34 protein-coding genes (1 of these 34 only partly in view) are annotated in these 42623 nt (G+C 65.5%); 14 read left to right on the top strand and 20 right to left on the bottom strand.

What is annotated here, in order from left to right:
• The 14 genes from AWC07_RS24375 to AWC07_RS24440 form a co-directional block, all read left to right on the top strand.
• Positions 1 to 125, top strand: the final stretch of a protein-coding gene (locus AWC07_RS24375; RefSeq protein ID WP_036416820.1) for an ESX-1 secretion-associated protein. 187 nt of this gene lie to the left of the window's left edge; 125 of the gene's 312 nt are visible here — the last part of the coding sequence; its start codon lies beyond the left edge, outside the window; the stop codon is at positions 123 to 125.
• A 1-nt stretch (position 126) separates the two neighbouring features.
• Entirely contained in the window at positions 127 to 978 is an 852-nt protein-coding gene (locus tag AWC07_RS24380; protein ID WP_036416823.1) for an ESX secretion-associated protein EspG, read from the top strand.
• A gap of 38 nt (positions 979 to 1016) precedes the next feature.
• On the top strand, positions 1017 to 1559 hold the full coding sequence (locus tag AWC07_RS24385) for a secretion protein EspH (protein WP_036416825.1): 543 nt from the start codon (positions 1017 to 1019) through the stop codon (positions 1557 to 1559).
• Positions 1560 to 1562: 3 nt separating this feature from the next.
• Positions 1563 to 3284 carry a type VII secretion AAA-ATPase EccA gene (eccA, locus tag AWC07_RS24390; RefSeq protein ID WP_036416827.1) on the top strand — a complete coding sequence of 574 codons (1722 nt, stop codon included), beginning with the start codon at positions 1563 to 1565 and terminating at the stop codon, positions 3282 to 3284.
• A gap of 3 nt (positions 3285 to 3287) precedes the next feature.
• Entirely contained in the window at positions 3288 to 4730 is a 1443-nt protein-coding gene (gene eccB, locus AWC07_RS24395; RefSeq protein WP_036416829.1) for a type VII secretion protein EccB, read from the top strand.
• Positions 4730 to 6967: a type VII secretion protein EccCa gene (gene eccCa, locus AWC07_RS24400; protein WP_036416831.1), complete on the top strand. Its 2238-nt coding sequence runs from the start codon at positions 4730 to 4732 to the stop codon at positions 6965 to 6967. The genes eccB (AWC07_RS24395) and eccCa overlap by 1 nt, the downstream gene beginning before the upstream one ends.
• Positions 6964 to 8736 carry a type VII secretion protein EccCb gene (eccCb, locus tag AWC07_RS24405; RefSeq protein ID WP_036416833.1) on the top strand — a complete coding sequence of 591 codons (1773 nt, stop codon included), beginning with the start codon at positions 6964 to 6966 and terminating at the stop codon, positions 8734 to 8736. The genes eccCa and eccCb overlap by 4 nt, the downstream gene beginning before the upstream one ends.
• Before the next feature lie 140 nt (positions 8737 to 8876).
• The gene (locus tag AWC07_RS24410; protein WP_036416836.1) at positions 8877 to 9173 is read left to right on the top strand and encodes a PE domain-containing protein; all 297 of its coding nucleotides are present in this window, start codon (positions 8877 to 8879) and stop codon (positions 9171 to 9173) included.
• 48 nt (positions 9174 to 9221) lie between these two features.
• Positions 9222 to 10322: a PPE family protein gene (locus AWC07_RS24415; RefSeq protein WP_036416844.1), complete on the top strand. Its 1101-nt coding sequence runs from the start codon at positions 9222 to 9224 to the stop codon at positions 10320 to 10322.
• Between the two features lie 92 nt (positions 10323 to 10414).
• Positions 10415 to 10717 (top strand): WXG100 family type VII secretion target, encoded by a 303-nt coding sequence (locus tag AWC07_RS24420; RefSeq protein WP_036416839.1) that lies wholly within the window; start codon positions 10415 to 10417, stop codon positions 10715 to 10717.
• A gap of 36 nt (positions 10718 to 10753) precedes the next feature.
• Positions 10754 to 11041, top strand: a complete 288-nt coding sequence (esxA, locus tag AWC07_RS24425) for a type VII secretion system ESX-1 WXG100 family target ESAT-6 (protein ID WP_023368930.1) — start codon at positions 10754 to 10756, stop codon at positions 11039 to 11041.
• Between the two features lie 116 nt (positions 11042 to 11157).
• Positions 11158 to 13374, top strand: coding sequence for a MinD/ParA family ATP-binding protein (locus AWC07_RS29925; protein ID WP_085105267.1), 2217 nt, complete (start codon positions 11158 to 11160; stop codon positions 13372 to 13374).
• Positions 13371 to 14906: a type VII secretion integral membrane protein EccD gene (gene eccD, locus AWC07_RS24435; protein WP_036418886.1), complete on the top strand. Its 1536-nt coding sequence runs from the start codon at positions 13371 to 13373 to the stop codon at positions 14904 to 14906. Before AWC07_RS29925 ends, eccD (AWC07_RS24435) begins: the two co-directional genes overlap by 4 nt.
• Before the next feature lie 113 nt (positions 14907 to 15019).
• Complete coding sequence (locus AWC07_RS24440; protein WP_036418883.1) at positions 15020 to 15808, top strand: hypothetical protein; 789 nt, start codon at positions 15020 to 15022, stop codon at positions 15806 to 15808.
• Between the two features lie 138 nt (positions 15809 to 15946).
• On the opposite strand, the gene AWC07_RS24445 is transcribed toward AWC07_RS24440, so the two are convergent.
• The 20 genes from AWC07_RS24445 to AWC07_RS24540 form a co-directional block, all read right to left on the bottom strand.
• A complete protein-coding gene (locus tag AWC07_RS24445; RefSeq protein ID WP_084293750.1) occupies positions 15947 to 18250 on the bottom strand; it encodes a secretion protein EspK in 2304 nt (767 codons plus the stop codon).
• Positions 18251 to 18664: 414 nt separating this feature from the next.
• Positions 18665 to 19003 carry a YbaB/EbfC family nucleoid-associated protein gene (locus AWC07_RS24450; RefSeq protein WP_036395221.1) on the bottom strand — a complete coding sequence of 113 codons (339 nt, stop codon included), beginning with the start codon at positions 19001 to 19003 and terminating at the stop codon, positions 18665 to 18667.
• A gap of 5 nt (positions 19004 to 19008) precedes the next feature.
• Complete coding sequence (espB, locus tag AWC07_RS24455) at positions 19009 to 20400, bottom strand: EspB family ESX-1 secretion system-associated protein (protein ID WP_036418880.1); 1392 nt, start codon at positions 20398 to 20400, stop codon at positions 19009 to 19011.
• A 99-nt stretch (positions 20401 to 20499) separates the two neighbouring features.
• The gene (gene eccE, locus AWC07_RS24460) at positions 20500 to 21897 is read right to left on the bottom strand and encodes a type VII secretion protein EccE (protein ID WP_036418877.1); all 1398 of its coding nucleotides are present in this window, start codon (positions 21895 to 21897) and stop codon (positions 20500 to 20502) included.
• The gene (mycP, locus tag AWC07_RS24465) at positions 21894 to 23234 is read right to left on the bottom strand and encodes a type VII secretion-associated serine protease mycosin (RefSeq protein ID WP_036418874.1); all 1341 of its coding nucleotides are present in this window, start codon (positions 23232 to 23234) and stop codon (positions 21894 to 21896) included. Before mycP (AWC07_RS24465) ends, eccE (AWC07_RS24460) begins: the two co-directional genes overlap by 4 nt.
• Positions 23235 to 23360: 126 nt before the next feature.
• Entirely contained in the window at positions 23361 to 25211 is a 1851-nt protein-coding gene (gene eccA, locus AWC07_RS24470; RefSeq protein WP_036418872.1) for a type VII secretion AAA-ATPase EccA, read from the bottom strand.
• Positions 25212 to 25286: 75 nt separating this feature from the next.
• The gene (eccE, locus tag AWC07_RS24475; protein ID WP_036418869.1) at positions 25287 to 26912 is read right to left on the bottom strand and encodes a type VII secretion protein EccE; all 1626 of its coding nucleotides are present in this window, start codon (positions 26910 to 26912) and stop codon (positions 25287 to 25289) included.
• A complete protein-coding gene (gene mycP, locus AWC07_RS24480; RefSeq protein ID WP_036418866.1) occupies positions 26909 to 28561 on the bottom strand; it encodes a type VII secretion-associated serine protease mycosin in 1653 nt (550 codons plus the stop codon). The genes eccE (AWC07_RS24475) and mycP (AWC07_RS24480) overlap by 4 nt, the downstream gene beginning before the upstream one ends.
• Entirely contained in the window at positions 28546 to 30075 is a 1530-nt protein-coding gene (gene eccD / locus AWC07_RS24485; protein WP_084293749.1) for a type VII secretion integral membrane protein EccD, read from the bottom strand. The genes mycP (AWC07_RS24480) and eccD (AWC07_RS24485) overlap by 16 nt, the downstream gene beginning before the upstream one ends.
• The gene (locus AWC07_RS24490) at positions 30072 to 31097 is read right to left on the bottom strand and encodes a MinD/ParA family ATP-binding protein (protein WP_036418864.1); all 1026 of its coding nucleotides are present in this window, start codon (positions 31095 to 31097) and stop codon (positions 30072 to 30074) included. The genes eccD (AWC07_RS24485) and AWC07_RS24490 overlap by 4 nt, the downstream gene beginning before the upstream one ends.
• Before the next feature lie 91 nt (positions 31098 to 31188).
• Positions 31189 to 32019: an ESX secretion-associated protein EspG gene (locus tag AWC07_RS24495; RefSeq protein ID WP_036418862.1), complete on the bottom strand. Its 831-nt coding sequence runs from the start codon at positions 32017 to 32019 to the stop codon at positions 31189 to 31191.
• A gap of 123 nt (positions 32020 to 32142) precedes the next feature.
• Positions 32143 to 32430, bottom strand: a complete 288-nt coding sequence (locus AWC07_RS24500; protein ID WP_036418860.1) for a WXG100 family type VII secretion target — start codon at positions 32428 to 32430, stop codon at positions 32143 to 32145.
• Between the two features lie 45 nt (positions 32431 to 32475).
• On the bottom strand, positions 32476 to 32802 hold the full coding sequence (locus tag AWC07_RS24505; protein ID WP_036418857.1) for a WXG100 family type VII secretion target: 327 nt from the start codon (positions 32800 to 32802) through the stop codon (positions 32476 to 32478).
• A gap of 90 nt (positions 32803 to 32892) precedes the next feature.
• Complete coding sequence (locus AWC07_RS24510) at positions 32893 to 34116, bottom strand: PPE family protein (RefSeq protein WP_085105268.1); 1224 nt, start codon at positions 34114 to 34116, stop codon at positions 32893 to 32895.
• 6 nt (positions 34117 to 34122) lie between these two features.
• The gene (locus AWC07_RS24515) at positions 34123 to 34425 is read right to left on the bottom strand and encodes a PE domain-containing protein (protein WP_036420093.1); all 303 of its coding nucleotides are present in this window, start codon (positions 34423 to 34425) and stop codon (positions 34123 to 34125) included.
• Between the two features lie 159 nt (positions 34426 to 34584).
• Positions 34585 to 35019: a type II toxin-antitoxin system VapC family toxin gene (locus AWC07_RS24520; protein ID WP_036408699.1), complete on the bottom strand. Its 435-nt coding sequence runs from the start codon at positions 35017 to 35019 to the stop codon at positions 34585 to 34587.
• 5 nt (positions 35020 to 35024) lie between these two features.
• On the bottom strand, positions 35025 to 35288 hold the full coding sequence (locus AWC07_RS24525) for a type II toxin-antitoxin system VapB family antitoxin (protein ID WP_036408696.1): 264 nt from the start codon (positions 35286 to 35288) through the stop codon (positions 35025 to 35027).
• A gap of 133 nt (positions 35289 to 35421) precedes the next feature.
• Positions 35422 to 39639 carry a type VII secretion protein EccC gene (locus AWC07_RS24530; protein ID WP_036408693.1) on the bottom strand — a complete coding sequence of 1406 codons (4218 nt, stop codon included), beginning with the start codon at positions 39637 to 39639 and terminating at the stop codon, positions 35422 to 35424.
• Between the two features lie 4 nt (positions 39640 to 39643).
• Positions 39644 to 41131, bottom strand: coding sequence for a type VII secretion protein EccB (gene eccB, locus AWC07_RS24535; RefSeq protein ID WP_036408690.1), 1488 nt, complete (start codon positions 41129 to 41131; stop codon positions 39644 to 39646).
• 3 nt (positions 41132 to 41134) lie between these two features.
• Positions 41135 to 42007, bottom strand: a complete 873-nt coding sequence (locus AWC07_RS24540) for a transglycosylase SLT domain-containing protein (RefSeq protein ID WP_036408687.1) — start codon at positions 42005 to 42007, stop codon at positions 41135 to 41137.
• Between the last annotated feature and the right edge of the window lie 616 nt (positions 42008 to 42623).

Genomic DNA, 42623 nt, shown 5'->3' on the forward strand with positions numbered 1-42623 from the left:
ACCAGACCGGCACTGGGCTGCAAGGGGTCACCAGCGGGCTGGCCAACAATCTGCTCTCGGCGGCCGGGGCCTACCTGAATTCCGACCAAGGTCTGGCCGGCGTCATCGACAAGATCTTCGGTTGATATGACCGGTCCGCTCGCTGCCGGCCGCGCGGGCCTCGTCGACGACGTCGTCGGCGTCGAGGTGACCATCGACGGCATGCTGGTACTCGCGGACCGGTTGCATCTGGTCGATTTCCCAGTGGCACTGGGCATCCGGCCGAACATCCCGCAAGACGACCTGCGGGAAGTCGTCTGGGACCAGGTGCGGCGTGACCTCACTGCGCAAGGCGTGCTGGACCACAACGGCTATCCCCATCCGACAGTCGCCTCGATGGTGGACACCCTGAGCCGGTCCGACCGGACCCTCGAGGCTCGCTGGTGGCGTCGCGACATCGGCGGCGTCATGGTGCGGTTCGTGGTGTGCCGCAAGGATGATCGCCATGTTATCGCGGTGCGCAATGGCGACATGCTGGTGCTACAGCTGGTGGCTCCTCAGGTCCGTCTGGCAGGCATGGTGACAGCCGTGCTGGGTACCGCGGAACCCGCGAGCGTGGAACCGCTGACGGGCCTCGCGAGCGAGCTGGCCGAGTGCACCACCGCGGCTCAGCTGACCCGGTACGGCCTCGCCCCGACCGCGGCCCGCACCTACACCGAGATCGTGAGCAATCCGGACAGCTGGGTGGAAATCGTCGCCAGCCAACGCCATCCCGGCGGCACGACGACGCACACCAAAGCTGCCGCCGGTGTTCTGGACTCAGCGCACGGCAGGCTGGTGTCCCTTCCCCGCGTCGTCGGCGGTGAACTGTACGGCAGCTTCCTCCCGGGCACGCAGCAGAACCTACAGCTCGCACTGGACGCCCTGGTGGAACTTCTTCCCGCGGGCTCCTGGTTAGATCACGCCTCGGATCACACCCAAGCCTCGGCCCGAGGCTGACTGCTCAATCTCCGTCACGAGTCAGAAAGGGAGCCATAGTGGACCTGCCCGGGAACGACTACGTCAGCGACGATTTCGGCGCGCTGGATTTCACCGCCGGTGCCGCCGAGGAATCTTCACTTGACGCGCTCGATGAGTACGCGCCGCCCGAACCGGCGGACACCGGAGCCGACCTGGACGCCCTGCACGGGTTGACCGAGAAGGAAGAAGAGTCCGAGCTCGAGTTGTTCACGGTGACCAACCCGCAGGGCAGCGTGTCGGTCACGGCGATGATGGGCGGCATCATCCAGAAGATCACGGTGACCGACAAGGCCTCGCGCATGACCGAATCAGGGCTTGCCGAAGAGATCTTCGTCATCGCCGACCTGGCCCGGCAAAAGGCCCGGGCAGCCCAGCACACCTTCATGATGGAGAGCATGAATGAGTTGACGGGCGACGGAGAGGAGGCGAATGCCCTGCTTCGCGAGTTCGTCGAAATGACTCTGAATTTGCCGACGCCCGAAGAAGCCGCCGCGGCCGAAGCCGAGGTGTTCGCCACTCGCTACGAGGTCGACTACACCTCTCGGTACAACGAACGGTGATACATGACTGATCGCCTGGCCGGTCTGTTCGAAAGTGCCGTCGGCATGCTGCCGTTGTCAGAGGCGCGGTCGCTGGACCTGTTCACCGAAATCACCAATGACGACGAGTCGGCCTGCGATGCGTGGGTCGGCCGGATCAGATGCGGTGACCTCGACCGGGTGACGCTGTTCCGCGCCTGGTATTCGCGCCGGAACTTCGGCCGATTGGCGGGTTCGGCGCAGATCTCGATGAGCACCCTGGGCGCCAGAGTCCCCATCGGCGGCCTGTACGGAGACATCACCTACCCCGTTGCATCGCCACTGGCCATCACCATGGGGTTCGCCGCATCCGAAGCGGCCCAAGGCAATTACGCTGACGCCATGGAGGCCATCGAGGCCAGCGCGGTCCCCGGGTCCGAGCATCTGGTGTCGTGGCTCAAAGCGGTGATCTACGGCGCCGCCGAGCGCTGGACCGATGTGATCGACGAAGTCAAGAGCGGCGCGAAATGGCCGGACAAGTTCTTGGCGGGGGCTGCCGGTGTGGCGCACGGTGTGGCGGCGGCAAACCTGGGCTTGTTCACCGAAGCCGAACGCCGCCTCACCGAAGCCAACGACTCGCCGGCCGGTGAAGCGTGCGCACGCGCCATCGCGTGGTATCTGGCCATGGCGCGCCGCTCCCAGGGCAACGAAGACGCCGCGGTGGCCCTGCTGGAATGGTTGCAGACCACCCATCCGGGTCCGAAAGTGTCCGCGGCGCTCAAGGATTCATCGTATCGTTTGAAGACGACCACGGCCGAGCAGATCGCTTCCCGCTCCGACCCGTGGGATCCGGGCAGCGTGGTGACCGACACCTCCGGTCGCGAGCGGCTGCTGGCCGAAGCCCAGGCCGAGCTGGACCGCCAAATCGGACTCACCCGCGTCAAAACACAGATCGAGCGATACCGCGCGGCGACCATGATGGCCCGGGTTCGCGCTGCCAAGGGCATGAAGGTCGCCCAGCCCAGCAAGCACATGATCTTCACCGGGCCGCCCGGTACCGGCAAGACCACGATCGCGCGGGTGGTGGCCAACATTCTGGCCGGGTTAGGTGTCATCGCCGAACCCAAGCTGGTCGAGACATCGCGCAAGGACTTCGTCGCCGAGTACGAGGGGCAGTCGGCGGTCAAGACCGCCAAGACGATCGACCAAGCCCTGGGCGGCGTGCTGTTCATCGACGAGGCCTACGCGCTGGTGCAGGAACGGGATGGGCGCACCGACCCGTTCGGGCAGGAAGCGATGGACACGCTGCTGGCCCGCATGGAAAACGACCGTGACCGGCTGGTGGTGATCATCGCCGGCTACAGTTCGGACATCGATCGGCTGCTGGAGACAAACGAGGGCCTGAGGTCCCGCTTCGCCACCCGCATCGAGTTCGACACCTACAGCCCCGAAGAGCTCCTGGAGATCGCGAAAGTCATTGCCACCGCCAATGACTCGATGCTGAGCACCGAGGCCGCCGATGAGTTCCTGCGGGCCGCCAAGATGCTGCACGAGCGGACGTTGCGCGGCCGCCCGGCCCTCGATATCGCCGGAAACGGCCGCTACGCACGGCAATTGGTCGAAGCCGCCGAGCAATACCGGGACATGCGCCTGGCACAGGGCATCGACATCGAATCTCTGGACGTGGACCGGCTGCAAGAGATCAACGGCGCCGACATGGCCGAGGCGATCGCCTCTGTGCATGCGCACCTCAACATGAGAGAGTGAACCATGGGGCTTCGCCTCACCACCAAGGTTCAGGTCAGCGGCTGGCGCTTCCTGCTTCGCCGGCTCGAGCACGCGATCGTGCGGCGCGACACCCGCATGTTCGACGATCCGCTGCAGTTCTACAGCCGTTCGGTCGGGCTGGGCATCGTCATCGCGGTCTTGATCCTGCTCGGGGCCGGGCTGTTGGCCTTCTTCAAACCGCAGGGAAAGCTCGGCGCCAGCAGCCTTCTCACCGACCGGACGACCAACCAGCTGTACGTGATCGTGTCAGGACAGTTGCATCCCGTCTACAACCTGACCTCGGCCCGGCTGGTGCTGGGAAACCCGGCCAACCCCGCCACCGTGAAGTCCTCCGAACTGAGCAAGATGCCATTGGGTCAGACGATCGGCATCCCCGGCGCCCCTTACGCCACACCGGTTTCCGGGGACACCACCTCGACCTGGACCTTATGCGACACCGTCGTCCGGCCCGGCGCCGCGTCCGCCGCAGTTCAGACGTCGGTCCTGGTGATGCCCTTGCTGATCGATTCGTCGATCAACCCGATCCAGGCCAACGAGGCAACGCTGGCCACCTACCAGGGCCAGACCTGGATTGTCACCGCCAAGGGCCGACATTCGATCGATCTCAGCGACCGGGCCCTCACCTCAGCCATGGGGATCCCCGTCACCGCCCAGCCGGTCCCGATGTCGGAGGGCATGTTCAACGCGCTGCCCGCGATGGGCGCCTGGCAACTGCCGCCCATACCGGGTGCGGGAACACCGAATACCCTTGGGCTGCCTGATGATCTGGTGATCGGCTCGGTATTTCAGATCCACACCGACAAGGGGCCGCAATACTACGTGGTGCTGCCCGACGGCATCGCTGCGGTGAACGCGACGACGGCGGCGGCACTGCGCGCGACCCAGTCGCACGGACTGGTGGCACCGCCCGCGGTCGTGCCGAGCCTGGTCGTGCGCATTCCCGAACGCGTTTACGACTCGCCGCTGCCCGCCGAGCAGCTCAAGATCATGTCCAGGCCGGACGAGCCCACCCTGTGCTGGATGTGGGAACGCAGAGCCGGAGATCAGGCGCCGAAGACAACGGTTCTGTCCGGACGGCATCTACCGATCCCACCGTCGGCCATGAACACCGGTATCAAGCAGATCCAAGGCACCGCAACGGTATATATCGACGGTGGCAAGTTCGTCCAGTTGCAGTCCCCTGATCCGCGCTACGGCGAATCGATGTACTACATCGATCCGGAAGGGGTGCGTTACGGGGTCCCGAATGCCGATTCCGCCAAAGCACTGGGTCTGGGTTCCCCGAAAACCGCGCCCTGGGAGGTCGTTCGGCTACTGGTTGACGGGCCGGTGTTGTCCAAAGACGCCGCCCTGTTAGAGCACGAAACGCTTCCCGCCGATCCCAATCCACGAAAAGTCCCCGCCGGAACACCCGGAGTCCCCTGATGACGACGAAGAAATTCACCCCGACCATTACTCGCGGCCCACGGCTGACACCGGGCGAGATCAGCCTCACCCCGCCCGACGATCTCGGTATCGACATTCCGCCCTCGGGCGTTCAGAAGGTGCTGCCCTACGTGATGGGTGGCGCCATGCTCGGCATGATCGCGATCATGTTCGCCGGCGGACGGCAGTTGTCGCCGTACATGCTGATGATGCCGCTGATGATGATCGTGATGATGGTCGGCTCCCTGGCCGGGGGTACCGGCGGTGGCGGCAAGAAGGTGCCGGAAATCAACGCCGACCGCAAGGAATACCTGCGTTATCTCGCCGGGCTCCGCGGACGGGTAACGTCCTCGGCCACCTCACAGGTGGCGTTCTTCGGTTACCACGCCCCGCATCCCGACGATCTGCTGTCACTCATCGGTACCCAGCGGCAGTGGTCCCGGCCCGCCAACAGCGACTTCTACGCGGCCACCCGGATCGGGATCGGCGACCAGCCGGCGGTGGACCGATTGTTGAAACCGGCCGTCGGCGGCGAGCTGGCTGCGGCCTCCGCGGCACCGCAGCCGTACCTCGAGCCGGTCAGCCACATGTGGGTGGTCAAGTTCCTGCGCACCCACGGGCTGATCCACGACTGCCCGAAACTGCTGCAGTTGCGCACCTTTCCCACCATCGCGATCGGCGGCGCGCGGCCGGGTGCCGACCGGTTGCTGACGGCCATGATCTGCCATCTCGCGGTGTTCCATCCGCCGGACTTGTTGCAGATCCGGGTCCTCACCGATGATCCCGAGGACCCCGATTGGTCCTGGCTCAAATGGTTGCCGCACGTTCAGCATCAGACCGATTCCGACGCCGGCGGGCCGGTCCGGATGATCTTCACCCGCCCGGATGGTCTCGCCGACCTGGCCGCGCGCGGGCCGCACGCTCCCGACACGCTTCCCACCGGCCCCTACGTCGTCGTGGTGGACCTCACCGGCGGCAAGGCCGGATTCCCGCCCGACGGCCGGGCCGGTGTCACGGTGCTCACCCTGGGCAACCACCGCGGCTCGGCTTACCGCATCCGGGTCGCCGAGGACGGGACTGCTGACGACCGGCTGCCGGGCCAGCAGTTTCGCCTGGTGACCTCGGTCGCCGACAGCATGTCGCCGCACGAAGCGTCTCGTCTCGCCCGCAAGCTGGCCGGCTGGTCCATCACGGGCACCATCCTGGACAAGACGTCGCGCGTCCAGAAGAAGGTCGCCACCGAATGGCATCAGCTGGTGGGCGCCAAGACCGTCGAGGAGATCACCCCTGGGCGCTGGCGGATGTACACCGACACCGACCGTGATCGGCTCAAGATTCCCTTCGGTCACGAACTCAAGACCGGCAACGTCATGTACCTCGATATCAAAGAGGGTGCGGAGTTCGGCGGCGGGCCGCACGGCATGCTGATCGGCACCACCGGTTCCGGGAAATCCGAGTTTCTGCGCACCCTGATCCTGTCGTTGGTGGCCATGACCCACCCGGATCAGGTCAACCTGCTGCTCACCGACTTCAAGGGCGGCTCGACCTTCCTGGGAATGGAAAAGCTGCCGCACACCGCCGCCGTCATCACCAACATGGCCGAAGAAGCCGAGCTCGTCAGCCGGATGGGCGAGGTGTTGACCGGCGAACTGGACCGCCGGCAGTCGATTCTGCGGCAGGCCGGGATAAAGGTCGGTGCGTCCGGCGCCCTCTCCGGGGTCGCCGAGTACGAGAAGTACCGGGAACGCGGGGCCGATCTTCCGCCACTGCCAACGCTTTTCGTCGTCGTGGACGAGTTCGCCGAGTTGCTGCAAAGTCATCCCGACTTCATCGGTCTGTTCGACCGGATCTGCCGGGTGGGTCGGTCACTGCGGGTGCATCTGCTGCTGGCCACCCAGTCACTGCAGACCGGCGGTGTTCGCATCGACAAGCTGGAACCCAACCTGACCTACCGAATCGCATTGCGCACCACCAGCTCTCATGAGTCCAAGGCGGTGATAGGCACTCCGGAAGCGGTCTACATCACCAACAAAGAGAGCGGTGTCGGGTTCCTGCGGGTGGGCATGGAAGACCCCGTCAAGTTCAGCACGTTCTATATCAGTGGGCCATATGTTCCGCCGGCGGGGGTCGACGCCAATGGCGACGGCAGTAAGGCTGGTCCGCAGATTCCCAAGCAGGCCTTGCGAATCCGGCCGTTCACCGCGGCCCCGATGCTTGAGGAGGCCTTGACGTCATGACCAATACTGAGACAAGGACGTTGCGCGAGGTCATCCTGGACCAACTCAGCACCGCCGAGTCGCGGGCGTACAAGATGTGGCTGCCGCCGCTGACCGATCCGACGCCGCTCAACGAGCTCATCGCGCGCGACCGGCGGCGACCGCTGCGCTTCGCCCTGGGCATCATGGATGAACCGCGCCGCCACCTCCAGGACGTCTGGGGCGTCGACGTTTCCGGAGCGGGCGGGAACATCGGTATCGGAGGCGCACCGCAGACCGGGAAATCCACCCTGCTGCAGACGCTGGTGATGTCGGCCGCTGCCACCCACTCCCCGCGCAATGTCCAGTTCTATTGCATCGACCTAGGCGGCGGCGGTCTGATCTATCTGGAAAACCTGCCGCACGTCGGCGGGGTGGCCAGCCGCTCCGAGCCCGACAAGGTCGCCCGGGTGGTCGCGGAGATGCAATCCGTGCTGCGGCAACGAGAAACCACCTTCAAGGAAAACCGGGTGGGCTCTATCGCCATGTACCGGCAGCTGCGTGACGATCCGAACCAGCCCGTCGCGGCCGACCCTTATGGTGACGTATTTCTGATCATCGACGGGTGGCCGGCCTTCGTCAGTGAGTTTCCGGACCTGGAAATGCAGGTCCAGGATCTGGCCGCGCAGGGACTGTCGTTCGGTGTGCACGTCATCATCTCGACGCCCCGGTGGACGGAGCTGAAGTCACGCGTCCGCGACTACCTGGGCACCAAGATCGAGTTCCGGCTCGGCGACGTCAACGAAACCCAGATCGACCGGATTGCCCGCGAGATCCCGGCGAATCGTCCCGGCCGGGCGGTGTCGATGGAAAAGCACCACTTGATGATCGGGGCGCCCAGGTTGGACGGCGTGCACAGCGCCGAGAACCTGGTGGAGGCGATGACTGCCGGGGTGGCGCAGATCGCGGCCCAGCACACCGACCAGGCACCGCCGGTCCGGGTCCTGCCCGAGCGGATTCACCTGTACGAGCTCGACCCGAACCCGCCCGGACCGGAGGCCGATTACCGCACTCGCTGGGAGATCCCGATCGGATTGCGCGAGACGGACCTGTCGGTGGCGCACGCCCACATGCACTCGAACCCGCACCTGTTGATCTTCGGTGCGGCCAAGTCCGGCAAAACCACCATTGCCCACGCCATCGCCCAAGCGATCTGTGCCCGCAACAGTCCCGATCAGGTGCGGTTCATGCTTGCGGACTACCGCTCGGGCCTGCTTGACGCGGTGCCCGACAGCCACCTGCTTTCCGCCGGCGCGATCAACCGCAACAGCGCAAGCCTGGACGAGGCGGTCAAGGCCCTGGCAGTCAACTTGAAGAAGCGGTTGCCGCCCACCAACCTGACGACGGCGCAGTTGCGCTCGCGTTCCTGGTGGAGCGGATTCGATGTCGTACTCCTGGTTGACGATTGGCACATGATTGTGGGCGCCGCCGGCGGCATGCCCCCAATGGCACCACTGGCACCGTTATTGCCGGCAGCGACAGATATCGGGCTGCACATCATTGTGACCTGCCAGATGAGCCAGGCATACAAGGCGACCATGGACAAGTTCGTGGGCGCCGCATTCGGGTCGGGCGCCCCCACAATGTTCCTTTCCGGCGAGAAGCAGGAATTCCCGTCGAGCGAGTTCAAGGTCAAGCGGCGGCCTCCTGGCCAGGCATTTCTGGTCTCACCGGATGGCAAAGAGGTCATCCAGGCCCCTTACATCGAGCCTCCAGAAGAAGTGTTCGCAGCACCCCCAACCCCCGGTTAAGATTATTTCAATCGCGGTGAGGAGGTCCCGAGACCGCGGTAATCGGAGCCCAGCGCGGTGCTCTTCGCCGGGGTTTACTTCCGGCTATAACTAAACGATTTAACGGCTAGACGGCAAATACCAGGAGAAGAAGTCGGCAAATGGATGAAATGTCACACGCCGCCGCCGCTGCCGACATTGGCGGGCATGTGAGCGATAACGCGCTCGGTGGTGTGGCAGCTGGTGCGACGGCGGTGACGTCGGTGACCGGGCTGGTGCCCGCGGGCGCCGACGAGGTCTCGGCCCAGGCGGCCGCGGCGTTCGCCTCCGCGGGCGTGCAGATGCTGGCTTCCAACAGCTCGGCCCAGGCCGAACTGCAACGGGCCGGAGACGCGGTCCAGGACATCGCCCGGACTTATTCGCAAGTCGACGACGGCGCCGCCGGCGTCATCGCCTAACAGGTCAACCAACCGACAGAGACAGCGCAACCAGAAGGAGTGATCGCCATGTGGTGGCACGCAATGCCGCCGGAGCTGAACACCGCGCGGCTGATGGCCGGCGCGGGCCCGGCTCCGATGCTGGCCGCAGCCACGGGCTGGGCGGCGTTCGCGGCCGCCCTGGATGCTCAGGCCGTCGAATTGACCGCTCGGTTGAACTCGCTGGGTGAAGCGTGGACCGGCGGGGGGAGTGACAAGGCCATTGCGGCTGCCCTGCCGATGGTGACCTGGCTGCAGACCGCCTCAACGCAGGCCAAGACGCGGGGTCTGCAGGCCACGGCGCAGGCGGCCGCATACACGCAGGCGATGGCGACCACGCCGTCGCTGGCCGAGATCGCGGCTAACCACATCACCACCGCAATTTTGGTGGCGACCAATTTCTTCGGCATCAACACCGTGCCCATCGCCTTCAACGAGATGGACTACTTCATCCGCATGTGGATGCAGGCCGCCCTGGCGATGGACGTCTACCAGGCCGAGACCCTGGCTAACACGCTGTTCGACAAGCTCGAGCCAATGACCGCGATCCTCGATCCGAGCATCAGCGGCCAGAGCATGGCGGCGAGCCCGGTCTTCGATATGGCGTCACAGGTCACCGGCGTACCTTCCAGCCAGCTTCAGGCGACGGCTGGACAGCTCGCCGAGGCCAGCGGACCCATGCAACAGCTGACCCAGCCGATGCAACAGATGACTTCGCTTTTCAGCCAGACCGGCGGCATGGGCGGCAGCAATCAGGCCGACGACGATGCTCTGCAGATGGGCCTGGTCGGCACCAGTCCACTGTCCAACCACCCGTTGGCCGGTGGATCCGGCGCCAGTATGGGCGCGGGCTTGTTGCGCGGGGAGGCGCTGCCGGGCGCCGGCGGGACGATGGCCCGCACGCCGTTCATGAGCGAGCTGCTCGACAAGCCTGTCGGCCCGGCCGTGCAACCCGCCGCTGCTGCAGGGTCGTCGGCGACCAGCGGAGCCGCCCCGGTGGGTGCCGGCGCGATGGGACAAGGAGCACAAGCCGGCGGTTCTTCCCGACCGGGGATGGCCGCACCGGCCACGCTCACCCAGGAGCGCAACGACGCAGACGAAGACGACTGGGACGACGAGGACGACTGGTGAGCGTCGCCTCAGACAACAGACTTCCCGGCCACCCGGGCCGGAAGACTTGCCAACATTTTGGCGAGGAAAAGAAAGAGAGAAAGTAGTCCAGCATGGCAGAGATGAAGACCGATGCCGCTACCCTCGCGCAGGAGGCAGGTAACTTCGAGCGGATCTCCGGTGACATGAAGACCCAGATCGACCAGGTCGAGTCAACCGCTGCTTCGCTGCAGGCCCAATGGCGTGGTGCGGCGGGCGCGGCGGCCCAGGCCGCGGTGGTTCGCTTCCAAGAGGCGGCCAACAAACAAAAGGCGGAGCTCGAGGAAATTTCGACGAACATTCGTCAGGCCGGCGTCCAATACTCGAAGGCCGACGAGGAGCAGCAGCAGGCGCTGTCCTCACAAATGGGCTTCTGACCCCCTAATTACCACAAAGAAACGGAGCAATAGGACATGACAGAGCAGCAGTGGAATTTCGCGGGCATCGAGGCCGCGGCCAGCGCAATTCAGGGGAATGTCACCAGCATTCATTCCCTTCTCGACGAGGGCAAGCAGTCTTTGACCAAACTGGCTGCGGCCTGGGGCGGTAGCGGTTCGGAGGCCTACCAGGGCGTCCAGCAGAAGTGGGACGCCACCGCTCAGGAGCTGAACAACGCGCTGCAGAACCTCTCGCGCACGATCAGCGAAGCCGGTCAGGCCATGGCCTCGACCGAGGGCAACGTGACGGGGATGTTCGCATAGGTAACCCCCTATTCGCGTACAATACCGAAGCACGAGATCGGGCGAGTCCAACCCTTTGGGGATCTCGCCCCTTCTCGTGCTTTGTCCTATTTTTGGCGAACTTCTGAGAGGTTCTCATGCCGGCCGACTATGACAAACTCTTTCGGCCCGCTGAAGGTTCGGAGCCTCCAGAAGAAGCGGGCACCGAAACGTACTTCGATGCGAGTTCGCCATATCCACCGCCCGCCAAACCTAATGGCGACGCTCCCGCGACACCGATCGACTGGTCGCAGCCGTTTCCCCCGGCCGCGGCGACCCCGCCTCCCGCCTCGGTAGAGACGCCGCCGCCACCACCCAAGTCGCCGCTGCCCCCCATGCCGATCGGCGGACCCCCGCCGGCACCACCCGAACCACCACCGGCACCACCCGAACCACCGCACGCCGTCGCCGAACCGGCACCGGCCGGGCCCAAGTCGCCGCTGCCCCCCATGCCGATCGGCGGACCCCCGCCGGCACCACCCGAACCACCACCGGCTCCACCCGAACCACCAGAACCACCATCGGTACAACCGCAAGCCTTCGCCGAACCACCGGCGCCGCCCGAACCCCCGCAGACTGTGCCGCCGGGCAAACCGGTGTCCGCTGCTGAACCGCCGCCGGCTGGCAAGCAGCCCTCGGCCGAACCGCCACCGGCACCGCCGTCACCCAAACCTCCAGTCGCACCGATGCCGATCGGCGCGCCGCCGACGCCAGCACCACCACGACCCGAACCCACGCACCGCCCCGGCCCACCGCCACCGGCCACGACTTGGCGATCACCCTCCCCCCAAGCAGCACCGCAACCGTCGCGGTCCGCCGCCGAACCGGTTGCGGCCGCCCCGAAACCACCGCAACCTCCTACCACGCCGACTCGGCCCATAGCGACCGAAACGTCACCGCACAGCGTTCGGGCCGGCGAGCATCAGCAACCGCCCCCCGCGCAACCGCAGTCCGATGCTCCCCGGCATTCGCGACGCGCCCGCCAGGGTCACCGCTATCGGCCCGAACCGGATGACGACGAGACGCCGTCGGCAACTGGTGCCGCCCTTCCGCAACGCCCGTCGGCAGCAGAGACGCAACCGGCGTCCACGGTTGGACCGGCATCCGCGTTCGCGTGGTTACCGCAAAGCCACTCCGACGTCGATCGTCCGTCGGAGGCCGCGCCCGCTGCGGCCGCACCTCCTGTCGAAACCCATCCCGAACCCACTGGCGGCCGTCGCGCCAGGCGGCGCGCCGATCAGGCCGCTGACGCGACACCAACAACCGCGCTGCCTCCATCCCGGCTGGCGCCCACTCGGGCTCAGCCCCCGGGCCCGGTGCGCGCTCAACCGCCGCACTCTCCCACCCGGGGTCAACTCCCGGCTGCTCCGGCCCCGGCCAGGCCCCACATCGAGCCTGCTCCCGTCGATGGTCGTCGCGCCGGGAAGCCCGCGAAACTGGTGTCCAAACGTGGGTGGCGGCGTTGGTTGCACTCGATCACCCGGATCAACTTCGGACTGTCACCCGACGAGAAATACGAACTGGGCCTGTGTAACAGGGTCAGCAGAAGACCTCGCGGCTCGTATCAGATCGCGGTGCTGGGCCTGAAGGGCGGTGCCGGCAAGACCACCACGACGGTCACGCTGGGCACGACACTGGCGCAGGTACGGGGTGACCGGATCCTGGTGCTCGATGCGGATCCGGGCGGCGGCAACCTCGCCGACCGCGCGGGCCGTTCGTCGCCCTCGTCGATCGCGGATCTACTGGCCGACCCGGAGTTGTCGCACTACAACGACGTCCGCGCGCACACCAGCGTAAACGCCGCCAATCTCGAAATCCTGCCCGCTCAGGAATACACCACCGCGCGCCGCGGGCTCAGCGGCGACGACATGCGGGTTGCGGTCGACAAGGTATCCAAGTTCTACAACCTCGTCGTTGCCGACTGCGGAGCGGGGCTCTTCGACCCGGTGACGCGCAGCGTACTGGAAACATCGTCGGCAATAGTGATCGTGACGAATGTATCGATCGACAGCGCTCGCCAAGCCGCAATCGCCATGGAGTGGTTGCGTCACAACGGATATCAGGACCTTCTGAACCGCGCCTGCGTGGTCGTCGACCATGTATGTGTCGGAGAGACCAACGTCGCGGAAAAGCACGTGGTCCGGCAGTTCGAACAGCAGCTCCAGCCCGGCCGGGTGGTGGTCTTACCGTGGGACAAGCACATTGCGGCCGGCGGCGAAATTCACCTCGACCAGCTCGGTCCGGTCTACAAACGACGAATCCTCGAGCTGGCAGCAGCCTTATCCGACGATTTTGAAAGGGCCGGACGTCGATGAGCGCACCTGCCGTTACCGCCCCCGCCGCCGCCGCGGGAACAACTCCGCCCAAACCGGCGACCACCCGGGTAACCATGCTGACCGGCAAACGAATGACGGACCTGGTGCTGCCCGCGGCGGCACCCATGGGAACCTATATCGACGACACTGTCGCGGTGCTGGCCGATCTGCTGGAAGACACCCCGCCCGACGTCTTGGCCGGCTTCGACTTTTCCGCACAGGGCGTGTGGGCCTTCGCCCGGCCCGGATTCCCACCGCTGAGACTGGATCAATCGCTCGACGAAGCAGGAGTGGTCGACGGCTCATTGCTCACCCTGGTGACCCTGAGCCGCACCGAGCGTTATCGGCCGCTCGTCGAAGACGTCATCGACGCGATAGCCGTGCTTGACGAATCGCCAGAGTTCGACCGCTCGGCCCTGGAACGCTTCGTTTGTGTGGCAATACCGGTGATGACCCTGCCGATCACCGCGGTCGCCGTTCGGGCGTGGTGGGCAACCGGACGCAGCCCCTTCTGGCCGCTGGCGATCGGCATCATCGGGGTGGCGGTGCTAGTGGGCTGCTTTGTCGCAACGCGGTTCTACCAGAAAATGGGCCTGTCCGAGAGCCTGCTGCTCGCGGCTTACCAACCGCTCACCGCCGCGGCGGCGATCGCTGTTCCGCTACCGCGTGGAGTGCACTCGCTGGGAGCTCCGCAGCTCGCGGCTGCCGCCACGGCCGTGTTGTTCCTGACGCTGATGACGCGCGGCGGTCCTCGGCGGCGTCATGAATTGGCGTCGTTCGTCGCGATCACATCGATCGCGACCATTGCCGCCGCGGTTGCCTTCGGCTACGGCTACCAGCACTGGGTCCCTGCGGGTGCGATCGCATTCGGGCTGGTCATCGTCACGAACGCGGCCAAACTGACCGTTGCCGTCGCGCGGATTGCGCTACCGCCCATCCCCGTTCCGGGCGAAACCGTGGACAACGAGGAACTGCTCGATCCCGTCACCGCCCAGGACGCCACCAACGAGGAGACCCCGACCTGGCAGGCCATCATCGCGTCAGCGCCGGCGTCTGCCGCACGTCTGACCGAGCGCAGCAAATTGGCCAAGCAGCTGCTCATCGGTTACGTCACGGCCGGGACCCTGGTGCTTGCCGCCGGTTCGATCGCGGTGGTGGTGCACGGACACTTCTTCGTGCACAGCCTGGTGGTGGCGGGCCTGATCACAGTTATCTGTGGGTTCCGGTCGCGGCTGTACGCAGACCGGTGGTGTGCGTGGGCAATGCTGGCGGCGGCCGTCGTCATCCCGACAGGTCTGGCGGTCAGGCTCAGCCTCTGGTATCCGCAGCATGCCTGGCTAATGCTGACCGTTTACCTCGCCACCGCGGTGGTGGCTCTGATCGTGGTGGGAGCGACGGCTCAGATCCGTCGCGTCTCGCCGGTGATGAAGCGGATTCTGGAATTGATCGACGGCGCAATGGTGGCGTCAATCGTTCCGCTCCTGCTGTGGATCACCAGCGTCTACGACATGGTTCGGAATATCCGCTTCTGAGCTGTCGGCGTGCGTTTTTATACACTGCACTGGTGGTCGAAATTGGCGCGATTGGCCTTATGTGAGGTCGGGTAAAATTTGCTCGATGGGTAACCTACAGAAGGGATTTTGCGATGGCTGAACCACTGGCCGTCGATCCCGCCCGCCTGATTGCCGCTGGAAGCAAACTCGCCGAACTTGTTTTCCCGACGCTTCCCGGGCCAATCGCGGCGACCGGATCCGATCCGATATCGGCAGCGATCAACGAGACGATGCCGGGCATCGAATCATTGGTTTCCGACGGGTTGCCCGGCGTCAATGCCGCTCTCAAGCGGACGGCGACCAGCATGTCTACCGCGGCTGACATCTACAGCAAAGCCGATCAGTCGCTGGGCGACGCGTTGACGCAGTACCAATTCGCCTCCGACGGCCAACAGCGCGAAGCCAGCGGGTTGGCTGGGGCCGCGGCGAGCCTGACCGGACAGTCTGCTCAATCGCTGGGCGCTCCCGCCGCGCAACTGCTGGGTGCGCCCGCGGGTGCGGTGTCGCAGCTCGGCCAGGCGGTAAGCGCTCAGGCCGAGGCGCTGTCGCCGCGGGTGGCTGCTACCGTGCCGCAGGTCGTCCAGCTGGCCCCACAAGCCGGTCAGATGGCGCAGCAAGCGTCTCCGATCGCACAGACCATCAGTCAGTCAGCGCAACAGGCGGGCTCGCAAAGCTCGCAGGGCGCCGGCGCAGCGCCCGCCCAACTCGCCTCCGACGCGAAACCGGAGCAGCAGGGGCAACTCGTCGATGACACCAAGAAAGACGAGGACAAAGACGAGGAAGATGGGGCCGCGGCTGGCGCGGCCACGTTGGTCAGCGCTCCCGTCCACGCCGCGCCCGCCGGCGACGCGTCGGCGGGCCCGATCGCAGCACCCGTCTAAGTCTCTCAGCGGCGGGCATCGCTTTCGCCCAGATCTACTTCAGCGCGAAATTGGGTCGCCAGGTCATATCCAGGTGACGGATGAACGCTGTGGCCCCAGATGCGCCCCGGGGCTGATGTGGCCCCGGGGTCAGCAGGTTCAGGATGCCGAGGTCAGGGCGCTGTCGAGCAAACCGGTGACATATCGCCAGTACAGCCAGTCCTCGACCGCTGGGCGCTGAGCCTCCGCGTCGGGCGCGCCGTATGCCTGGTGCAGGGCGATCTCCTGGCAGTGCCCGGCATAGGCGCGGAACGCCCGCAAGTGGGCCACCTCGCGGCCGGTGGCGCTGCTGGTCATCGGCTTCATCAGCTCGAACCACAGCATGTGCCGTTCGTCGTCCGGAGGGTTGGCATCGGCCGGGGCCGGCGGCAACAGGCCCAGCAACTGCAGGTCCTCGGTCTCGGCCAGCTGGGCCGCCGCCGAAGGATCCACCACCTCCAGCCGGGAGCGCCCGGTCATCTTGCCGCTGTCTGGGATGTCGTCCACTTCCAGGATGATCTTGGCCACGCCGGGATCCGAGTTGGCCAATTGCTCCGCGGTTCCGATCACCGCCCGCAGCTTCAGGTCGTGAAACGCGGCCCATCCCTGCACGGCGAGAATCGGATAGGTGGCGAATTGGGCCTTTTCGTCCGCCGGAATGGCGTGGTCGGCACTGGCCATGAACACGTTCGCGGGCAATTGCACGTGGTCGGGTATGTACGCCAGGCCGTAACTGTTGGCCACCACGATTTCGCCGTCGGTGGTCACCGCCGTAACCCAGAAGAATCCGTAATCCCCCTCGTCACGGACGTCGGGCGCATTCAATGCCGCTGCGATGCGACGCGCCAACCGCAGCGGGTCGGCCTTGCCGCGGCGGGCACCAGACGCCGCGGCAATAGCATCGCGCGCCGCCCGCGCCGCCGAAACCGGCACCGACGGCAACACCGTGAGGTCGTCGGCCGACTCAGGCTTTTCCTTCTCGGGCGGCTCGGGCGGCGGCGCCGGTCGGGCTGGAGGCGCTATACGCGCCGACGCTGCGCGTGGAGTCGCTGCTGCCGGTGCCCTGCCGGCCGGGCCCAACGGCGCCCGCCCGGTGGCAGCACGCGAGCCCGCACTTGACGCGGCACCCTGCCCGGTGCTCGGGCTGGCCCCCGCTGACGCCGCGGCAGCGGCGGTCCCGCCGGACATTCCGCGAGCGGCAGCCGGCATCCCGCCGGCGGCCGCGGGTGCCATCGGCTGTGACGACGACCCGTCGTCGCCATGCGACGGGCCCGACGGAGCCGTCGGTTGCGCGGACGGCATCGACGGCGCCTCCGTCGCGGCTGCCGGCTTCACGTGGGCGGGCTCGGTCGACGGGGTTTGCGGCGTCGATGGGGTTCCGGGGTCGCTCGGCATCGACGGCTGGCTCGGTGATGGCGACGGGCCCACCGGAGCCGGTTGCGGGCTCGGCGCCGGCGCCGGCGCCGGTGTCGGTGTCGGTGAAACAGGAGCGGATGGTGCCGGCGCCGGCGCCGGCGCCGGCACGACCGGCGTCACCGGGCTGACCGGCTCCTCCGGCTTCGGCTTGACCGGGTTAACCGGGGTGACCGGCTTAGCCGGCTTGCCCGGGGTAACCGGTGGGATCGGAGTCACCGGCTTGCCCGGGGTAACCGGGGGGACCGGCCTGGGGGTAACCGGAGTGACCGGGACACCGGGGGTAACCGGTTTGCCCGGCGTGACCGGGGGGACCGGCCTGGGGGTGACCGGGGTAACCGGTGCACCAGGGGTCACCGGCTTGTGCGGGTTGACCGGCGTCGGTTCGAAGGGCTTCGGGGCCGGCGGCGCGGGAGCAGGCCGACCCGGAGTTGGTACCACCAACGACGGCACCTCGGGGGTGGGAGGCGTTACCTGGTGGAGCAGATCTGCCAGCGCGTTGTGCGGCGGTTTCCAGTTCTTGGACTCCAAAACGCGCTCAGCGGCTTCTGCCACCAAGCTGGCATTTGCGCTGTGCCTTTCGCGGACCACAGACTCGATTGCCGCTTTTCGGGCATCGGCCTCCAAGTCGGTGTTATTCTCCAGCGCGATTATTTCCCGCTGTGCATCGTCGACGTTGTTGTGAATATCCGACTTTGCTTGTGCGATCAGCCCGGCGATGTGGCGGTGCCAGGTAATGACCCCAACCAGGTAATCCTGCAGCGTGCTCATTTGATTGAGGTTTGCCCCCAGTGCACCGTTGGCGGCATTGGCCGCGCCACCGGTCCACACACCGCCGTCGAACACCTCGACCTGCTGGTGGCGGCAGGCATCCATCACGTCGGTGAACTGGTGCAAGACCCGGTTGTACTGCTGCGCCCGGTCGTAGAAGGTATCCTCATCGGCTTCAGGCCACCCGCTCGGCTCGAGCATCTGCCCGGCGTATTCTCCTATCGGCCTCGGAATGCCCATCGCCTACTCTCCTCCCAACAGCCGCCAGGCCGCAGCGACGAGACCTGTCGGGTAGGTACCCGCAGTGGATCGTTCGACCGGCGCGCACGCGGCACAGCCGCGGCGCCGGCTTTGATGCGGCGACAGCTGATGAGCGGTACCGGACGTCATGGTTAACAAGCCTAACCGAGGTTAAGACCAGCTAGATGCGGCAATTTGGGATCGGGACGGCCGCCGAATCCGGCGCCGCGCGGACGTCGGCAATCCTGGCACGGCATGGTGATGTGATCGCTGCATCGCTCGAACCGCGATGGGACGAGACGCGCGCAGCATGGTGCCAGACGGCATCGGAACACGCCGGAATGACACGGCCGGACGCTGGGCGGCAGCATGCCGGCCGGCATCCACGTGGCTGAGCACCGAGCTAGATCTGAGCTAGATCAGCCCTTTGTTCATCGTGTCCGACAAGGCGGACAGGACCGCGACCAATTGCTCGCCCGCCGCGTCGTTGTAAGCCGTCGCCGCGGACTGTGCATTCATCAGCGCTTCGTTGACCCGCGCCCCGACGACTTCCGCGCCCACTTGCTTCAGCAGGCCCTCCTCGATACGGACCCCGGTGAGCCATTGGTGTCCGTTGATTGTCACCTCGACGGTCTCGGTCTCGTCAGTGCCCCGGAAAGATCCGGTGTTCATCTGATTGAGCGTCCCATCGAGGGCCGTTTGGAACCGAGCCGCCAGCGCTAACGTCTGGGCGACATGCGGGTCCATTTCCATGCTGGTCACTTCGACTCCTTGCTGTCTTGACGACGGCGGTTACCGATGACGGCCTCCGTCCACGCCCGGTCCTCGGTGTATAGCGCCTCGTCGTCTTGCTGGGCGCCCTTGGACTTGGAGCTTCCCTGACCCTGGCCGTGTGCCCCCATCGGCATGCCCATGCCACCCCCGCCCATCCCACTGCCCGCGGCGGCCTTCCCCTGAGCCGCGCCGGCGATGTCGCCCGCGGCAGCCGGCCGCACCGAGTCGGTGCCCGCCAGACCCGCCGGCTCACCCAGCGGTGCTCCACCGATACCTCCGCCGCCTCCGCCGCCGCCCAGCGACATCGGCTTCATCCCCGGCTCCTTCGACAGGTTCGCTGCCGCCTGGTGAGCGGCAGACGTCAGTTCTGCGCTGGATCCGGCCGGCATGCCGCCACCAGCCCCGCCGGCCGGGGCCATCGGCGCCATCGGCATCCCGGTCGTGGGAGTTCCGCCCGAGCCGCCGGTGATCGTCTGCATTACCGTGCCGGGGATCAAACCCTGTGGCTGGGCGGGCGGCGGTGGATCGATCTTGATGGCGGCCGGAGGCTTGGGCGGATTCACCGGTTCCAGATCCGCCTTGGTGGTGTATTCGCTCAGCACCTGCTCGGATTTGGTCTGGTATTCGGCGTAGAGCTTGATCGCCTGGTCTTTGTAGGCCGGGTCTTTCGACAACTCCTCGAGCTTGGTGATGTCCGCCAACGAAGGATGTGACCGTCTGGCCCACACTTGCAACTGGACGATGTATTGAGCCTGCTTGGCCAGCGCAGCGCTCAATTTCGCCATGTGGAGTATCCACTCCTTTTGCTGGTCCATAGAGGCTTCGCAAGCCGTGGCCGCGTCGCCTTCCCAATTCTCGAAAACCCGGAAGCGCTTGATGTCTCCTTGCAGCGCAAGGTTGACATTGTTCCAGGCCTGCGCAAAGTTGACCAGCGTTGCGCCCTGGTCACCTGCTTCGAGTTTGGTTGCCGCCGCCTTCAGGTCAGTGAAATTACCGTCGCCGGCCGCCGCCACTTTCGGGGTTTCCTCCAGTTCGCCCGAGCTGTTGCCGCCGGCGCCGCCGGCGGACTGGGCCGACACAGCTGCGTTCCCGTCGCTGTCGAGCGCGGTCTGAGACTCCTCGTCGACCTCCCCGTAAGCCTTGGCCGCGTTGCGCAGGGACGTCGCCAGCCGTTGCCGCTCCCTGACGCCGGCCTCCAAGTAGAGCTGCATATTCTCGGCGGACACCGCAAGTTGACGACCGGCGTTGATCGCCGCGGTGAGGTCGCATGGACCTTCCGGAACGTCATTGGGTGCAACCGCCATCGGGGCCTCCACCTCGGTGGCCCTCTTCAGAATTTCGTCCTGATCCACCGTCACGGTCTGCGGCTGGCTCATATCGGATCATCCTCCTTAGTACTACAGCCATTATCGTCGCTGAAGCGGAAGGTTCCTGCACCAAAAATTTCGGTCGTCCCCATGCTTGCCGACGCCGCGCTACCTTGGCAGGGCCATCTGGTAGCGACTCTCTTCCGGCGGGGAAACCCGCCGGATCGGCAGCTCGCGATGCCGTGGAGTGCTGATGAGGTTGTGCCGCAGGATCACCTTGTCGACGCCGGAATGCGGACCGAGGTAGGTCGTCGCGTTCGGCCACGCGATCTTGGCGACCGGACCGATGTGCGCGCCGATCAGGCTGGCGAACTGCTCGAAGCGCGGACCAACCGTCACGATTCCGCCGGCGGCGGCCGAGCGCACAGCGAACTGCGTGAAGGTTTGAGCGTCGCCGAGGTTGATGCTCGCGTCCACGTCGTCGAACGGCATATATACCGGGTACCGGTTCACGGTCTGGCCGACCAGCACACCGGCCGATCCGATCGGCAGCTGACAGTGATGGTTGGGGACGAGATTTTGGCCTTGCAAGGCGGGCCGCTGGCCGCCGTACAGGCGGGAGAAGCCGCGCGGCGTCTTCGGCTTGCCCACCGTGGTCAGCAACACGGTGGACTGCGGCGGCATCCCGGGAGCGATGCGGACCCTGGTGACGGTGTGGTCGGCGCGCGCCGACCACCACAAGTCCGGGCCGCCCGGTGCGGTGTAGGCGGCGGTGTAGGCGTCGCGGCCTTTGATCATCGACCACTTCTCGCGCACATAACCGATGTCGCTGGCGTGGTCATAGTCGTCGAAACTGCGCCCGCACACCGCGTCGACACCATTGCTGGCCAGGCTGTCGGCGATGCGGGTGGCCGACGCGACCAGATAGCGGGCCAGTCCGGCGACCCCCACATCACGCCGCTGCGCCGACTTGTGGGTACGTTCGGGGTTGGCCCGCAACATGATCCACGTCCGGCGGCTAGCGGGGGCCGGGTCGGCGCCGATCACCTGTTGGTAGAGGTTCACCACATCCGGCGAGGCGGTGTTGCCGACACGGTAGCCCGCCGACACGACGTCAGCTTCCAAATCAGGGCAGTGCACCGACAGAAGCTCCTCCAACAGTCGGGTGTCCAAGACGTCGTCGGTGTGGGCTTGCCCGTCGACGATGACCGTTGGGGTGAACGGTCGCGGCTTGAGTTCGATGACCGCGATCAGGCATTCACGGCGCCACCGCACCGCGACGTGGTCCCCGGGCTTGACGGTGGCACCCACGACCGGCTCGGACGGAACGTCGGGCGGCTTGCGGCGCCGGCGCAGCCACGCGAACATCGTTGCTACCCAGCCGGTTACCCGACGCCCGAAGAAGGTGACCGTGGCCACGATGGCGGCCACCGCGACTACCGCTATGCCCGCCCACCAGTAGCGCGTGTGCAGGAACAGCATGATGGTGGGCGGGCCCAGCACCGCTACCACCAATGTGTGACCGGTGCTGAACCGTAACCGTATCGGACTGAATGGATTCCTCATCGGCGCCTCAGCGCCCGCGCGCTCAGTCCGCCGAGTGCCAGCGCCAGCGTCAGGCCCAGAACCGACAGCGCCACGATGGTGATCGGGCGACGATCCGGGCCGGGTTCTACCACGGGAGGTGGAATTCGTCTCACGTTGAACGGGGCCGACGCGGGTCCCGGCGGGATGTCCCAGGTCAACGCCGCCACCGCATTGATCACGCCGGCGCCGACGAGGTTGTTGACTCCGCCTCCCGGATGTCGCGCGGTGGCGGTGATCCGGTTGATCACCTGCAACGGGGTCAGCTCCGGGAACCGCTGCCGCACCAGCGCCGCCAGACCCGAGACATACGCCGCGGCAAACGAGGTGCCGGCGATCGGGATCGGCCCCTCGCGGCCCGGCAGGGCATTCACCGGCTCGCCGCGGTCGCCGAGGGCGACGATGTTCTCCGCTGGGGCCGCCACGCCCACCCACGGTCCATGCATGGAGAAGGAGCTGGGCACACCGCTTTCGCCGATGCCCCCGACCGCCAGCACCAGGGGCGCGTACCACGCGGGCGTGACGACCGTCTGCACCTTGTTCCAGCCACGAGAGTCGCCGGGGGCCGACGCGTCCGGCAGCGGGTTCTGCGCGCAGTCGCCACCGGTGTTGCCGGCCGCAACGACCACCACGGCGTTTTTGACGTTGACCGCGTAATTGATCGCCGCGCCCAGGCCGATCTCGTCGATGGGCCGGGTCACCTTGTAACAGGCCGCTTCACTGATGTTGATCACACCGGCACCCAGATTGGCCGCATGCACGACCGCGCGGGCCAGGCTGCGGATGGACCCGGCCGCCGGGGTGGCGTTGGGGTCGTTGGGATTGGGTTGGGTACCAACCGGTTCGAAGGCCTCGGACGTCTGCCGCAACGACAGCAGCCGGGCATCGGGTGCGACGCCGACGAACCCGTCGGTGGGCGCCGGCCGGCCCGCGATGATCGAGGCGGTCAGCGTCCCGTGCGCGTCGCAGTCGGACAGGCCGTCGCCGGCCTGGTCGACGAAGTCGCCGCCCGGTTCCGCCGGTACCCGTGGCGACGCGTCGACACCGGTGTCGATCACCGCCACCGTCACCCCGGCTCCGGTTGCGAACTTGTGCGCCTCCGAGACGCCGAGATAGGCGTTGCTCCACGGTGGATCGTGAAAGCTCGAATCCGGCAAGGTCGTGGGATTCGAGCACAGGACGCGCTGTTCGGTGGGCTGGTCGGGGCCGGTGACGTCGGGCGGTACCGCACCGGGGTCGATCGATGGGGGATTGATTGCCAACGCGGGCGGCGCGTTGAGCAACGCCAGCACCACCGCCGTCAGCAAGATCCGGTGCACCCCGGAATCACTCCGTTCATTTAAGCCGCGTTGCCGACCTGGCATCTGCGTGTCAGGTCTGCGTGCATTTTAGACGTAACGGCTGCGTAAACAACGCTTTTCCCGCCGGCGCCGGGTCACGGTTTGCTACCAGACGATGGCGGCCATGTCGCGGTTGTCCGAACACACGCTGCGCACCGCGGCTTGGATGTCGGCGGCAGTGATGATCTGCAGATCCTGAACCGACACCGGTTGGCCGGCCCGCTTTTGGGCGACCACTCGAGTGTCGCGAAAGCCTTCGGCGCGTTCGATGACGTTGCGGGCAAACCGGCCGTTTTGCATGGCGTCGATACCGTGCTGGCCGGCGGGAGTGGTGTAGTCGCGGATGGTGGTCGCCGCGTCCAGAAATGTCTGGCGCGCGGCGTCGTCGAGCAGGCTGGCGCGCGGTGTGGCGTAGCGCTGCCCGATCTCGACGATCTCGGCCGGCGAATAGGACTCGAACCGCAGCTTGCGGTTGAACCGGCCGGCCAAACCCGGGTTGACGGACAGGAATTCGTCTACTTGGTCCTCATAGCCCGCCCCAATGAAACAGAAGTCGAAACGGTGCGCTTCCAGCGCGACCAGCAGTTGGTTGACGGCCTCCATGCCGATCATGTCCGGGGTGCCGTCCTGGTGGCGTTCCACCAGTGAGTAGAACTCGTCCATGAAAATGATTCGGCCAAGCGACTTTTCGATCAGCTCGTTGGTTTTCGGCCCGGATTCGCCAATGTAGTGCCCGCAAAAATCGGAACGGCGGACCTCCCGAATTTCAGGATGGCGCACGATTCCCATGCCGGCATAGATCTTTCCCAACGCTTCGGCGGTGGTGGTCTTACCGGTGCCCGGCGGCCCGACCAGCAACATGTGGTTGGTTTGCCCCTCAACGGGCAGGCCGTGTTCCAGCCGCATCGTACGCACTTCAAGCTGGTCTTCCAGCGCCGCCACCGCCTGCTTCACCGCGGCCAAACCGACCTGCCTGGCCAGCAGTTCGCGGCCCTCGGCCAGCAGCTCGGCCCGGCGCTCTACCGCATCGTCGTCGTCGAGCTGGTCGCGGCTTTTCGCCGTCGCCGGATCCCACTTGTCGGTGCGGCTGGCGATGGTCTGCTCGTCGGTCACGACCAGGCGAAGCTTCGGGTCCGCCAGCGCTTCCTTGGCCGGCTCGGTCAGCACACCGTTGATGGTCGCTTTGGACAGCCAGATCCGAGCCTTTTCGTCCTCGTGCAGCTGGCGGTACACCATTCCGCGCACGTACGCCAGATCCGCGACCAGCAGCGGAATGTCGGCCGGGCCAATGGATGCGGTCAGCACATGGGAATCGAAGCGCGCCGACGACTTGTTGTGCCCGATCACATCGACACGGTCCAACCAGTCCAGGGCGACGTGGCCCTGCCCCAAGTGGGCTGCGGCGTGCGCGGCCAGCGCACAAATCGAGGCCGTTACCGCAGACATGACGATCGCCTGCGGAGGCAAATCCTCGGCGGCGGTCAACAACACGTCGGGCCAACGCTGCGTGACGAACATCAGGAATGCGCGGGCCAGCTGATGCCATTGATGGTTGCGCCACGAATCCAATAGTTCGCGGTTGGCTAACAGCGCGTCGGCCTCGGCGTACTCCCCGGCGATAGTGAGCGCGGACGACAGCGCCAGTCCCACCTGCGATGCGTCGGTCACCGTGATGCCAACGTAGGGACCCAGCTGGATGTCGGCCGAAAGCGTCCGGCCGATCCGCGTGGTTTCGCGGTGTAGCCATTCGCTGTTGGTATGGAGCTGTCTGAGCGACGTCAGGTCGTGGTCGCCACAGGCGATGCGGCCCAGCCATGCGTCAGCCATCGACGGGTCGGCGTCGGTGGCGGCGACGAACTCGGGTAACGCGTCCGCTGGTCCCAGGCTGCTCCTGATCGCCATCCCGCGGTCGAAATGCCTACGGGCAGTGAGCAAATCACCCATTGTATCCACCATCCTCGACGGCGTGGCGGTGCTCGTCCCGGCTGTGCGAAGCCCGCCTCATCACGTTGTGCCGCAACGTTGATCGAGTCACTGCGCAGCAATCGACATCGTGACCGGCTCGAGGCTGACGTAACGGTTCTCGGCGCGGAACATCTCCATCTCCACCAGCCAATGCCGGCCTGCCGCACTGACTTTGACCATAGCCCGGTCAACTTGCTCGATAGTGACCTCGAATCCGTGGCGATGTCCCTCGGGCAGCGCCGTACCGGCCGGCGCGACGGTGATCACACTGGCCGGCCGCGGCGTGGGCGCAATTGCGACATCGCCAATATCGTTGCCACCGCCTTCGGATGTGCTGTCGCCGTATCTCTTCCGGCGTCCCACGTATTCCACGACGCTGACTGTGGTGCGCGGCGCCGGCCGTGAGGTGCCGACGATGCTGACTTCTGGCATCCGTACGCTGGCCCACCGCTCGTGGTCACGCGTGTGCACACAGACCCGCTCGCCGGCACCGGCCGTACGGATCACGATCCGCTTTGCGATGGCATCGTCAGCGGCCACGAACACCCTCGACAGCTCACCGGCATCGGTAACCGGGATCATCAGCCGATCGCCGTTGGGTAATTTGCCCACCAGCACACCAGACGGTCCGATCTCGCCGACCAGCTGCGCGGGCAACGCGCTGCGACGCACGCCGCGCAGGTACGGCCGCGGGCCGCACATGTTGGCTGCCGCGGCTGCGGCCTGCTCTCCGTTGAGGCGCCGCAGGATCACGCTGGGCGGGGTTGGGGCCGGGGTGGGTGTACGCACCGTGACGGTCGCGGTGCAGGTCGCGTCGGGATATACCGTCACGTTCTGGATGACCTCGTCGGCGCGCAGGGTCCATGCCTGGGTAAGGACCCGCGACGAAATCGCCTCGGCCGGATAGGCATAAGTGGTCATCCAGCCCGATTCTCCACGGATGGCTTTCCACCGCTGCGCGCTGCCGGCTACCGCGTCCGACCCCAACCGGCGATCCAGCTCGACCAGGTCGGTGGCGGTCGCCACCTTGGCGCGCAGACCTTGGCAGCGCAACGAGCCGGCGATACGTTGAGCGACCGAAATTGCCGCAGCCCCAACGCTGGTGCGCCACCGCAATGCCTGGGCGTTGTCGATGATCGGCAGCCGCATGATCAGCCAGGTTTCGCGTCGACCCGCATAGGGTGGGGTGCCGATCTCTGAGTCGTACACCCGCGGATAGTCCCCGACGGTGCCGGTTCGGGAGCCGAGTGTGACGACGCTGATTGAATGGAGCTGCAGTCCCAGCGGATGCTGCAACAGCGGCAGCAGCTCGACGATATCGATGATGTTGTCGGATTCGACGGTCACCGAGCCGGTCACCGTGGTTGCGCAATGCGCTCGGCCAAGCAGTTGCACCGCCACCACCGCGGTATCGTCTTGGACCCGGACGCCACCACCAGACCGGTTGTTGGCCACCGTAATTGGGGCGTCCCAACTGATCGGGCGCCGGCCCCGCAACCCCAGCACAGCCCATGACCACGCCGGCTGGCCCCACCACCGGATGAACACCACCGCAATGCCCACCGCCAGGGCGCATCCTGCGCCGACGTAACCGCCCAGCGCCCAGCCCGCCAATGCGAGCCCGAATACCACCCAGACTCCGACCACCCGCCTGACGCTGACCGGACCGAACCCGGTCAGGGTCGGCCTCATCGCGCCCTCCGTAGCCGGGACGCGATTGCCGCCACCAGCACCCCGGCGGCGACTGCGCCGACGAACCCGATGGCGATGTTGCGCGCCCGGTGATCCGGGGGCGGGGGCGGCGGTGCGGGGGTGATTACCCGACTCTGGGATCCTGGGGCCAGCCGTTCGCCGGCGGGAATGTTGAACGTCAACGCGGCGACGGGATCGACCAGCCCGTATCCCACTCGGTTGTCGACCCCCGCGGGCGGGTTGTGTGCCGACTGCACGATCCGGTTGATCACCTGATGCGCGCTCAGATCGGGAAACTTGGCCCGTACCAGTGCCGCCACGCCGCTGACGTATGCCGCCGAGAAGCTGGTGCCCCAAAACGGCATGTTCTTCTCCCCCGACTTCGAGGGTGGGTATGCGTTGACCGGTCCACCGCCTTGCGGCGATAGACCCATGATGTGGGTTCCCGGCGCCGCCACGCCAACCCACGGGCCCGACATGCTCTTGTCGAGTGGGGCGCCGCTGGCGTCGACGGCACCGACCGACAGCACGTAGTCGGAAAACCACGACGGCGAGGAGACCACCTTGACCTGGTGCCAATCCCGGGGATCTGAAGGGTCCAGTGGGTCATACATCGGGTTGTTGTCGCAGCCGGCTTCCCCGTCGTTGCCGGCCGCGGCGACGATCACCGCATCCTTGACGGTGGCCGCGTACCACAGTGCGGCGCCCAGCGCCCGCTGATCGGCGGGGGCGACCGCCGGTAGGCATGCGGTGACCGAAATGTTGATCACTTTGGCGCCCATGTTGGCCGCATGTACCACCGCGCGCGCCACCGTATTGAGCGTGCCGGCTTTCACTCTTTCGTCGGAGTTGGGACCCGCCGGTGGCGGGTTGACCGGCTCGAAGGCTCGCGAGGACTGGCGGATCGAGATGATGGTTGCGTGCGGGGCAACCCCCACCACCCCGTCCGGGGCGCCCGGCGGCAGCGGCGGCACCGCCGGTTCGTCCTCGGTCTGCGGATCCGGCGGCCCATTGGACGGCGCCATTTCCTCAGGCGGCGGCGGTGGCGGCGGAACCGTTTGGGTGATCGTCACCGGTGTCGGCGGCGGTGGCGGGAGCGTGGGAGGCGGGGCTTCCACCGGCGGCGCCGGTGCGGCGATGACCGGCGGCGGCCCCGCCGGCGGGGAAAACGCCGGAGTGGCCGGCATGGGCCGCGGCATGGGTGAAATACCTTGCGGCGCAGCGGCAATGATCGAGCTCACCACCGTGCCATGCGCGTCACAGTCGGACAAGCCATCCTCGCCCATGATGTAGTCACCACCGGGAACCACCGGCAATCGCGGGTTGGGGGTGACGCCGGTGTCGATGACGGCGACGGCCACTCCGTTACCGGTGCTGTATTGCCACGCCTTACTGATGTTGAGCAGGTTGAATCCCGGTGCCAGCTGCGCGACATCGGGGTTTTTCACGGCGATCGGGGCCGAACAGCTATTGGTGCGGTGCATCGGTTGGTCGGGCCGGGGCGGTCCGTCTGGAGGTACCAGCGCCGGATCCACCGATGGTGGTGGGATGGCTTGTGCGGCAGGAAGGTTGGTCCAGAGGGCCACCAGCGCGACAGCGGCGCTCGCCGCTGTCGCACGCAAGCACCGTCGGCTCAGTGACGAATCCATGCGAACAGCCCCCCCAGAGCCGCGGCCGCCGGCAAAAACACGATCATCGCCAGCACTTCCAGCCATTCCACGGTCAGCCGGATAAGCGGCCGGAACCGCAGCGCCGGCACCAAAAGCGCTGCGGCCAAACCCAATGCGGCAAACGCCACCACCGCCACGACGGGCCAGAAAAGCCCGGCCTGGACATCTCGTGGTGCTGCGACAGCATACTTGACAACGCCTGCGCATACCGCGGCCGACGCTCCCAACACCAAGGCAACCGCTTGGTATTTCGCGGCGAATCCGCGGCCCTGGGTGATGAAGATCCCGACTGCCAGACCGGCCACCAGAAGCGCCAACCAAGCCCACGGGCCCCCCGGCGTCAACACCCCCCACACTGCGACGGGAAGCACCAGCGACACCCCGGTGCACACACCTACCTGTACCGCATTGACCAGCCGTGCCGAAGCGGCGATCGCTGCGCCGCGCGCGGAGATGTCGGTGAGTTCGTTGTCCTCGTCCTCGGTGTCGGCCTCGCTGACCGGAGACACGGTGTCGACGGGCATCCCCTCACGGCGCGCGAAAAGGTCGCGGCCCGTGATCGACCCGAAGTGCGGGGGCCGTACCCGCGCTACCCATAGCGCGATGGTGGGGGTCATCCTGACCAGGACCAGCAGGCCGACCAGCACCCAAATCGCCAGCACCTGCACCGAAGCCGGCTGAAACATCCGGATCACCGCCACCACGGCCAGGATCCCGGACATCGTCACCACGGCGGTGACAACCGCGGTCTGCCAACGCTTTTGGGTCACTACACCAATCGCGACCGCGCCGAGAAGTACCACGACGACCCCGATCAGCCCGTGCGGCGCACCGAGCGAACCCGGCGGCGCACACGCACTGGCGACGGCCAGCAACACCACCGCCAGCCAGCCGAAGCCACTGAACAGGTCACGCCGCTCCCGCCAGCCCCACCACACCACCGCCGCTCCTACCACCAGCAAGGCGCCGATCCCACCGGCCACCGCAGCCGGAACCAGGCTGTCGGTGAAAGTTCGGGTCCGCAATGCCAGTGCCACCACGACTCCGACCGCCATGGCGATGATGGCCATCGCCGTGTGGGCAGCTGTCAGGGGAGTTACCGGGGCAAACATCCGATCCCCGCCGTCACGGCCCAGCCACTTACCCATGGCCGCCAATCCCGTCGAGAGCGACTCGTATTGCGGCTCGAACGACTCGCCGGCCACCCGCGGCACCAGGACCAGCGTGTCGCCGTCTTGAACCCCGAGCTCGTCGAGGCTCTTGTTGATGTCCAGTCGGACACCGTTGATCTTGTGCAGCTCGTAACTGCCCGCCGGTAGCGCAACACCGTCGAAACCTTTACGCTTCAGGTCGGCGTCGAACAGCTCGACCATTCCCTCGAAGAATCCCTCCACTGGAATTCCGGCGGGAAACACCTGCGAGCTCAGATGCTTGTCGTAGCAAATGTTGACCGCACACCGTGCCGGGAATGCAACCTTATGCGGGGACGTCACGGCGCGGCCCGCTCGGCGTCGGGAACATATTTGTCGGCCAGGCCCGCGGTAATTTCGAATAGCCGTAACCGCGCCTTTTTCTTCACCTCGTGAACCGTGTCGATGATCCCGCCCTTGGCCAGGTGCGGGTCAAACGGCATCACTTCCACTATTGCGCCGACCTTGGTAAACCGCTCAGTCAGATACGCCAGCGCGTCTTTGTCGGTGATGTTGTCGGTGTGATTAATGATTACCGTGCTTCGCGAGACCAGCTCGTGATAGCCCTGCGACCTGAGGTAGTCCACCGCCCTCAACACCGGCCGGGACCGGTCCGCGGTAATGCCGGAGACGAACACCAGGGTGTCGGTGTTCTGCAGCACCGGCTTCATGACATCGTGCTCGAGGTCGGGGGCGGTGTCGACAATGATGACCGTGTGGGTTCGCCGTAGCCGCGACAACACCCCCGAGAACATTGCCGGAACCAGCGGTCGGGGTTGGTCTGAGGTGCGGTTTCCGGCCAGTACGTCCAATCCCACGGTGTTTTGCCCAAGGTGTTCGCGGATGTCCGCGTAGCCCTGGACATCCGTGTCGTTGATGATGGCGGCGTAATCTCCCGGCGGCGACTCGTCGATGCGGTCGGCCAGCGTGCCGAAGCCGGGAACCGCGTCGATCGCAATCACGTTCTCCGGCCGGCATTCGCGGAACACACCGCCGATGCAGGCGGCCATCGTGGTTACCCCCACGCCCCCTTTGCCGGAAACCACTGTGATCACATATTGCCGACGAATATGCCTCCGGATGCGCGCCTGTAAATCGCGGTAGTGTCGTTCCCGGGGGGATTCCCCCGGGTTGATTTTGTGAAACGACGCGGCATAAATGAATTTCCGCCAGCCCGACCCTGGGGGAATTTTCCGGGGGGCCGCCAGATCGGTAATACGCATGGTGTCGGATACCGAATCCCGAAAGTGGCGCCGAACTGATGGATCCCCCCGTCCGAGCGCTCCTTCGTCTGACATATTCGGGTCATTCCAAGGGCTTGTCACGACGGCGATGCTAACACGATTCGTGATTCCACGTTTACCTCGCGCAGTTGCCCCGTACCTGCGGCAACGCGCCATTCCGCGTCACTGTTATTCACACCACACGCCGGTAGGAGTACCACTCGTCACCGGCGGGCAAGCGGCGGATGAGGCGCTGCACCGCACCACCGATGTCGCCTCGCGAACCAGGCGAGAGCACTTGGTAGCGTCGCTGCCCGGACATCACGCTTTCCACGCAGATGCGACCGGCCGGGGTGTCGATGATGGTTACCGCGGTATCACCGATGAGGAGGCGCGCCGTCTTCTCCGGCCCGATACCAGCTTGAAGACCCACAATTGCCGCGTGTGCAGACCGCGAGGGATCGGCGGCCATGGTGAGCATCTGCAACTGGTCGATGTCCAGACGCTGGCTGACCAAGAAGGAACGCAAGCTGGTGGGGTCGCGCACCGATTCCAGCAACGCATCGGCATCCACGGTGACCGGCCGCAACGGCGCCGCTTCGGCGACGCCGCACAACTGCTCGATCTGACCCACGACAAGTTCACCGGCCGCCGTCTCGTTACTGGCCATGCCGGCGGGGTATAGCCGCACCAGTTTGCCATGGCGTTCTAGAACAACCCACCAGGTGGCGAATCGGCAGATGGCTGCCCGCGTCGGCTCGCTGCCGGGCACGTTGATGAGCAGAAGTAAGCCCAAGTCGCGTCGCAAGAGCACGGTGAGCCATTCGCGGATCATGGGATCGGCGTTGCCTGATTCGTCGAGCGCTCCCGCGGCTTTGAGATCGGCAGCGACCGGATGCTGCAGTGCCCGTTCGGCAGTGTCGAGCCGCGGCAGCAACGGCCGCAGACCGAGTTCCGGGCAGATCTGTTCCACCCCGGTTACCGCTTGTAGCACCCACAGCCCGTCGACTGTCGTCGTCAGCATGGCGCCCTCACCTCAATGTAGAAACAGAAGGTGGGGCATACGCGCAGCTTCGCGCGTTTGCCCCACCCCACTGGGAACCCGTGTCACAACGGATACATTCGGTACCCGCCGGCGTCGCTGGAACTAGAACAACCCCGAGATCGCCTGATCAGTCCCGATCGCATTGTCCAGCACGTGGCTGGTCGTGGTTCCGTGCTGACCCACCGTCTCGATGAGACCCTGAAGCCCCGAAAGCATCTGTGCTTGAGCATCGAAGAACCCTTGCGCACCGTGGCCCGCGAAGAATTCCTGCAGCGCATTCGTCTTGTTGGCGGTGTCTTCGTGAATCTCGTGCAGCTGCCCGGCACGCGAGCCTACATCCGTCGCGAAATCGGATACCGCTGCCGGGTTATAAGTGATCTGATCTGCCATGGTCAAGTTCCTTTCCGAAGGGTGTTATGCAGGGAGGCGGGTGGGTCAGGATCCGTGGCCACCGCCGAAGAGGGCTTGGAACGCGTGCTGTGAGTCCGCTTCGTGCGATTCCATCAGCGCCGCGGCCTGTGTCAGGCCTTCAGCCAGCCGGGTGCCTCCCGTTAGGACCTTGTTCAACTCGTTGGCGACCTCGGTGGCGGTCGCGTGGGAAGCAACCACGCCAGCACCAGACCAGGTCGCCGGGTTCATGACGTTCTCTTGGTTGGCCAGGTAGCCCTGGGCTATGGCCATCGCGTGCTCCATGTTCGCCTGGATGTCATGGGCGGTACTGCGCAGCATCTGCGGGGTTACTTGAATCGTGCCGTCTGCCATGGGGATTTTCTCCTAACTACGGTGAGCCGGTTCGCCCTTGTCTATGGGGGCATGACGCGAAGTGTATGGCTGCTATTCAGAGCTGTCGATTCACCCTCTGCGCCAGTTCGGGTCATAGCGGTCGTCGACCACCCGCACCGTCGCCGGCTGCTCGGACTTGCCGTGCGATGCGCGCTGGCCCCCGGCAGCATGACCCACCGGCATGCCGCCCATGGGCGTGCCGCTCATCGTCGTTGTCGTCGGCGAACGCAAGGCTTCGGCGCCCAACGCCCCGCTTGGCCGCAATCCCACCGGTCGACCGCTGCTTCCGGACTCGAACGCACTGACCGGACGGGTGAAGCTGGTAGCGGACATGCCCGCGCCGCCCAGAGAGGCGCCCCCACCGCCGGCACCGACCGACGCCTCGGTCGCCGCGGCCCCCGCTGCGGCCGAAGCCGCCGAAGCCCCGGGCGCCGCGCCGCCCATGCCGAGAGCGCCGGGACTGGCGAACATGCCCATCATCGACTGCAAGGGCTGCAGGGCGCTCATCGGCGCCTGCATCAGCCCGGACGGAGCCTGCAAAGCTTGAGGAACCGCTTGCATCATCGACTGGACCGGTTGCATGAAGGTACCGATTTGGCTGCCAAAGTTCTCCCCGGCCGACGTTGACTGGCCGGCGCCGCTTGTTCCCGCCTGCACCCCTTGATAGGCGGAGCGCATGCCGTCCCCAGCTGCGGCTTCCGCAGCAGCCTGCCCGACAGCCGAAGCCGCCTGGGCCGGTGCCGCCGGCGAGGCGCCCATGGTCGCGACCGGCGGCGGAATGGCCAGACTTTCCGCCAGACCCGCCAGGATCCCGCCGTAGGTCGCGCCCACCGCCGAGTTGTTGGGCCACATCACCCCGAAATACTCGACGTCAAGCGAGATGATTCGCGGTGTCAGTGCCCCCCAGACAAGCGGATTGATGTGGTTGTCGACCGTCCACTCGTCACGGTTCTCCATGCATTCCGGTGCTGGGCGCATGGCACTGTTGGCCATCTCGAACGCCGCTATCGCCGCCGACACCACCGCCGGTTTGACGTCGACCCAGCCGGCTAAGCCGTGCAGGGAGGCATTGAGCATGGTCACGTTGAGCGCCGAGGCCGCCGAGCCGAGGCCAAGCCAGCTCGCCGCGGTTGCGGCGGTGTTGATCGCTGACGCGATACCCGAGGCGTGGTGGCTGGCACCTACAGTGGTCCACGCCGTTTGGTTCGCCACATGCGTGGAGATTCCGGTTCCCGCCTTGAGCAGCAGGTCATTGGCCTCAGGTGTACGCGCAGCCCATCCTGGATCGGGCATGCGGATTTAACCCAGTGCCGATGCCGCTGCGCGTAAAGCCTCGGTGGACTCGTACACGCCCGACGCCAGGCCTTGCGTCCCAGCGAACAACCCGCGCTGGGCAGCGTGCTCGGCAACCACGCCGAGGTAGCCGGCTCCGCAGGCATTCAGTGCCGCTGAAAACATCGCGGAGTCCGGATCGTCTCCCATCGGGGTCGTCCCGAGCAGCGCCGGCGCCGCCGCGGAGGCCGCCGCCTCGGTTTCCGCACTGATCGCCGACTCGGCGGCTGCAGATGCCAGCACGGCCTCTGGTTGCACAGACAAAACCATGTTCACCCTCCGAATGTGGTCTCGCGATGAGACGTGTTGGTTGGTCAGTCTAGTGCGAGTCGACACATCGCGTACTCACGAGTGACCGCACCCGTTCTCGGCGGCTTCCGTTTCGCCGAGCACGCTCGGTCGAAAGCACGGGATACGGCAGCCTGACCGTTATTGCTGTCGAGCAGGTCTCTGCGTCGGCCAGTAGCCGATGACGCCGTCGAACTCGAGGTCAGTCTGCGCGAAGTCGTTGCCAACAGCGACGAGTGGTTGATGTGCGAGCTTGGCGGTCGCGTAGGTCATCGTGTCGCCGTAGTTGAGGGCGGCCGGGTGCCGGCCCTTGCCATACCGGAGGTAGGCGCGGTATGCGGCTACGGCATGGTCGGCGGTGAAAGCCTCTACTCCTAGGTTGATCTCGGCTCGCAGACGGTCGAAGACGGTCCGTGCGACCGTGCCGTACCGGTTGGCCAGGACGATGAGGCATTCAGCGATGCTTGGAGCCGACATGACCGGGCTGCGGTCACCGGCGAGCGCCACCGCCACTTTCTCGGCGTGCGAGTTTTCGCCCTGGATCAGGGCAATGATGGCCGAGGTGTCGACGATCATCTGCTCTAAACCCCCGTCGCGGGGTCATACCCAAGCACGTGTTCCCGCTCAGCCTTGGTGATGGGTGATCGGTCCTTCAGCAGAGGCCAGATTTCGCTTTCGAGGACTTCGAGGAGTTCGTCAGCGCGATTCCCAGTGCGGGATTGGGTGACTTCGAGCTGCGCTTTGAGGGCATGCCGAATGGCGTCGATACGGCTGGGAAGATGCAGGCGTGCGGCAAGTGTGTCCGCGAGGTCGATGACTTCTTGGTCTTTGACGGTGAATGCCATATTGCAATGGTACCTCTATTAAGGTATCTGGTATCTCGGCGTCGGCCTAGGCCCATCTTAGGCCGGTCTTAGGCCAGTCTTAGGACTTAGGCCATCAACAGGCGGGCTTGATTCCGGCCGGCCGTGTCCGCCGCTACTGTGCGGCCAGCGTCGACGGGATCCCGACTAACACTCCTTCGACGGCGTCATCGGTGTCCACCAAAAGAGCACGTCCTGGCGGTAACGCTTGCGCACGGACCATTCGGTTGATCCTGTTTTGCGGGTCGTTATCCATGTACAGCTGGGCCACTTTCGCTGACGTTTGGAATCTCATCCACGGGTCCATCGGCATGGTCGCCCAGTTCGCGCTATTGCGTGTGGTAAACACGTGCAAACCGATCTGGCGGGCGCGCTCCATCAACTTCCACAGCGCCGCACCCACCGGCGGCTTCTGCGGGTAAGTCTGTTCCTTGCGCAGGTCCTGGATGTCGTCGATGAGCACAAAATGCCGACACCCTTCCCATGGCTTGAGCGCGCGCAACTCTTCCTGGCTCAGCCCCTTCGGAGGCAATCGGGGCAGTAAGACCTGTTGGGCCAGCTCTGTGATGACCTCGTCGATCTCGTCTTGGTCATAGGCGTACGCACGCACATAGCCGGGGCCATGCAGGTCGCGCAGCCCGTGCGGGGCGGTCTTGGGGTCGATCAGCGTCAGCTGGGCTTCTTCCGGGCTGAACCGGCTCATCACCGCTTCACCGATGGCCACCAGCGCGGTGGTCTTGCCGCAGCCCTGGCGGCCCAGAATCATCAACCCTGGGCTCTCCCGCAACTTGAGCGGCACCGGGCCGAGTTGGTGCCGCTCGCCGATCGCAAATGCAATCGACAGGTCGTCGCCGCTGGGATGTGCGGCCTCGTACTCGAGGATCGCCTTGAGCTCGACCCGCTGCGGCAGCCGCTGCAGGCTTGCGTGTTTAGTCACACCAGCGACGTCAGCGATTCGTTCCCCGACTTCGGTAATACCGACCAATTCGCCGGTTGCAGGATCGGCCAGCGCCGGAACACCAACGCGCAGCTCGTGCAAACTCTCCGTCAAACCGAAACCGGGGCGGTTCAACGTTCGTCGGGCCGCCTCGCGTGACTCGATGGACGAATGCCCCATCTGGCTTTCGCTTGGGTCGGCCAGCCGCAACTGGATTCGCGCGGTCACGTTCTGCAGCAGACTTTGCCGCTGGCCGTGAATCCAGCCGCCCGCGCTAACCATCAGGTGCACACCGTATTCGGGACCGCGGCTGCTCAACGAAATGACGCGATCACCGATTGTGTTGTCCCGGGAGTACAAATCGTCGTAATCGTCAAGCACCACAAAGACATCGCCGAATTGGTCGTTGGGGTCGGTGCCTCCGATCCCGTCACTGCCCGGGCCGAAACGGCGCTCTCGGAATCCGTCTAGATCAATTCTGGCGCGCCGAAACGCCTCTTCACGCGAATCGATCAAAGCCTCCATCGTGCTCAAGATGCGCTCTATGCCTTCGGCGTCCTTGGGCGACACGATGTCGGTGACATGCGGTAGCGAAGCGACCTGAGCCATGGTGGCCCCGCCGATGCAGAAGAATGTCACCCGCGCTGGGTTGTACATCGTTGCGGCCGAGGCCATTAGCGTCATCAAGGCGGTCGTCTTGCCGCGCTGCTTGGCGCCGACCACGATGATGTTGCTGCGCAGCGCGTCGATCGCATACACGACCTGTTTGGATTCTTCGGGGATGTCCATGACGCCGACCGGAAACATCAGCCCCGGGTTGTCCCCGTAGTCGACATGCCATGGCTTACCGCGATATCCAGCCACCAGGACATCAACCGGTTCAGCATCTTCCAGTGGCTCCAACCACGGCCGTCGCGGCGATCGATGGGGTACGGCCCGTAGCGATTCGCGCAACACGTCGACAATCTTCTTCTTCTTGAATCCGTCGTCGTGGTAGAGGAACTCGTCGGGTTCCGCATCGGCGGCGGCCGCGGCCTTCAGCGCCTCGGCGTCGGATGGGTCCAGCGGCTGGTACTGCCAGTTGTACAGTCGGGGCTTGGTCAACGTCATGTCGATGGTTTTGGCCACTTCTTTTTTCTTCGGCACGACGAATGGCGCGGACAGGTAGAAGCAGCGGAACGGTTCGAGGTCGCGCGGCCCCACCTTCAGCAACGCAAAACCGTTCTCCTTGGACGGCAGATGGTAAGCCGCGTCCGAACCGATCACTTCCCGACTGTCATCGCCGGATTCGGCTCGCAGCGCGATCCGAAATGCAATGTTGGACTTGACTTTCTGCAGCGACGACAGGTCCAGCCGCTGCCCGCCCAACATGAAGAACACGTTGGCGCCGCGGCCCTCCTGACCGATATGGATGATCAGCTGGATCCACTTCTCGTGGTTGGCAAACAACTCCAGGTATTCATCGACGATGACAAGCAAGACCGGTACCGGCGGCAGATCGCGACCGGCAAGGCGGATCTCTTCATAGTCGTTGGCATCGCGCGCACCCACCGACGTGAACAACTCATATCGCTGTTTGATCTCGCCATCGATCACCCTGCGCATACGTTCCGCCAGATGCCGCTCGTCCTTACCGAGATTGGACAGAGCGGCAACCACATGCGGAATCCCCAGGATGTCTTGGGCCGCAGATTCGAACTTCATGTCGACGAAGATGACGTTGAACGTCTCCGGCGAGTGCGTCAGCGCGATCCCGTAGACCAACGACAAGAAGAACTCGGACTTGCCCGAGCCGCTGGTTCCGATGACCACTGAATGAAACCCGAAGCCGCCAAAGTCTTTTGCGCGGATGATAACGTTCTGCAGCTCGCCGTTCGGTTTTGCGCCGACCGGGATCTCCGACCATCGTTCGTCGCCGCGGCCGCGGCGCTCGGCCCACAACCGGTCGACATCCAATTCGCGCGGATCGCTGATACCGAGTGCCCGCAGCAGCTCGGCGGCGCCGCTGGTCGAATCGACGATCTCGCTGCGGCTTGTCGGTGACCACCGCGCCATCGCGCGCGCATATCGGTAGGCGCGATGGATGGACAGCTGGTCGGCGTGCGCAAAGAACTTGCCGCGCGCTCGCAGCAGCGGCGTGGGGCGAGCGTCGTCGTCCTCGGCGTCAGAGCCATCGGAGCCATTCGTGCCGGGCCCGAGGGCGACGGAACCGCTTGTCGCGCCACCTTGTTCAGCCATATCGAAAACCTGGTCGTCGCCGAATCCAACGCCGGTTCCCACCCGCGACGCGATACGCAGCACCGTAATACCGGCCTTGCCGACCTGCCCGACGACACTCTCCCACGCATCGGGGCTGCCGGTGTTGTCATCAACAATCACCAAGTGCGGTCCCAAATCCACCGCGTCGGTGCCTTGGCCGGTTTCCAGCGCCGAGCCCATTGCCGTTGGGCTGGCCGCCGTCGGCGGTGCCCAGGCGCCGCGCTTTCCCTTCATGTGCAACTCGGCGCCTAACGTCGCCTCCAGCTCTTCGGGGGTGGCAAAGATCAACCGCCGCCATCCACACGCATCGAACAGCTCGTCGTGCAGATTGTGAGGCAGCCACACCATCCATGACCACACCTCGGGGTTACGCGTCACCACCATCAGCTTGACGTCGCGCGGGTTGTGAAACACCGCCAGCGAACACAGCATCGAACGCACCAGCGATCGCACCCGATCCAGGTCTTCACTGACGAAACTGAAGCCCGGTGCCGAGCGTAGATTCACCACCTTGGCGATATCGCGAATCTTGCGCTGCTCCAAGATGAAATCGCGCAACGCCTGCCCGGTAACGGGTTCGAGTTCCTCCTCGGAGGAGATGTCAGGCCAGGTCACCGACAGCACCGAATCGGGTGCGTGCTGCACGCCGGTGCCCAGCCGCACCTCCAGGAAGTCGACATCGCCGCGGCCGCGTTCCCACATCCGGGGCCCGCCGATGATGGCGCCCAGACCGCGCGGATCGGAGTGCACCGCATGCTGCCACGAGCGTTGCGCGCATACGGCGTCCTGGATCTCGTCGCGGATGCCGTCGAGATCGCGAAGATAGCGGCGGCGACCCTTTTCCATTTCGCCCCAGGTGATCTTGCGGGCGCGGCCGAATCGACCGGAAAACGCCAGCATGCTGAATGCGCCGATGCCCATCAGCGGAAAGAACCCGGTCGACAGACTGCGCACGCCCGACACGTAGAGCATGACGATGGTGCCGATCAGCGCCACGATCAGCGCTGGTACGCCGATCATCACCCAGATGTTGCGCGGTTCGCGTTCCGGCAGTGCTATCGGCGCATTGGGCGCTACCCGAACCGGTTTCGGCGGCTGGATCTTGGCACGGTTGATGGGAAATGCTTTCTTCGACATCCTGCTAGCCGCCCGCTTTCGCTGTCGTCGTCATCACGGCCACCTGGCCCAGCGTTGGCACCGTGTCGCGAGCCAAGAGCGCAGCTTCGCGTGACAATGCCGGTCCTGCCGCGAAGGTCCGCAGCAGTGGCCACGGCGCCTGCACGGCGTGCGACGGATCCAGTCCCAACGCGCGCAGCGTCGATTCATCGTTGGCGATTCCGAATCGGACGCCGTTGGCTGACACCCAGAACAACGATTCACGCGAATCGGCGGTGACCACAGCACTGGTCGAGGTCGCGAAGTTCGCCGCACCCGGCAACACCAGAACCTGGTTGGCAACCACCGACGCCGGGTTGCGGTCGTCACGCACCAATCGCACGATCCGGTTGTCCATCGACGAGGGAACCGGCAAACCCCGGCCGTTGTAGACGGCGACGCGGGCCTGCGGATCCGTCGACGCCTTCTCCCACGAAACACAGGTGGTCGGATTCGCCGCGGTGTCAACAAAGTTCAGCCGCCCAGTCGGGTAGTACTCCACCGGCAACGAGGTCACCTGGGGTGTGTTGACGAGGACGTCGGGAGTGACCAGCCGCGGCGCCGTCGATCCATAGGAGTTGGCGCTGCGCAGCAGATCGGCCACGAAGCTATTGATCTTTTGCACGCCGTCCGGCAGCAGTACGTAGAACTGGCTTCCCCCGCCGGCAGTTTGGGCCTGCAGCACCGCACCAACCTGGGAACCCGGCACCCACTTCGACGGAGTTCCGGCCTCGGCTACCTGCGGCACCCGCAGCGGTTCGGTCGCCGGTAACCCGTCGAAGAGGGCGCGCGAGATCTCCACCGGCATCGTCACCGCGGGATCGAGTCCCAGACTCAAGGTCACCGCCCTATTGGCCGGGTCGATTTGTGAGCGCTTGCCTCCCCAGATCACATATGTGCTGCCCTCAAATGTCACCAGCAGGCCCGCGTCGCTGGACATCGGTGCGGCGCGCCCGCCGCCGGTGGGCATGCCCGCGATCGAGGTGACCACCGGCTTGTCGCCGCTGCGTGGCCGGCCGGCGGTATCGCACACCGCCCACGCCGAGATGGCGCCCAGGTTTACCGGCATCGCCGGGGGCGCTCCGGGAATGCCGATCAGCGGACCGGTCGGATACTTAGCAATCTCAGCCGGTTTGACCCATGTCGGCTGTCCGGCCGTCCCGGTTGCCAATCGCGCGGACGTGAAATTCAGTGCTGGATATAGCCGGCCGTCGATGCGTGCATAGATGGCGCCGGAATCGCGGTCACCGATGATCGCCGAGTCGCCCACGATGCCAGTGGGTTTCAGCACATTGAGCAGCATCATCCATCCTGCTGCGATAGCGACCAACACGACCGACAACGCTAGCGCGGCAGTTTGTTTGCGGTCGTCGTGCTTCATTCGCACCGAGAACCGGGTCGTCGCTGCGCGCAGCCGTCGGTTGTAGAACAGGTGACCGGAGTTCTGGTCACGGTTGGACAAACTCAACGGCATTTCTCAATACCCCTTAGGTGTTCGGCGAGGATCGGCCTGCTGAATCCGATCAGCCAAATTCGACGCATCGGCGGCCACGCCGTAGTGGCCGCGCGCATAGTTGATGAACGCACACGCCTGGGCAACCAGGTCGTGAATGTCGGTCGACGTCCCCGGCTGGTGATAGCTCGCGAACGTCGGAGCGATGAACTGCCAAGCGCCCTTGCTGGGCGTGCCCTTTGCAGCGTTTGAATCCCAGTGGTTTTCGGCGTTGGGATTGTAGTTGGACTCGCGCCGTGCCACGAGATCCATACCACGGGTCCACCTGGCTCGTGCGACGGGGTCGTGAATACCCTTGATGTCCAAGGCTTCTTGAATTGCGGCCGATACCGCTGCGCGTCCGCTGAGTGTGGTTTCGTAGTGCCTTCTTCTTGCTGTCCGCAGGTACTGCAACCGCCGCAGCCGCACTGCATGCAGCCGTGCCCGCGCTTTCGACCGCGCAATGTGTCGATGCTGGGCTCGTAGCCGTGCCACCATCCGGGCCATCGCCTCGCGCCGGCCCAGTGGAGTGTCAACGGACGGCATGACATCGGCCTTCGCGGCGTCCAGGATCGCGCGCGTCACGGTGCCGGCGTGCGCGTGATCGGCCTGGGCTGCTGCGGTGATCTGCGCCAGCTCCGCATCGGTGTCGGCCAACCGGCGCAGCACCCGCACCGAGGCATCGGACCGGTTTGCCGCGACGGGCGGGTGGGCTACCGTCGCCTGCCGTATTGCGTCGGCGTGCGCCTGGACGCGTGCTGGGGCGCTGCCTATGGCAGCCGGCGTGGCGCGGCGCGCGAACAGGCGGTGACCGCGGGATAGAGCGGCTATTGCCTGCGCGGTCACGGGGTCAGTCAACGATGCTCCTGTGTTCGAAGCCGAGCGAGGTCGTCGGCCCGCCGGCGTCTACCGGCTCCGTCGCCGGCAAGCCCGACTGCCGTTTGTGTCAAATCCGTCGGTGGCGGGCCCGGCAGTTCGCCGGTCGCGACTTGGCGCACCGGATCGGAAACAAACATTGAGCCACTACTCCCGCAACTTCTGGTCAGCGAACGCCCACGCCAGGCCGACGGCATCCACCAGAATGCCCGGAACGTCGGCTCGCTCGTGTAGAGCAGGGTAGCGTCAAAGCAACTCTCCGCGCCATTCGATCGACCCGGCAGGGGTTGTGTAATGGCATCACGGCCATGACGTTACTTCGGCTACCACGACCCGACTACTCACCCTGTTCTTGGTGTTCGTAGCGGTACGCCCTATTCATCGAATTGAGTTGGCGATCCAATTTGGCCTGGCCCAATTTGGATGGCGTTGGACGTGTTGTGTCTGTTGCCGGCGAGCCGACAAATTGCGCATGAGGCAAGACGTTACTTTCTATCCCCGGTTGAACGCCGGCGCCGCATTGTCATTTGCCACCGGGAAGGGACCACTGGTTTGCCACCAGCTAGGGACCACCTGTTTGGCTCAGCGAGCATGATGT

Source organism: Mycobacterium gastri, from assembly GCF_002102175.1.
Lineage (GTDB): Bacteria > Actinomycetota > Actinomycetes > Mycobacteriales > Mycobacteriaceae > Mycobacterium > Mycobacterium gastri.

Bases quoted from the DNA above. Each gene is read 5' to 3' on its own strand.
- AWC07_RS24380 (WP_036416823.1), top strand. From the start codon at position 127: ATGACCGGTCCGCTCGCTGCCGGCCGCGCGGGCCTCGTCGACGACGTC.
- eccA (WP_036416827.1), top strand. From the start codon at position 1,563: ATGACTGATCGCCTGGCCGGTCTGTTCGAAAGTGCCGTCGGCATGCTG.
- eccB (WP_036416829.1), top strand. From the start codon at position 3,288: ATGGGGCTTCGCCTCACCACCAAGGTTCAGGTCAGCGGCTGGCGCTTC.
- eccCa (WP_036416831.1), top strand. From the start codon at position 4,730: ATGACGACGAAGAAATTCACCCCGACCATTACTCGCGGCCCACGGCTG.
- eccCb (WP_036416833.1), top strand. From the start codon at position 6,964: ATGACCAATACTGAGACAAGGACGTTGCGCGAGGTCATCCTGGACCAA.
- AWC07_RS24410 (WP_036416836.1), top strand. From the start codon at position 8,877: ATGGATGAAATGTCACACGCCGCCGCCGCTGCCGACATTGGCGGGCAT.
- AWC07_RS24415 (WP_036416844.1), top strand. From the start codon at position 9,222: ATGTGGTGGCACGCAATGCCGCCGGAGCTGAACACCGCGCGGCTGATG.
- AWC07_RS24420 (WP_036416839.1), top strand. From the start codon at position 10,415: ATGGCAGAGATGAAGACCGATGCCGCTACCCTCGCGCAGGAGGCAGGT.
- esxA (WP_023368930.1), top strand. From the start codon at position 10,754: ATGACAGAGCAGCAGTGGAATTTCGCGGGCATCGAGGCCGCGGCCAGC.
- AWC07_RS29925 (WP_085105267.1), top strand. From the start codon at position 11,158: ATGCCGGCCGACTATGACAAACTCTTTCGGCCCGCTGAAGGTTCGGAG.
- eccD (WP_036418886.1), top strand. From the start codon at position 13,371: ATGAGCGCACCTGCCGTTACCGCCCCCGCCGCCGCCGCGGGAACAACT.
- AWC07_RS24440 (WP_036418883.1), top strand. From the start codon at position 15,020: ATGGCTGAACCACTGGCCGTCGATCCCGCCCGCCTGATTGCCGCTGGA.
- AWC07_RS24445 (WP_084293750.1), bottom strand. From the start codon at position 18,250: ATGGGCATTCCGAGGCCGATAGGAGAATACGCCGGGCAGATGCTCGAG.
- AWC07_RS24450 (WP_036395221.1), bottom strand. From the start codon at position 19,003: ATGGAAATGGACCCGCATGTCGCCCAGACGTTAGCGCTGGCGGCTCGG.
- espB (WP_036418880.1), bottom strand. From the start codon at position 20,400: ATGAGCCAGCCGCAGACCGTGACGGTGGATCAGGACGAAATTCTGAAG.
- eccE (WP_036418877.1), bottom strand. From the start codon at position 21,897: ATGAGGAATCCATTCAGTCCGATACGGTTACGGTTCAGCACCGGTCAC.
- eccA (WP_036418872.1), bottom strand. From the start codon at position 25,211: ATGGTGGATACAATGGGTGATTTGCTCACTGCCCGTAGGCATTTCGAC.
- eccE (WP_036418869.1), bottom strand. From the start codon at position 26,912: ATGAGGCCGACCCTGACCGGGTTCGGTCCGGTCAGCGTCAGGCGGGTG.
- mycP (WP_036418866.1), bottom strand. From the start codon at position 28,561: ATGGATTCGTCACTGAGCCGACGGTGCTTGCGTGCGACAGCGGCGAGC.
- AWC07_RS24495 (WP_036418862.1), bottom strand. From the start codon at position 32,019: ATGCTGACGACGACAGTCGACGGGCTGTGGGTGCTACAAGCGGTAACC.
- AWC07_RS24500 (WP_036418860.1), bottom strand. From the start codon at position 32,430: ATGGCAGATCAGATCACTTATAACCCGGCAGCGGTATCCGATTTCGCG.
- AWC07_RS24505 (WP_036418857.1), bottom strand. From the start codon at position 32,802: ATGGCAGACGGCACGATTCAAGTAACCCCGCAGATGCTGCGCAGTACC.
- AWC07_RS24510 (WP_085105268.1), bottom strand. From the start codon at position 34,116: ATGCCCGATCCAGGATGGGCTGCGCGTACACCTGAGGCCAATGACCTG.
- AWC07_RS24515 (WP_036420093.1), bottom strand. From the start codon at position 34,425: ATGGTTTTGTCTGTGCAACCAGAGGCCGTGCTGGCATCTGCAGCCGCC.
- AWC07_RS24520 (WP_036408699.1), bottom strand. From the start codon at position 35,019: ATGATCGTCGACACCTCGGCCATCATTGCCCTGATCCAGGGCGAAAAC.
- AWC07_RS24525 (WP_036408696.1), bottom strand. From the start codon at position 35,288: ATGGCATTCACCGTCAAAGACCAAGAAGTCATCGACCTCGCGGACACA.
- AWC07_RS24530 (WP_036408693.1), bottom strand. From the start codon at position 39,639: ATGTCGAAGAAAGCATTTCCCATCAACCGTGCCAAGATCCAGCCGCCG.
- eccB (WP_036408690.1), bottom strand. From the start codon at position 41,131: ATGCCGTTGAGTTTGTCCAACCGTGACCAGAACTCCGGTCACCTGTTC.